We start from the raw sequence: 57,028 nt of genomic DNA on the forward strand, positions 1-57,028 counted from the left end.
CAACCTGCATCAGCAGTCGGGCTTCGCGCCCGACCGCGTGATCGAGCTGCATGGCAATACCACCTATGCCCGCTGCATCGGATGCGGCAGGGCTTACGACCTGGGCTGGGTCAAGCAGCGCTTTGACGACAGTGGCGCACCCGACTGCACCGACTGTGGCGAGCCGGTGAAGACTGCAACCATCTCGTTCGGTCAGGCCATGCCGGAGGATGCGATGGAGCGCGCCAGCGAGCTTTCGCGCAGCTGCGACCTCTTGATCGCGATCGGATCATCGCTCGTGGTGTGGCCTGCCGCCGGCTTTCCGATGATGGCCAAGAGTGCCGGCGCGCGCCTTGTCATCATCAATCGCGAGCCGACCGATCAGGACGATCTTGCCGATCTGGTGATCCGGCACGATATCGGCGACACGCTTGGTCCTTTCGTCGGGAACTGAAACGCCATTGATTCGCGCCTGTGCAAGCTGTTCATAGGTTCCCGCGAATCTGTTTTTTATCTATGCGACGCAACCCAGAATGTTATCTTTTGATTTAAGAGATTCGCGCGGATTCGTGGCAACGATTCGTTCAAGGCGCGAATTCCGGTACCGTTGCGCGGCGCGGCGGACCACAATGAAGTGTGAGGTCCGGGTTTATGGGGTCGGACGGATTTGAGTCCAAGAAGGGTGCGGGTCCCCTGGTAGGTGGAGCTGGCCCGAATCGTCTTGGACCTGGCGAATATCCGGGTAATGCAGCGCGTGACCCGGCAATGGAAGCGATCTCGGGTTTGGGCGACACTGCGAGCCTGGTCGAGATCACGGGAACCATCAAATGGTTCGACGCCTCCAAGGGGTATGGTTTCATAGTACCCGACAATGGATGGCCCGACGTTCTTCTGCACGTTACCGTGCTCAGGCGCGACGGGTTTCAGACGGCTTATGAGGGCGCGCGACTGGTCTGCGAATGTGTCCAGCGCGCCAAGGGCTACCAAGCCTTTCGCATCCTCTCGATGGATGAGTCCACGGCGATCCATCCGGCGCAGATGCTGCCGCCTCGCACCCATGTCTCGGTCACCGCGACCAGCGGACTGGAGCGGGCGCAGGTGAAGTGGTTCAACCGGCTGCGTGGCTTCGGCTTCCTCACCATGGGCGAGGGCACGCCTGACATCTTCGTGCACATGGAAACGCTGCGCCGCTTCGGTATGACCGAGCTGCGCCCCGGCCAATATGTGCTGGTGCGTTTCGGGCCGGGGTCGAAGGGCATGATGGCCGCCGAGATCCATCCCGAGACAGGCTCCGGGGTCTCGTCGCACTAGCCGCACGGTCGCAGCGCTGGTCAACCGGCCAGCCACGCGCGATGCGCGGCTGTAGCTTGCTGCGGACGCCGCGAGCGTGTATCGACCATGACCGGAACGGGGTATAGCGCAGCCTGGTAGCGCGGCAGTTTTGGGTACTGCAGGTCGTTGGTTCGAATCCAGCTGCCCCGACCAATAAAATCAATCACTTAGCCGGCATTTCAAAGGCCAAATCTTCCCAGTTTTTTCGATTGGGAAGACCATGGGAAGACAATTTGTCGCAGGGGACACGGATGGCGGCATGCGGATTGCTCCGCAATGAAACCATTTTCCCGTAACTACGGAACCATCCTGAAGCCGACGTCTTCTATTTTGCGGACCATTGGTTGCCTCGTTGTCGGCGACACCTCGTCGTTCGCTATCTGCAACAGTCAGGTAAGGGAGAAGACAAATGTTGCGCAATGCTTTCGTGGGTCTCGTAGCCGCTGGCCTTCTGGGCACGGCCTTTATTCCCTCTGATGCACTTGCGTACCGTGGCGGCGGGGCCCGTGTTGGCGCGGTAGGTGTACGCGGCGGCGCGGTTGGCGTCGCGGGTCGTGGCGTGGCCTATCGTGGGGCGGCCTATCGCGGCGCTGCGTGGCGCGGCGGGTATCCATATCGCGGCGCGGCGATTGGGGCCGCAGCAGTAGGAGCCGCGGCAGCCGGCGCCGCCGCTTACGGCTACTACAACAACGGCTACAGCAGCTACGGCTACTACGGTGCCAACAACGGCTGCTACCGCGACCCCTATGGCAATTTGGTCTGCCAGCAGTATTAGCGGTCGCGAATCTAGCGCCATGCGCCGATAAAAACCCGCCGACGCTAGAGCGCCGGCGGGGCAACGGGCATCAAGCTCTTCGGTTCGGTGCGGTGTGAAACCGCAATACTTCAGTACCTTAGACCAGTTGAAATCCGGTTAGCGGCTCAACCGCCGGCGGTGTGTCGCCAGCCGCATGCGGGTCCGCTTCCTGTGCGATTGGCGCCGACGATGGTGACGCGGCTCACGGTCGTCGACCTTGGGATCGGCTATCTCCCGGGCCAGTCAGTCCCTGTGCGTTGAACCTTGGAGGTTAGATGACCCGGATTAGAATTTCCCATAAGTGGCAGACCATTCGCGGGTTGCGTATCCGTATCGTCCACCGGCGTAGAGTTGCGGTCAAATCGGGTTCAAGCATTCTCCGACTTGCATGTCCGGCAAGAGCCACCTGTGGCGGCGCAGGGATATTCGCTCCGATCTGACCGCGGGCAGCATAGTTGATCTTTCAGCCGCCTGCCGTACGTCCGCAGCCACGCGCTTGGGTTGCGGCGATCCCTACGGGATCAGCGATCGATGGGGATACCGCAGTGTTTCCGGTCACATGCAACGAATGCGGACACACGCTTAAAAGCGTCGATGATCGGCCGTGTCCGAAATGCGGTTCCGATCAGGCGACAGTGCACATGGCGGCACGAAGCCAGGGCGCTACCTATGGCGCAGCAACCACACCGATAACCCAAGCAGATTTCATGAAAATCCTGTCTCGGCACACGGAGGCAGGTAACGCGCTTGTTGTCGCTGGCATCGTCGAAGACTGGTTGGAGAAGTTACTGCTCGCGAGGGGGCGGACGATATCCAATACAATGGCAGAGAGGATCTTTGAAGGAATGGGTCCGCTCAGATCCTTCTCAGGTAAGATCGATGTCGCTTACCTCTTCGAACTCATCGACGAAGACGTCGCACGAGATCTGCGCGTCATCAAAGACATTCGAAACAAATTCGCACACACAACCCAATTTGTGCATTTCCAAAGCGAGCACATAGCTAAGCTCTGCCAGAAACTCTCTAACTGGAAGCCGGATAAGGCCAACGAAGAGTGTTACAGAGATCGTGCGCTTGAGTGCGTCAATCTGATCAAAGCGGCCGTCGATCGTCTTCTGTACGCCAGTGCTCTTAAAGAAACTATCCAGGACGACGACGAGGAATAGGTTTCGCCGTCGGCGCCGCGTCACAAGGTCTAGTGGCTTCCCTCACAGCGGCGGAATCATGGGGCATGTCCGACGGCCCGAAGATCACCTTTGCTCAGACGCGCGCCTCCGGCGTGACCAGCGTGCTGGTCTATTGCTCCGGCTACCGCTGCAGCCATTGGAACCGGTTTGGCGCCGATCGCTGGCCGGATGACGTCCGGCTGTCGGATATCGAGCCCAAATTCATCTGTCAGGCTTGTGGTCTCCGCGGCGCCGATGTGCGGCCGGACTGGGATACTGCCGAGCCTCAATTGGTCATCGGGCTGCCTACCGACTCGCATTCTGGCGAGTGATTGCCTATCTTGGACGCCGGTCAGCGGAGTTTTGCGTATGGCCTCGCCCTCGATCGTCCCAAACGACCGGCTCGACAAGGATTTCTACTTCGTCCTGGAGGACTTCACGAGCGGGGCGGCTTTCCGAGAGACCGATGAGAGCATCGACTATCACACGCTGATCACCGACCTGCTCACCGGCCAGTACGACCAGGTGCTGCGGGTTGTCGCATTCAACCCGGTGGAGGGCTGGTCGAGGGACGCTAGCGAAGACATCGCGCACGAGCTGGAGCTTCGCATCAATGCCGAGGAACTTGAGGTCTCGGACAGCTTGCTGGACTTCATCGAGAGCCACACCGGCCGCAGGATAGGCGCGCAGCTCATGCTACCGCTGCCCTGAGGACTCGCAGGAGGGGAACGAAATGAGACGCTTTCAAAAAGCCCTTGTTTTCGCGCTCCTGCTGTCGAGCGGCGGAGCTCTGGTTGCTAAAGAAGTGACAGTTAAGAGCATGCTAGCAGCCCGGATCCGCACCCAAGGGTTTGCTTGTGACAACCCCCTGGAAGCCACGCGCGACACCAAGCTCTCAAAGCCAAACTATGCGGTGTGGGTTCTGAAATGTGACAACGCCACTTACAGGATAAGCCGACATCCCAACTTGGTAGCGAAGGTGGAAAAACTTGAATAGGGGTGGTGGCGCTCGCTACCTTGCGGCACGAGTTACTTTTGAAAGATTGCTTTTTTGGCCTGGTCTCCAAGCAGGCCGATCGCCCCTACCAGAACCGCAATCATCCCGCCATGAACAGGGTGATGAGACGTTCTAAGACCCTCGCCTGCATGATCTGCATCACGGTTTCGGTGAGGCAAAGGGTTGGCCAATCTAGATTTGGTGACGCGTATCACGGGCGCGGACTTCGGGGGCGGCTATCCCGGGGTCGGTCAGCCAAGGGAGACTAGGATGCGCGCCGATCAGGAAGGGAAAGAGCTTGAAAGGGAGAGGATCAGGATGGCGATCGATGCCGGCTATTTGTCGCCTCCGTGGTACTTCGACGTTGAGACTGACGCACCCTCAATCGTGCCAGAGCCTCGCGAGCCTCCATCAAGCTGATGATGAGCGTGTAGCCCGGTCGCGTCTGTCGGAGGTGAAAGAGATGTTCGCGCAGATGAAGGACCACGTCTGATCGATTCACAAATTATTACGGCGACCACTGGTCTGTCTTAGCTGCAGAGTCGAGAGCAGAGTCCCATCAATCACTTGCGCTGAACCTTCAACAGACCGGCCGTGGTCGACGCGGGCCCTGCCACCATCTGCCCGAAGACGGAAAGTTGGCTGGCGAGGATGTTATACGGGATGGCCCCTTGGCCGTCGTTGTCCACCGCCGCTTTCTGCTTTGGGTACTGCAGGTCGTTGGTTCGAATCCAGCTGCCCCGACCAAAAACACAGTTATTGCAATAACTTATAGAGGTCGCGACATGCAGTTTTTGATACTGCAGGTCGGCTTTTTGAGAAAGGTGATCGGTTCAGCTTGCTCTCGCCCTGCTCGTCGCGTTGGTTCAGATCGCGTCAGGATCACCAGCTTCCGCCGCTGATCTAGCGCTCGCGCGTGACGTCCAAGAAGGCCCTCTGCAAATTTCAAGGTTTCGGCTGCATGCCTTGCAAAAAGCGAAGCGGGTTGAGCGGGCCAATGGGGATCAGCTCGAAGCTCATCATATGTGCTTTTCCCAAGGGCAGCTTTTCGAGCATTTCGTGAGCGACGGCTGGATCGGTGACGTTGATGATGAACGCCACGCCCGGCTTTCCCTGTAGCGAGTACCACTGCTCGATCTTGCCATCGAGGTAGAGATCGACGGTTTCCCGAACTTCCTCCGGTAGGACAGCAAACACCTGCGATTGTTCAAAACCGGGGTTGATGGTCCCGATGGCGAGAATTTTGGTCGTCGGCGTCGTTTTCATAGCGGCTCCTTGTGCGTTTGCGGAATTGAAGCCGACAATGCAGCCAATGAGTGCCAATGCGGCGGCATAAACGAATTTCATGTTACATCCCCTCTGTGTGCCGCTCAGGCGACCGGACGAACCCGTTGGGGGAGTTGAAGCGCTGCACCGCGATCTTGGTCGGCTCGCCAGGAAAGACCTGTTCGAGGCCGGAATCCAGCGTGTCCTGCGCCGGAAAGCAACGATAATCGCCTCTTTCTCGATGGAAAGGACAGTCGACTTGGCTTCCTTGGGGGCCTGTCGGAAGATCAGCGACGATCTCACGCTACTTCCACTTCGCGACTGTCTTCTGGTTGATCTCACCGGCTTCTGCATCACGCTGAAGCGGTGAAGTAGTGCGGGCTTCTATCAAACTCGCTGAACTCTCCAGCAAGAAGCCAATTGCTAAGCGAGATTGCGCGGAACGACTATCTGACGAATTTGAGCCGTCTTCGTCCCGGACGAATGAGCTGCCTGCCGACCTTCGTCGGTCTGCTGCCGGACAATCTCCAGGAGGCTCGATTTGTGAGATTCGGTTATTGGTCTCGAAATCCTCATGGCGAAGCCTTCGGGTGAGACAAGCGCGGGACCGAAGCCCCGCGCCCGTTGCTGAGAAGCAGCACCGGCATGTGTCAATAGCTCGAAATGGTGTTACTTATCGGTCTGTCGCCCGTGCTAGCTACTGCCGTTCGCTAGCGGAGGCGCGCATGGCAAATCGGGAATGGCTGTTCAAGTTGAGCGTAATAGCCGTCGGCATTGTCAACAGTGCCCTGATTGTCTGGCTGGCCTTGTCGCATTGAGGCCCGCGCGTCAGCGTCGCGAATATTTTGGACGCTCAGCTGATCTTGATGCTGCCGATTACCGGCCGCTGTCGTTAGGGGCAGGCAGGGCAGTTGCAAGTGGTTGGCAAGGGTCGCCCAATTTGAGCTCATCGGGCGGCCCACTCGGGCTTGAGCCATATCAAGGCGGTACGCATTGGGGTCGGCTGGTCTCGCCCTACGCCCCCGGATAAACCCAGCAAGGATGAGGAAACGCCAAAGCGCAGGCCTTCAGAGGAAGGTTGGCTGGTCATTGAGGAGTACGCGAACGGGCTGCGGGAGATCATTAGGAAGTTCCGTAGGCACCTTGATTGAAATGCGGCGCCTCAGTTGGAGGTCATTCCTATGCCCGCCTCGGCCGGCGAGAAATCAGATTTGGTGTGACCCACGCCACACAGTTTTCTTCGCATCGCGGGATATGATTCCAGCATTAACCTGGAGTCGTACATGACCCAAATTGCTGAAACACTTTCCCGCATAACGGGGTTCGAGATCGAAGGCGAGTCACTTGCGGCTGTCCTCATTTTTTCGGGCATTGGCTTGGTTATTTCGCTGCTGGCGGTGCAGGCGTACGGCTTGGATCTAAGCACCGGCTTTTTCTAAATGGCAAAAGCAAAGGCCCCCGGCTAAACCCGCGGGCCTTTTGACATTTGCTGTTGCCGCCTCAACCGTCTGGCCTGGCTGGCCAGGCGCGTGCGGTTTTGCTTTCTAAATCGGCGCCGGCGCTTCATCCTCGCGCCTCGCGGTGCCGGCGGGCGTCGTATTCCTTTCTAGTTGCCCCGGCATTTCAGCATTCCGCCTAGCGCGCGTGATCGGTGAGCACCCGCGGTGCCGATGTCAGGACGGATTGGCAGAGCTTCCGGCGGACGGCGGCGGCTCCTTCATAATTTCGGCGAGGAATTTCGCCTCGTCCAACAAAAATCTGGATGCCGGATCCTCATCCGGTTTTGCAAGCTGAGGGCGCGGCTTCACGGCTGAAAGGATCGATCTTAACGCCTCGGACATGACAACCTCTGGGTTCGGCATCGCCGCCCCGAACTTCAGGGCACCCAGGTTAGTCCCAACCCTCGAAGGAAATGGAGCGCGCAGAGGAGGTACCCAAAAGCGCCGCCGTCGCAATTTGCGCCGCGCACCTTATCGGGCCCATGGTGCTGCTCAACCGATAAAGCTGACTTTCGCAGTGACGAGCCGGTTCGTCGACGACATGCGTGCCGCCGCCGCGGCTGGTACGTAACTGATTTGGCAGCCGCCGGCTCGCTGCGTCGGCGTAGACAACTGCGCACGACGCCAAAAGCAAAATGGATGCTCCCGAACCTCGCTGGGAGCATCCTGAAGTCTTGAGGCGGATTCCGGGGAAGGAATGTCCGCGCGTGCATGGAGAAAGCTGTTTGTGCCGCTTTCGTCTTTGCGCTGGCGCAAATTCTTTTCCTGCGACCTGCCGGCCTGCCTCGCAACCTTACCCGATCGGCGCCGCCGGTGTGATGATACGGATGTTCCCGTTTAAAAAGCTGCCAGGCCGTCTATTTGCGCCGCAATAATTTCACACTTCGAGGACCAATGTACGCCCGCGCTGGGGACGCAGCATGGGGGACTATCGCCATGGCTGATAGCGGCTTGTGGCAGGAACGCAGGCATCGGTTGGCGCGCTACCAGGCAATGGAGCGAGAGGCGACCGATCCGCTTGCGGTTGGTTTGATGCATGACATTGTTTTGGAATTGGAGGCTGATCTGAATGAACAGATCGACCAGGAGGCGCAACTCATCTTGATGCGTGATTTCGCATTGGAGCCGGGGACGATCGAGTTTCATGGGCTCGCGGTGTCGTGCCTGGTCCGAAGCCTTTCCAGGCAAGGCGCGTCCTTGGACCTGGCCAGCGCAACTGTTATTCCAGATCGCTTTACGCTAGCGCTCCCGTTGGAAGGTGTGAGCTATGCCTGCCGCCTCTTATGGCGGAAAGGGATGGAGATCCGAGTGAGCTTCCAATAGCGCGGCGGCTGGCGCCTTTGGGGTTCGGTAAAGAACGGCGCTTTCGTCCCCGCCATCTTTTCGAACTCGGACTGTTTTCGCTCGAATGGCACACCGCCTTGCAAGCCAGCCTTGCACTTGCGCGATCAGGCTTCCGTTTGCGCGGCTGCCTCGCGGCCGAGCGCGAACACGCCGACCGGGCCTTCGACGTGAATGGGCAGGCCGGTCATCTTCGAGAACAGCTCGATATTGCTGGTGCCGATGGCGCAGCCACCAAGGCCCATGTCGGTGGCCGCAAGATAGAGCGTCTGCAGCAGCACGCCGACATCCTTGAGCACCAGCGAATAGGCGATACCGGCGTATTTCCAGGACAGCCGGCCGAAGCGGGCGGCGATCGTGATAAGGACTTGCGGCTCGGTCGCGGTGTCCATGGCGAATTGCGCGGCGCCGAGCATGGCTTCGAGCTGCGCGTTCGCCGTTTCGATAGCCGTGAGCGCGTGGGCCGAGGCGTCATAATGATAGAAGCCGCGCGGCAGGTCGGCGCAATTGGCGACAGCCAGGTAAAGTTCGAGTTCGTAGGCGCTGCCGGCGGCCGGGTAGGGCCGGGACGTGTAGGAGACGAGCGGACTATCCGCACGGTCAAATTCGACCGGGCTTTCCCAGCGCGACAGCACGCGCGCGGTCGAGCCGAGAAACAGCGCCAGCTCTCTGAGCGTGATCGGGCGGGTCTCGTCGAAATCGCGGACCGAATGACGCTCGCGCAGCAGCGTTGCGATCGTGACATCAGGCGGGTCGTCTGTTGCGAAGGGGCTCAGTTCGATTGTCTTGCCGGGCCAGGCAGGCCGCTCCGCCGGCAGCGGCGGTAGCCACCCGGCATAGGAATAGAGTCCGCCGATCGGATTGGCCTGCCGTCCTTCGGTCGAGCGAGTGTGGAAAAGGAGATCGTGGAAGTCCCACATCACGAGGTTCGCGTCGCCCTCGCTTCCCCGCAAGCCGTCGGTCTTCGCATCCGATGTGAACAGGATTTCGCAATCTGCGAGCAGCGCCAGCAGCGCAAGGCCCGGAAAGCCGCGCTGGCCCTTCAAGTCGCCGATCTTCCGCGGCACCGCGAGACTCGCAAGAAAGCCTGCGACTGCAGAATCGCAAATCCGGAACAACGCGGCCGCGCGCGGTGATTCCAGCACAAGCGCGTCGGCACGCCGCCGCATATAGGCAAAGCGCGACAGCACGATGGTGTCGGATGCTCGGAGCTTTGGCAGCTGCGGCCAATAATCCGCAAGCTGCGGTTCGATGACGACAAGATCCTTGGTTCCGCGCGCCACACGATATTCTACAAAACCGCGGCGGGCCAGACGGCGCACCAGGGCTGTGGTCTCGCGCGCCGGCGGTTTGCTTCCGGCGAAGGAGGCAAGCGGCAGACCGTCGTGCAGGCCTTCCGCACGCTTGAGCACTTGCGCGCTGAAGCGGCCGAGCTCGACGGGATAGGAATCGACCATGGCGGCTAGGCTGCCGTCCGGCTGCGCCTGAAGGCTGACGCGCTCGTTCAACCGCACGGACAGCGTCAGCGTCGCCTTCCTTGGCATTGGCTGCTTTTTCGGCGCGCGCAATGAAGTCGCTTCCGTCAGGTGTGTGGCAGGAACGGAGTCAATTCGCTCTCCAGCCGCGGCCGCTCGAGCAGGCCGAGCTTGACCGGGATGTCGTAGAGGCGGCCGGGCCCGAAGCGTTTATAAAAATGCCGCAGGCCTGGCACGGTCACGCGCACCACGGGAACGCCGACATCGGGCCGGGTCTGGTCGAGCGCCAGGAAATCATACCCGGCCTGGCGCGCGACCTCGACGCAGTTCTCGACCTGACCGCGGCTGTTGTCGGCGAGTTTTAGCCCTGGCGCCGGCGGCACCGCCGGATGCGCGGCAGGAAGCAGGAAGGGATAGTTTTCGAGCTTCAGTGGCGTGACGCCGTCGAGCGACGGCTTGTCGCCGCTGGAGCCGCCCATCATGCCGATGGCCAGGAACTGGTTCAGCTCGGTGAGCGCTCGCAGTAGCGCGATGCGCCGATCGAAATGCGCGCCCGAGCCGAACTCGATGTTCTCATGTCCGTCGCTCATCCAGTGCATCATCGCGACGTAGGTCGGCACGCCGAGATCACTGGTGACGTCGAGCACCCAGACCTTGCGGCCGGCGTCGGTGAACTGCGTCCGCAGATCTTGGACATAGGAATCGTCGAACTGGTCGAGGTCGAGCTCGGCACGCTGGACCTGATTGTACCACCAGATCGCATAGGCATCGCGCTCCACAAGCTCGAGAAAGCCCTGGACAATCGCCTCCTCCAGCGTGTTGCCGGCGGCGCAGCCGTTCGAATCCGTGTGAGCATCGTAGTAGAAGAAATATTCCAACCCTGTCGGCAGGTAGCGGAAGCACTGGTCGCGCAGCGACCACACCGGCGTCCAGTCGATCTTCTCCGTCGGATCGAGCGGCGGCGGCACAGGATGATGAGAGGCATTCTCGTGGTTGCTGAATCGGGTGCGAAACTGCTCTTCGCTGAAATGCTGGACGTCGTTTGGCATGACGGCTTCGCCGGGTGCGAAGTCGGTGAAACGCCTGGATATCCTGATCTCGTCGCCCTGGTAGATGCCGGAATAGCGCTCGATCGCCTCCATCAGCGCGCTAGCCTCCGCCTGTTCGGCGGTCGAGCCCTTGCCGAAGCTGCCGCCCTGCAACCCCGAGCGCAGTTGATCGACGCTGTGGGCAGGCGCCGAGAAATTATGCTGGGCGAAGAAATTGGTGTTGAGCGGCAGATTGGCATCGATCCGCTCCAGCTTCTTGACGACGCCGGTAAGCGGGCTGACATGCTTGCGGAAGCGCGCAACCGTCGCGTGTGACGTTACCGTACGATAGCCACCGCTGGTCATGACAAGCTTCGCGCCAGGTCCGAGTGCGACCGGTTGGGGCGCGCGGCGCGGGTTCTGCAGCTTCTTGCTGCCGCAATGCGGGCACTGCGGCCGCTTGGCCACATAGTGTCGCGCGATGGTCGAGCCCAACAGATCGAAGCTTGCGATGTGGTCGTTCAGGTCGGTACGAAAACCCGAGCCAACTGCCTTGGCAATTTCGTTCGCAGTAAACTGGATCGCGCTTTCACCAAAGGTCTTGCGGGTCAGTGGTGAGATTGCGACGGCCTTGGCCGAGCCGCGGTCGAGAAACCCCTTGATCTCGCGGTTGCGGATCATACGGTCGAACAGACAGGTCCAGCAGGCGCCGTCCGGCGGATTGAAGACGGGACCAACCAGCGGGAAGACGCCGGAGGGTTGAACCAGCAGCCACGGCGTCTTGTCGGTGACGCGCTGCTTGTTGATCTCGCCAAGGCGGCGCTCAAGGTAGTCGTTCACCAGGGTGACTGTGAGGTCTGCAGGTCCATTGACGATGGTTACACCGCGCTCACGTAGCGCAGCGGTTAGCTCTTTCGCACCGTCCACGTCGAACGCCTCGACACGGACTCGGCATTTCTTCAAGGCTTCCGCAGCGGACTGCGGCGAAAGCCCGAGGCTCGCCCAATAGCCAGCCACGGGGGCAGCGAAGGGCTGCGAAGAAGCTGTCACGACATAGCGGCGTTCGATCATTCGCTTGATCACGTCCTCGACCTGGTCAGCCGGGAATTTGGCGCCAAGCTCGGCAGCAAGTTGTCTTGCGCTTTTTCCGCGTTCGCCGATCGCCTCGGCGAGCGCGACGTAAAGCGGGCCGTGCAGGAAGAATTTGCGGTCCTCGGAATAGAGGCAGACGACATCGTCGGGCAGCACGTAAGCGGTGAAATTCGGCGCGAATTGCAGCATGTCTTTCGGCGCTCGCCGCGGCGCCTGCGGTGATCGTCGCGGGGCCCGCTTTGAGGCTTTTTTCGAGGCTGGGCGCGAGGCCGCCTTGCGCTTAGGTTTTTTGGTCATCGTGTCAGCACGCGGAGTTGTCTTGAGGGGGCGTTGGCGCATGGCGAAAAGGCGCGGCCAGTGGCCGATTCACGCGCCGCGCCAGCATCGCTTCGAATATGCAGGAAATACGACCGGCAGTCGTCGGCAAGCCCGCAAATGCGGTGAGGCGTGAAAGTATAACAACGCAAGAATTGGCCGGGTCGATGATCGATCCCGGCCAACAAAACGCTCTGCTCGTCGATATGCAATCGGAACGTGCCGCGGCTTAGCAGAGGCGGCAGATGCCCCAGGATGCGCAGCAGCTACCGCAGCCCCCACAGCCGGCGCAGCGGCAACCCACCCCGCAACGGCACGCCCTGCAGCCGCCGCAACCTCTGCAGCCACCGCAACGGCAACCCCAGGCCATCTGCTGGGCACCGGCCTGACCGCTTTCCTTGTCGAAGAGGTGGAAGGTCGCGAGGCTGACGTCGGCAATTTCCTCTTCGCCGAGCACGAAGTGCTGGTTGGCAATCTTGTCGAGTGACTGGGGGATATCTGCGGTCGGCAGCGTGGATGCGGATGCGCTCCCCGCCAGCGAAAGGCCCAACCCAGCGGCACCCAAAGCCGGCACGGCGGCGGCTTTGGTCACACGCTTCCGCTTAGAAGCTTGTTTCACCCGTGACATCGTCGCAACCTCCATAAACTTTTCAGAACTGTGTGGGACTCCAGCAGATAAATTCTACGCTGGGCGCATGCGCCGCGCAAGCGTGATAGCTCTACTAAGTCGTTGTTGCATATTCATTTCCTATTCATGTTGATTAACGCCGCAATGAATGGGAGCACATGAATCGGCGTACTTGAAGAGGCGCACGTTGCGGTGCGTCACGGCACTCATCGTCGTGGTGATTAGAGAGGTTTGCATGGTCGATCATCCCACAGCCTTCGCCTGGTACGAACTGCTGACAACGGACCTGCCCGCCGCGCAGTCCTTTTACAGCAAGGTTGTCGGCTGGAATGCGGAGGACGCATCCACGCCGCAATTCGCTTATCGGCTTTTCAATGCCGGCGGCGCACCGGTCGCCGGGCTGATGGAGCTGCCACTGGAGGGGCGGAAAAGGGGCGCAACGCCGCGTTGGGTCGGATATATCGCGGTGCGGAACGTGGACGGCACGGTCGATCGGCTCAAGGCGCTTGGCGGGGCGGTTTATGTGCCACCGACCGACAGCAATATCGGTCGGATCGCGGTGGTCGCGGATCCGCAAACCGCAACGCTGGCGCTGGTCGGCGGCCTGAAATACGGCACGGCCACGGCAGAGGCCGATGGGCTCGGCCCGGTTAGCTGGCACGAACTGTTGGCGGGCGAGAGCAAGGCCGCCTTTGGCTTCTACAGCGCCTTGTTCGGCTGGGAGAAAGCGCAAGCCGAGGAGGCGCTGGTGGATACCTATCAGCTCTTTACTTCCAGCGGGCGCACGCTTGGTGGCATGTTCACCAAATTCGCGGCCACACCGGTCCCGTTCTGGTTGTATTATTTCGAGGTCGCCGATCTCGATACGGCGATCGGTGAGGTGAAGGCGGGTGGCGGCCAAATCGCACAGGGGCCGCTCGAGCTTTGGGGCGGAAGCTGGATCGCGCGCTGCATCGATCCGCAGGGCGCGATGTTCGCATTGCAGGGCCGGCGCAGAGATGATGCCACCGATCGTAGCGGCGAGGGCGAATCCGACGCCGCGTTGGCCTGGTCGTCCTCCTGGGGCGGCATCTCGTCCCGAGGCCAGTTGCTTGGCAAGAGGCCGAGGGGCAAGGGCCGCCCCTGAAGCCGCCTTACGCCGGCTTCGGCTCCGGTACCTTGGACTCAGCTGTCTGGGACTCCGCTGCCTTGGGCGCCGGCGCCTTTGCCGGCTTGTCCTGTCGTTTCGACCAGGAGATGTAGTAGGCCACTATCGTCATGATGCAGATGCCGGCGAGGCTGACCACGATCTGTGCCAGCACCGAGCCTGAGCTCAGGGTCAGCACGAAGTGCGCGACAAAGGACAGGAAGACGCCGACGCAGAACACCGCGAGCGACTGCTGGCCGCAGACGATGGCGGGATCAAAGCCCTTCCACTCCAGCGCCGGCCACGTCTTCGGAATGAACCGCACCACCAGCATCGCAATCACGATGAAATGCAGGAAGCGGTAGGGCGCCATATAGGTCTTGTCGTTGGGATTGAAGGCCGAATACAGCCAGTTCGGGAACAGCGCGCCGAAGTCGGAGAAGCGGCCCGCCATGGTCATGATCAGCGCAAAGATCAGATAGGCGACGCCGAGATAAAGCGCCGGCTTGGAATTGATGATCCAGGCCGACCGCTTGGCGCCGCCGAGTGCGCACCACGAGCCGAAGACGAATATCACCTGCCAGCAGTACGGATCGAAATACCAGGAGCCGGCCGGGTAGGCGGAGAAATTCCAGCTGAAATGGCGCGCCACCAGCCAGAGCACGAGGGAGGCGATCATGGTGACGTCGGGCTGGCGCAGCATGAACCACAGGATGGGCGGGAAGACACCCATCAGCACAATGTAGAGCGGCAGCACGTCCAGATTGACCGGCTTGAACTTGAGCAACAGCCCCTGGCCGAGGGTTTCGGTCGCGTGGTCGACGAGGCCTGCCACATTGAACTCGTTGATCAGATCTGAATCCATGAAGCGTCGTGCCAGGAAGCTGATCGCCACGATATAGATCACGAACAGAATGATATGGGCGACATAGAGCTGCCAGACCCGCTTGGTGAGCCTTGTTGCGCCGACGATGAAGCCGCGCTCGATCATCATGCGCGCATAAACGAACGAAGCCGTGTAACCGGAGATGAAGACGAACAGGTCGGCGGCATCGGAGAAGCCCCAGTTCCGGGTCGTGATCCAGTTCACGACGTTGTCGGGGATGTGGTCCAGGAAAATCGCCCAGTTCGCAATACCGCGGAACAGGTCGAGGCGGAGGTCGCGTCCTTTGTCGGGTAGCACTGCGTTGATTTTCATGGGGTGCTTTCGCGAATTGGGCCGTCTTTATTACAAATTGGACCGAGGGGAGAGCCGTCCGGCCCGAGAATGTCACACGGCGTGTCGCGATTGTCACAGCGCAGCATAATGACTATACCGGTCCGGCAAGGAACATCCCGGGTAGAGGAATCACCGTCTCAATGCTTGCGGTGACTCCAGCCCATCTTGGACGTTTCCTCCACGCCCTTCAAGTCAGCCTTTCCAAGAGGTCCCGACCGCCCATGACCGCACGGATTTTCAAGCCCGCCAAGAACGCCATGCAATCTGGTAGGGCGAAGACCAAGGAATGGCAGCTCGACTATGAGCCGGAGCAGCCGCGCGCCGTCGAGCCGCTGATGGGCTGGACCTCGTCCTCCGACATGAAGCAGCAGCTCTCGCTGCATTTCCACACCAAGGAGGAGGCGATCGCCTATTGCGAGCGCAAGGGCATTCCCTACCAGGTGATCGAGCCCAGGGAATCGCTGCACCGGCAGATCGCCTATGCCGACAACTTTGCCTTCCGGCGCGCCGAGCCCTGGACCCACTGATCAATCGCGGGAAGCCCTAGCCTGACGGGCCGGCTATCGCCGGCTCGCCCGGGATCGGCAGCAGCGCGTCCTTGGATACGCCGAGCACCGGGTAGCTTCTGATGGTGCGCACGTCAGGCATCGCCGCAAACAATCTGAGCTGTCGGCTCATTTCCTCGACGCTTGCCGCAACGCATCTGAGCAGGAAGTCCGCATCTCCCGAAATCCGCCAGCATTGCTGGACCAGCGGCAGCGCTGCGATCGCGCCCTCGAACGCCGCCAGCGCCGCCTGGTTCTGGCTCGACAGCTGGATCGCCACGAACGAGGCCACCTCATAGCCAAGCGATCGCTCGTCGACGGTCGCGCGGATCGTCCGGATGATGCCGCGGCTACGCAGCGCGCGCACGCGCCGCAGGCAGTTGGGATGGGAGATGCCGACCCGGCTTGCAAGCTCGTTGTGGGGCAGGCGGCCATCCCTCTGCAGCTCGGACACAATCCGCAAGTCGATCGCGTCCAGATCGTCTCGCGCGGTCATGGATGCCTCGCTCTCAGGGTTGGCGCCGTTAGCTTTTGCGTTTGCCGCCGGCAGGCGACGCGGGGCCCTCGGCTGCGACGCCTGACAGCACGAGCTTCTCATGGGCCGCGATGATCGCCTCCTTGGTTAGCCGTCCGCCTGGGCGGTACCAGTTGCAGAGCCCGGTCAGCAGCGAAAGGATCGCGAAGGTCGCAACCTGGACATCGACGACCTCGAACACGCCGGCGGCGACGCCCCGGCTTAGAATGTCGGACAGCCGCTGCTCATAGGCGCTGCGCAGCGCGACGATTGCCTCGTAGTTCCTGGACTCGAGGCTGCGCAGCTCGGAATTTGCGATGAAGACCTCGCGTTTGCGGGTCATGTGATAGCCGACATGAAAGGCGACAAAGGCGCGGAGCCTGTCGCGCGGTTCGTCCTTGCCTTCCAGCGCTAGGTCGAGCTGGCGCAACAGCTCGTTGATGTGGTCCTGCACCAGTTCGAATAGCAGCCCCTGCTTGGTCGCGATGTGGTTGTAGAGCGATCCCACCTGGATCCCGACCTCGGCGGCGAGCTGTCGCAGGCTCATGGCCTCATAGCCGTGCTCGAAGATCAGGCGCAGCCCCGCCCTGCGGATCGCCTCCTGCGTCTTCGGGCCGGATGAGCCGATGGTGCGTGACATGCGGTTCTGGAAGAGCTGTGCTCAAGCATTCGACAAACAAGCGAACGATCGTATATCTATGGCATGAAGCGGCAATCAAATCAATATTCTACGGTATGAAATTCACGCGATGAAGTCTCCGCTTGAGAATGGAGTTAAAAAACGTATGATCGTTTAATTCAGGGGTGCGGACGCCAAGGGCAAAATACGGGCGGGAGGGACAATATGCTGGCAAAAATGGTAGGTCTGTCACGCTGCCCTCCGGGCCATCCATCCCGCCTGTCTTGAAGCAATCGCAACGGCTCTCTAGCATCAGAAGAAAACGCCGATCATGACGCTTCATTCCATCATCGATCCGTCGTCGTCCGATTTTGCCCGCAATGCGGAGAGCATGCGCGGGCTGGTCGCGGAGCTGCGTGAAAAGCTCAACACCGTCGCCGGCGGCGGTGGCAAGGCCTCGCGGGCGCGCCATACCGCCCGCGGCAAGATGCTGGCGCGCCAACGCGTCGATCTCTTGGTCGATCCCGGTACGGCCTTTCTGGAGCTCTCGCCGCTCGCGGCCCACGACCTCTACGGCGGCGACGTGCACTCGGCCAGCATCGTCACCGGGGTCGGCCGGATTGCTGGACGCGAATGCGTCATTGTCGCCAATGACGCCACCATCAAGGGCGGCACCTATTATCCGATGACGGTGAAGAAGCATCTGCGCGCGCAGGATGTCGCACGCCAGAACAATCTTCCGTGCGTCTACATGGTGGATTCCGGCGGCGCCTTCCTGCCTATGCAGGACGAGATCTTTCCGGACGAGCGGCATTTCGGCCGCATCTTCTACAATCAGGCGCAGATGTCCGCGCTCGGCATCCCCCAGATCGCGATCGTGATGGGCTCCTGCACCGCCGGAGGCGCCTATGTGCCGGCGATGTCGGACGAGAGCATCATCGTCCGCAATCAGGGCACGATCTTCCTCGGCGGGCCCCCTCTCGTGAAGGCCGCGACCGGCGAGGTGGTCAGTGCGGAAGAGCTGGGCGGCGCGGACGTGCATTCGCGCCAGTCCGGCGTCACCGATCATTACGCGCAGAACGATGCGCACGCGATCGGTATCGCGCGCAGGATCGTCGCCACCTTGAAACCGCCGCGGCACAGTGTGCTCAACATGCGCGCGCCGCGCGAGCCGTTGTTTCCGTCCGAGGAAATTTACGGTGTGGTGCCGGTCGACGGCCGCAAGCCGTTCGACGTGCGCGACATTATCGCCCGAATCGTCGATGGCTCCGAGTTCGACGAGTTCAAGAAGCTCTATGGCCAGACGCTGGTCTGCGGTTTCGCCCATGTCTGGGGTTATCCGGTCGGCATCATCGCCAACAACGGCATCCTTTTCAGTGAGAGTTCGCTGAAAGGCGCCCACTTCATCGAGCTGTGCTGTCAGCGCGGCATTCCGCTGGTGTTCCTGCAGAACATCACCGGCTTCATGGTCGGCAGGAAATACGAGGCTGGCGGCATCGCCCGTGACGGCGCCAAGCTCGTAACTGCCGTGGCGACCGCGGGCGTGCCGAAATTCACCGTCGTTATCGGTGGCTCCTATGGTGCAGGCAATTACGGCATGTGCGGCCGCGCCTATGGCCCGCGTTTCCTGTGGATGTGGCCGAACGCACGCATCTCGGTGATGGGCGGCGAGCAGGCTTCCATGGTGCTGAGCCAGGTACGCCGCGACAATATCGAGGCCAAGGGCGACAGCTGGTCGGCCGAAGAGGAAGACAAATTCAGAGCGCCGATCCGGGCGCAATATGAGAGCCAGGGCAATCCCTATTACGCGACCGCGCGGCTCTGGGACGATGGCGTGATCGATCCCGCCGACACCCGCCTCGTGCTCGGCCTTGGCCTGTCGGCGGCGGCGAACGCGCCGATCGAACCCACAAAGTTTGGCCTGTTCAGGATGTGACGATGGACCGCTCCAGAATGTACCGTCGCTTCCGCACGCTTCTCATCGCCAACCGCGGAGAGATCGCCTGCCGCGTCATTCGCACCGCCAGGCGGATGGGCCTGCGTACGGTCGCCGTCTATTCCGAAGCCGACCGCGGCGCGCTGCATGTCGAGATGGCCGACGAGGCGGTGCTGCTGGGGCCTGCGCGAGCGCGCGATAGCTATCTCAATGTCGAGCGCCTGCTCGAGGCGGCGCGCAAGACCGACGCCGAGGCCATCCATCCGGGTTATGGCTTCCTGTCGGAGAATGCGGAATTTGCGCAAGCCTGCGCTGCCGCGGGCATCGTCTTCGTCGGACCGACGGCTGACATGATGACCGCGATGGGCTCGAAGTCCGGTTCGAAGGCCCTGATGGAAAAAGCCGGCGTGCCGCTGGTGCCGGGCTATCATGGCGAGGCGCAGGACGATGCGACGCTTGCCAAAGCCACCGACCGGATCGGCTTCCCGGTGCTGGTCAAGGCGTCCGCCGGCGGCGGCGGCCGTGGCATGCGTATCGTGCGCAGTGCGCCGGAGCTTGCGGCGGCAATCACGAGCGCCAAGCGCGAGGCCAAGGCCGCCTTTGGCGACGATCGTCTGCTGATCGAGAAATATGTCGATAATCCCCGGCATATCGAGGTGCAGATCATTGGCGATAGTCACGGCAATCTCCTGTCGCTGTTCGAGCGCGAATGCACGCTGCAGCGGCGCCATCAGAAAGTGATCGAGGAGGCGCCATCGCCGACGCTGAACGCGACCCAGCGCGAGACTGTCTGCGCCGCCGCGCGGAAAGCGGCGGGCGCGGTCAACTATATCGGCGCCGGTACCATCGAATTCGTCTCCGACGGCAAGGACGTGTTCTTCATCGAGATGAACACCCGACTGCAGGTGGAGCATCCGGTCACCGAACTGATCACCGGCATCGATCTGGTCGAATGGCAGCTCCGTGTCGCCTTCGGCGAGCCGTTGCCGTTGCGGCAGGACCAGATCAGACTGAACGGCCACGCCATCGAGGCACGCGTCTATGCCGAAAATCCGGCGAAGAATTTCATGCCATCGGTTGGCAAGATCCGCACCTGGCGGGTGCCGGCGGAGACAAATGGACTGCGCATCGATGCCGGCTATCGCGATGGCGATGCGGTATCGCCTTACTACGACGCAATGCTGGCCAAGATGATTGCCTGGGCGCCGACGCGGGAGGCTGCGATTGCACGGCTCAACCGCGGCCTCGAAGAGACTGACGTCCGCGGTGTCGTCACCAATATTCCGTTCCTGTCGGCGCTAATCACCCATCCGAGCGTCGCAGCGAATGCCATCGATACCGGCTTTATCGAGCGCGAATTGAAGACGTTGGCGGCTGCTCCGCCGCCTGCCGGCGAGCTCGAGTTTTGCGCCGCCGTCGCTGCGATCCTGGACGGGGAGGCAAAGGCGTCTAAAGCCGAGGCGCAGTCGCCGTGGCAGACCTTCGGCTGGATGCCGGTCGGCCGCCGCGAGCGGGTGTTCTCGTTCCGGCAGGGCCACGGCGCGGAGCAGAAAATCACCCTTCGTTACGGCCGTGGTCCGGCAACACTCGCGGTCAGCGAGCGCGAGCTGACCTTTGTCGCGAGCACGGCCGACCATGGTGGCTTTGACCTGACGCTCGACGGCGTGAAGACTCCCATCACGGCGATCATCGAGGGTCACGAGCTTTACTTGCGCACGCGCAATGGCCGCTTCGAGCTGCATTGGGTCGATCCGTTCGGCGGCGAGACCGAGGAGCAAACCGGCGAGGACAAGATCGTGGCGCCGCTGCCGGGCACGGTGGTCGCGGTGCTGGCGGAGGCGGGGGCCAAGCTCGAGAAAGGCGCGGCGATCCTCACGCTCGAAGTGATGAAGATGGAGCAGACGCTGCGCGCGCCCTTTGCCGGCGTATTGAAGCAGATCAAGTGCAAAGTCGGCGACATCGTGCAGGAAGGCGTGGAGCTGGCCGAAGTCGAGCCGATTGGCGAGTGAGCAGCATGAGCAACGCAATCCGCATCATCGAGATGGGGCCGCGCGACGGCCTGCAGAACGAGAAAACACCCGTCAGCGTCGCCAACCGGATCGCCTTCGTCGAGCGGCTGGTCGATGCCGGTTTGCATACCGTGGAGGTCGGTGCGTTCGTCTCACCGAAGGCGATCCCGCAGATGGTCGGGTCCGCCGAGGTGCTGCGCGGCGTGAGCCGCATCGAAGGCGCCGAGTTCCATGTGCTGGTACCGAACGAGAAAGGCTATGAGACCGCCCGCGGCGCCGGCGCCAGGGTGGTCTCGGTATTCGCCGCGGCTTCCGAAGGCTTTTCCCGCGCCAATATCAATTGCTCGATTGCGGAATCGATCGAGCGCTTCAAGCCGGTGCTGGCACGTGCCAAGGCCGATGGCGTGCCGGTGCGCGGCTATATCTCCTGTGTGCTCGGTTGTCCGTTCGACGGCGAAATCAGGCCGCAGGCGGTAGCCAATGTCGCGAAACAGTTGTGGGACCTCGGCTGCTACGAAATCTCGCTCGGCGATACCATCGGCGTCGGTACGCCGCTGAAGGCAAAGCAGATGCTGCGCGCGGTCAGCGCGCACGTGCCGGCCGCAAAACTCGCGATGCATTTCCACGATACCTATGGCCAGGCGCTGGCCAATCTCTATGCCGGCATGGAGGAGGGTGTGCATGTCATCGATTCCGCCGCCGGCGGGCTTGGAGGATGCCCCTACGCCCCCGGCGCCACCGGCAACGTCGCCACCGAAGACGTGGTCTACATGCTCGAAGGCATGGGGATCAGAACCGGCGTCGACATGGAGAAGCTGCTGGCGGCCACCGACCACATCTGCCGCCTGCTTGGCCATCCCCCAGTCAGCCGCGTGGCGGCGGCGCTGAATGCGAAGAAGACAAGGGCCAATAGCAAATAGAGATCGGCGAATAGGAAGTCGATCAGCTCTTGCCCTCGGCATCGATGCTTTGGTGGAGTCCCGCAACGTCCCAGGGCGTCAGACGATCAGATCGTGCAGCACTTGGGCAACGAGAGCGCTTGGCATGTGGTCTGGAACGATAGTGAGATGGTCATCCGGATGTTGTCCCGGCGGGGCCAGCTCGATCGCTTGTGGTCCGTTTGAAATCGCCGGCGGTAGGTGAGTTGCAATATTGTCTACGTGATTGCCAATCGACGCAGGGATTTGGTTGAGCCTTGCAGCGTCAAGGAGACCCGAGCCCTTGAAACTGGAAATCTCGTCGTGGAAATGAAAGGAGTCCCCGAGCGTATCGGAAGTTTCTTCTCCGTGTGAAATGGCCAGCGATCCGTGAGTCCCTGCAGCGCCTTCGAGACGGTCCATCGATGCTGGAGTATGGCCGGGTTCTGCAACGTCGGTGATGCCCGATCCCTTGATACCCGAAACCGCATCATTGAAATGGAATGAGTCTCCGGGCGCACCGAGAGTGTCCCCAGACATGACTTGCGCTAGAGAGGATAGTGCCAAGCCATGTACGCCGGAGCCACTCGCGCTCGTCGTCGTGAAGGTCTGACTGGCTGCGAGCGTGGCCGCCGTACCATCGCCCGTTAAGTCGGTGATTTGTCCACCGAAGCTCCGGGAATGGTCGAACGCCACGCTGGTGTCGGTACCGGCAGGGTTGCCAAAATTGATGGTCGCAGCGCTTGCCGCCGTTTCCCCGGCAGCGCCGCTGTCGACCGTCACGGTGCTGGAACTCGCTGGAGGGTCGGAGAGTTCAGTGCCGGCTCCACCGTTGAGGCTGGTGAAAGACCAATTGGCACCGGTGTAGTTCCCGGACAAATGCAGTGTCACATTATTCGCACTGATGCCGTCACTGAAGGTCATCGTGCTGATGTTGGTGCCCGAATTGTACGAGACCGAAACGGACATGCCTCCCTCCACATAGGGAAGCTGTGTGAGGTCGATCAAATCGGTTGACGTGAGGTGCGTGCCGATGTCGGTGCCCGTGATGACTCCTGCGAATTTTTGCCAGTCATCGATGATCAGCTTACCGGCGCCCTGCTCGAAGTGGATGATCTGGCTGTCTGTCGTGCACGGTGCAACCTTGCTGCCAGGGCCAAATTCGATCGTGGCCCCGCTGTCGATCCAGAACTGCCCGATCCCGGTAATGCTGCCTGTCACGTGCTGGTCGACATTCGGATCGACCATGATCGTGCCGTTATTGATGATAGGTCCGTTGAAACTGGCGTTGGCTGTTTCCTCCAATGTACCGTCGTTCTCGAATTTCCCCGAATAGCTTACATCGAGGTCGCCCGCGAGCTGCAGCGTTCCTCCGGCGGTGACGTCCGTCGATGCAGCGCCGTGCGGAATCGTAAGCGACTTAGCCTGGGCTTCCGGTGTGCCCGTGATGATGACCGTGTAATTGCAAGGCGCATGGATGGTTGCGTGGATACCCAAGGTGGGAACAACGCCGTCGTTCCAATTGGCCTGGTCGTTCCAGTCGAGCGTTGGCCCGGGCCCGCCAACTATCAACGCCTCCGAATCCGGGTTGACCTTTATTACCGTCGCCGCGGTCGCCTGTGTCGGGTAGGTGTCGCTGCCATCCTGCGACGTGACGGAAACGTGCAACGTGTCGCACCCGGTGAAACAGCTCGTGGGCTTATAGATCAGGCTCGCCAGTGCCGCGTTGACGTCGTCCGCCGATCCCGACACCGTCAGCGACCCCGGGCAATTTACGGTCTCCGTTACCCCCGCCACGGGGCACACCGCCAACGTCCCGTGTTCGACGGTCAGCAGTACGATGACCCTATCGTCCGCATCTTCCGCCCGCGGACCGACGACAACGCCGGCAATGTCGATCGCGGCGTTCTCTGTGGTAGTCGCCGTCGTTGGTGCGCTTGCCGTCGGCGGCTCGGCAACCGGGGCGACCCTCACGACTTCGGTTGCCGTCACCGCCGCACTGATATCGCCTTCGGAATCGCGCTCGGTCGCGGTAATCGCCAGAGTGAAGCATCCGTCAAACCCCGCCGGGGGCGTGATCTTCAGGCACGACAGGCTCCAGCTGGCCACGTCGTAGGAGGTGTGATCTGCGGTCGCCGTAAAGCTGTGACCGGGCAAGCCGGTGCCGTCGCTCAGCGTAGCGCCCACCGGGATGTCCTTCACGACAAGCGTATCGAGGCTGTTCGGGGATACGTCGCCGTTGGCGCCCGACAGACTCTTGGCCGCTACGCCGAGATTCAGCGCGATCGCTGTGTCTTCATTGCCGTGCGCGGTGACCGGGTGAAGGCACGGCGCCTCGGGGGCGACACTTACCTGCTCGCTGGCACTCGCTGTATTGGCGTCCTGGTCGGTCGCCGTGACGGTCAAGGTGAAATTGGTATCATTCGGCGGGATGATCTTCAGCTTCGAGAGATTCCAGCTCTCCACGTCGACCGAAGTGTTGCCGCTGGTTGCCGTGAAGCTGTTCGTGCAGTCCGTGAGCACCGCCCCGACCGGGATGCCGCTGACGACGAGCGACTGCACGCTGTTGCTGTGGCCCGGCAGGCTGTTCGCGGTGGCAGTGATTACACCAAGTGCGATCGCCGTGCCCTCGACGCCGCTCTCAACCTGCGGCAGCCATTTCACCGTCGGCGGCGTCTCGTCGACCGTGATCGTTTGCGTTGCCTCTGGTGCGGGATTGCCGGCCGTATCCGAGACGTCTGCCGTCACCGTGTAGTTACCGTCGTGCAGCAGCTTTGCTTCGGCCGGGCTGACGTTTACTGACCAGGTGTTATTCGTCAAAGTGGTGGTGAACGTGTCGACGACGTGGCCGGAGCTGTCAATGATCCTCACCGTTACCGGCTGGCCGGTTTCTGCGTCGGACGTGGTGCCGGCGATAGCGAACCCGGTGCTCGCCGCATTGGCGTTGACGACGTCGTGACGGACAATGGTGTCGATTGCGATTGTCGGGGGAGTCTCGTCGACCCTGATTGTCCGGGTGGCGTCCGCCGGTTCGCCGGCCGCATTCGACACGTCCGCCGTCAGCGTGTACATGCCGTCGGCCAATGATTTGGCCTCCGCCGGGCTGAGGTTAACCGACCAGGTGCCGTTGGCGACCGTGGCCGTGGTGCTGTAAACGACGTGGTTCGAGTTATCGACGATGATGATCGTAACGATACGTCCGTCCTGCACACCCGTGGTCGTGCCTACGATTTCGACCCCGGTATTGGCGTTGAAGGAATTGATGATGTCGCTTGTGGAAACGCCAATTTGTCCCGCGATGCTGGTGATCGCCAGTGTCGGCGTATGTCCGATGAAGATGTCGGGAACCGTGACGACCGACGACCCTAACGGAACGAGCGCATTTTGCAGCTCGGGCGCATCGTCAGTCTGAATAAAATTGATCGGCTGCAGCAGCAGCTCTGGAGTCAGGAAGGGATAGGCGCTGGACCCGCTTTGTCCCAGCCCTTTATCCCAGTTGGCGAGCGCGTCCTGTTGGGCGACCTGCAACTCCTCCATGCGAGCCGCAGTATTCCCGACCGGGCTTATGCTGACCGAGGAGCCGACCCTTCGGATGACGATTGTCTCTCCGGGATCCTCGACCATGATGTGCCGGGGCGTAGCCTCCTTCGTTGTCAGCTCGAATGAGCCGTGCTCGCGGTCCTTGTATGTGATGTTGTCATCGTCAAGGAGTGTAACGTTGGAGTCCGCGGCCTGAGCTTCCTTCAGCATCGGGAAGATCAGCGCCAAGAGCGACAGCAGTCCGAACCTACCTGCGTGGACCCGGCCGCGAATACCTCCAGCAGGCGCGTCGATCCCGGGAAAACCAGTCTGTGCCGCCGGACCAGCAGTGGAAGCGGAAGTTCCTCTTGCCGCCATCAAGGCCGAATGCAGCGCGCCGCGGAGGAGTTCGCCTAGCACTACCCGAGTGCCTTCGGGAATTTTGAACGCAGTGCCGTCGATGAAGCGAATGCCAATCCGGCCGTCAGCCGCCGTCTCGATCACGTCATCCTGGAGGACAGCATCGCCAACCATCGCTTGAACGGCAATGCCGCTGCCGCGCGTGACGGTGCCGCAACCGATTGCCGTCTCGATGTTGCCGACGACTTGGGGAGGCTCTGCACCGGGCGCTTCGAACATTGGCTTCGAGCTCGCCTACTGGATAGTTCAGGCTCAGCGTGGTGCCGCAGTGTTCTTGATCTGGCTTGCCCTCGCCACGAACCAAAATATCCGTGTGCTGGCAGCCTTTAGGCTGGCCCGCCGAAATGTCCTGATCAAAATAACGCGACCGTTCCAGGAAGGGAACACATTCCGCGCGACGTCGACGTGGCAGCAATGCTGTCATTTCGCCGCGAGGCATGACACCTCCCATCACGATTATTTTTACTGTATTTTGCCTACGAGCAGTAGCTCTTTAGTGTAGCGCAGTCAGCCATTCGGATTAGGCCGGGGGTACTCCATTTGGAGTAGCTGGTCTGCGTGGCCGATGTGACATTATATGGGTTGCGGCTTTCAGCCGAGGGCTCAACAAACCCAATGGGCTGCACCCGAACACGATCTTCTCAGAAAGGGGGGATCATGTGCACACATGCGATTACCCTATTGGCGGCAAGTGCCGTTTTGGCGCTCGCGAGTGTCTCGCCTGGTCCAGCTCAAGCGCAAAGCGAGCCTGCGAAGCCGGCTGTCCAGGATCTCGCTTCAGAACCCATTGGCAGAGTTGTAGCCGCTACAGGTTCGGTCACGATTGAACATGCGAGTGCGGTCGTCGTTCAGGCAAACGTCCCCAGTCAAGCGGGTCAAACGAAGGTTGGCGATCTCGTCTATCTGGGCGACGTGGTCCAGACCGGAGCCAATGGTCGGGTCGGCATCAACTTTACGGACGGCTCCTCGTTCAATCTTTCGAGCAACGCCCGCATGACTTTGGACGAGTACGTGTACGACCCGAAGGGGAAGTCCAATTCGACCATGTTCAATCTGACCAAGGGAGCATTCACCTTTGTCGCCGGCAATATCGCGCACAGCGGCGATATGAAGGTCGACACCCCTGTTGCGACCATGGGCATTCGAGGGACGACGCCACATGTCGAAATTTCGGATGATGGGACAACCAAATTTGATACTCTCATCGAAGAGGGCAAGAACAAGCTTAAACCCCAGCTTTCGAAACTGACGGATCGATATTTCCAGGACGTCGAGTTGTGCAACGGCCTGAATCGCGCGTCGGTTGACGCTCGTATTGGTGGTTGCACGTCGCTCATCGATGCACGTCAAGGCACGGCGACGAGCTTGGCTATCGCCTATAACAACCGTGGCAATGCCTACACTGCAAAGAGCGACTACGACCACGCCATCCAGGATTTCGATCAATCGATCAAACTCAATTCAGCTTACGTCAAGCCCTTGAATAACCGGGGCGTGGCTTACTTGAGGAAGGGCCAATATGACCTCGCGATCCAAGCATTCGACGAGGCGATCGTGCTCAATCCGAACTACGGCGAAGCCTTCGCAAACCGTGCCGGAGCCCACCTGAAAAAGAATGAATACGATCGCGCAGCCCACGACTATGACGCTGCAATCGGACTTGATCCCAATTTGAAAGCCGTATGGAGCGGACGATGTTGGACCCGAGCCATCCTCGGAGCGTTGCAGAACGCACTGGAGGATTGCAATCGGGCGCTTCAGGGGACGACCGACGCTGCGACGTATGACTCGCGTGGGCTGATCTATCTGAAGATGGGCCAACCTGCAGCGGCCATCGACGATTATAGCTCTGCGTTGCGATCCGACCCGAAGCTGGCAAGCGCGCTCTATGGACGCGGGCTCGCCAAGCTGAAGATGGGCGACAGGGCTGGCGGCGATGCCGATATTTCAGCGGCGAAGACAAACCAGGCGAACATAGGTGACGACTTCGCGCGCTATGGCGTGCGATAGAAACCAAGGACCCCAGCCGCAGCAGGAGGCGCCTGATCCACTGCCGTCTGTCTGAACTTGTCTAACAACGGACAATCATGACGGAAGACGGAAGATGGAAGGGGATGGGGATCTTGGTGTCCCGCATGGGACGCCGTAACGTTTCCGACGGAGGCGCCCCGGACAGCGTGCGGTAGGCGACGGCAAAGCGTCCAAGCTCCCAGAAGCCGCGATCGGTGACGATGCGCGTCACGGTCGCCGAAGAAGCGTCAGCCCGCAAAAGCGCGCGACGAACGAGGTGCAATCTCCGCAAGTTGAGATAGCGGATCGGGCCCATTCCAAGATGCTCCTCGCTTCCAGACAGGGAGTTCGCGGGGCAATCCATTGCAGGGACATCGTCAGCAATGTTTCCGGAGCCGCAAGCGGCATTGCGGTCCGAATTTGGCCGCTAAAACTCATGGTTGTAACTTAACTCCCTCATGCGTCAGATCGATGTACGCATTTCGACATGATGGCGCAGATTGCCCCGCTGAATGGTCATGGTTGCTGGCCACCGCGACGATATGCTTCGGTCAATAAGCAAAAATGAGGAGAGCGTCATGAAGATCAGCACGTTGGTGATCTCTTCAGCGTCGGTTCTTGTGCTCCTCTGCATTCCGGCTGGCGCACAACAGACCACCGGCACACCAGGTTCGCCCAGCGCGACTACTACGATCGACGGAAAATATCTCCCGCCGCAACCACCGAAGTTCGGTGGCGAGATTAATCTGGAGGCGTCAAAATCCAAACCCTATTGGCCCGCGCAGGTGGTGCCGCCCAAGGGAGCGCCCAACATCCTTCTGATCATGACCGATGATCAGGGCTATGGGGTATCAGGCACGTTCGGTGGCGTCATACCGACCCCAGCGATGGATCGCATCGCAAAGGCGGGACTGCGTTACACGCAATTCCATTCCACCGCGCTCTGCTCGCCGACGCGGGCAGCGCTGATCACGGGCCGCAACCACCACTCGGTGGGCTTCGGGGTGATCACCGAAATGTCCACTGGATACCCGGGATACGACTCCGTCATCGGGCCAGAGAGTGCCACCATCGGCACGATCCTGAAGCAGAACGGCTATGCCACCTCATGGTTCGGTAAGAATCACAATACTCCCAGCTATCAACTAAGCTTGGCAGGACCTTTTGACCAATGGCCGAGCGGGATGGGCTTCGACCACTTCTACGGGTTCATGGGTGGCGAGACCGACCAGTGGACACCCTTTCTCTTCCGCGATCAGACACAGGTCTTTCCGTGGGTTGGACACCCTGGCTACAACCTCACCACCGACATGGCGGACGAGGCCATCAAATACATGAAGGGGCTGAATGACGCCGCGCCTGACAAGCCGTTCTTCCTTTATTACGTGCCCGGCGGCTCGCACGCCCCACACCAGCCCACACCAGAGTGGATCAAGAAAATCAGCGACATGCACTTGTTCGATCAGGGCTGGGAAAAGCTGCGCGAGACGATCTTCTCCAACCAGAAACGGCTCGGTGTCGTCCCGGCGAATGCTCAGCTTACGCCCTGGCCCGATGGACAGGCGGAATACGGCGGAGCCAAGCTCCAGAAATGGGACACGCTCACTACCGATGAAAAAAGACTCTTTATACGTCAGGCGGACGTCTTTGCGGCCTACACGGCTTACACCGACCATGAAATTGGCCGTGTGATCCAGGCCGTCGAGGACATGGGCAAGCTCGACAACACGATGATCATTTACATCAGCGGCGACAACGGCACCAGCGCCGAAGGCTCGATCCTCGGCACTCCAAACGAGATGGCCGCGATTCAAGGCGTCGATATTCCGGTTGCGGAGCAGTTGAAGTTCTATGACGTGTGGGGTTCGGATCAGACTGCGCCACATATGGCGGTGGGCTGGACCTGGGCGTTCGATACGCCGTTCAAGTGGACCAAGCAGGTGGCGTCGCACTTCGGCGGCACTCGACAAGGCATGGCCATCTCATGGCCGGGCCACATCAAGGATACCGGTGGCATCCGCACTCAGTTCCACCACATCATTGACATCGTGCCAACCATCCTCGAGGCCACGGGCATCCAGGCCCCGGTGATGGTCGACGGCGTTGCCCAGAAGCCTATCGAAGGCGTGAGCATGGCTTACACCTTTGAGAATGCCAACGTGAATGCCCCGTCCACGCGCAGCACGCAGTATTTCGAAATGGTCGGCAACCGAGCCATTTACCATGACGGCTGGCTCGCTGCTACCACGCCGCCCCTGCCGCCCTGGGATTTGGGCCTCGGCAAGTTTCCCGATGTGGTCAACGGCTACACCTGGGAGCTTTACAACCTCGCCGAGGATTATTCGGAGAACAACGATGTCGCCGCCAAGATGCCAGACAAGCTGCGCGACATGAAGGAGCTTTTTCTGGTCGAGGCGACGAAGTACGACGTGTTCCCGTTGGACAACAGCTTCAGCGCTCGTTCAGTCACGCCGCGACCGAGCGCGACCGCCGGCCGGACTGTCTTCACCTACTCGGGTGAATCGTCCGGTCTCCCCTACAGCAGCGCCCCGGATATCGCCGGCAAGTCTTACTCGATCACGGCCGAGGTGGATATCCCGCCTGGTGGTGCAGAGGGCATGATCAACACGCTCGGTGGCCGTGGCGGTGGCCATGGTCTCTATATGCTCAAAGGCAAGCCAGTCTTTGTCTATAACTTCTTTGACGTGGAACGATTCCGTTGGGAAGGCCCGAATGCACTGGCACCCGGCAAGCACACAATCGTCTTTGACTTCAAATACGACGGCCCCGGTTTTGGCAAGGGCGGCACAGGCGTGCTGTCGGTGGACGGTAATGTAGTTGCCACCAAGACGATCCCGCACACCATCCCGTTCGTCGAAACCATCTATGAGACCTTCGATGTTGGAGTGGACACCCGCACGGGTGTGGACGATCACGACTACCAGCCACCGTTCCGTTTCACCGGCAAGATCGACAAGCTAACGGTCAAACTGTTCCCCCTGGGTGCTGCGGAGGAAAAGCTGCTGCAGCAAAAGGCCCAGGAAACCAGGAACAAGGCGCAATAAATCGTTTGGTGCTGCAGGCTCGTACCTATTCGAGCCCGGAGGCTCCGTGCACACCTTCATTTGTCCGGCATCGGCGGAGGCGCTGCGGGGTTAATGGCCGAAGAACCGTGAGAAAGCGGGCCGGACCATGAGTGTGAATGGGAGTTGTCAGAAGCGATAATGCAGTAGGGAGGAACCGGGCATGAAAATTGCAAGTGCATTGCGGTGCAGCCTGCTGGCAGGCGTCGCCGCTATAGCGATGATGACTACACCAGTCATCGCACAGAATATCCGCGGAAGCGCTACTGGCCCGACTACGGCTAGAGGCTATGACCATCCGGACCAATTTCTTCACCTGACTTTCTTCACCTGACGCCCGTGAAGCCGGCCGACAACATGTATCCGGTCATCGCTCATCCGGAACAGGAGCAACAGGCGCGCGCTAAGCTCGCTGACCTGGAAAAAAAGACCGGTAAGAAGCCAAATTTTATTTTCTTCCTGCTGGATGACGTGGGCTGGATGGATCCCGGTTTCAACGGTGGAGGCATCGCGGTCGGCAACGAAACGCCGACGATGGACAAGCTGGCCAATGAAGGGCTCAACCTGACCTCGGCGTACTCGACGCCTTCGTGCTCGCCTTCGCGCGCTACCATTCTGACCGGCCAGAACCCACTGCATCACGGCATCCTTCGGCCGCCCATGTACGGTGAAGCGGGCGGTCTCGACGGCGCAATCACGCTCCCGAGCATCCTCAAAAAGCTCGGATATGTGACGCGCGGGGCAGGCAAATGGCACGTCGGCGAGAACCGTGGCTCCCTGCCTCAGAACGTCGGGTTCGACGACTACCTTGGCTTTCTCGGCGTGTCCGACGAGTACACGGAATGGCGCGACGAGTATTTCAATCCTGAGGTAGCGCTGAGCCCATCCCGCTTCCGGATGATGGAAGAAGCCCCGTTCAACCACAATGAGGTCCATTGTAACCCGAGCAACACCGAACAATGCGAAACTGTCAAGCTCATCGACCTCGCCTCTATCAAAGACCTCGACAAGCACTGGATGGACTACAGTGTAGACTTCATCAAGCAGATGAAGGACAGCAAGCAGCCCTTCTTCCTCTACCATGCCACACGCGGCTGCCATTTCGATAACTATCCGTCGGATGAGTGGGCGGGAAAGTCGCGAGCGCGCACCGTGTTCAGCGACTGCATGGTGCATATGGACTATGTGCTCTCCCAGCTCGTCAAGGCGCTTGAAGATACCGGTCAGCTTGAGAATACGCTGATCATCCTTAGTTCGGACAATGGCCCGGAATGCGAAATCCCGCCGCATGGCCGCACTTTGTTCCGCGGCTGCAAAGGCTCGTCATGGGAAGGCGGCGTGCGCGTGCCGACCTTTGCCTACTGGAAGGGCATGATTGGGCCGCGCCGATCGGAGGGTCTGTTCGATCAGGCGGATATTTTGCCGACCCTTGTCTCATTGGCCGGTAGGCCCGGAGCGCGGCTTGAAGAGTTCTTCCCGAAAACGACATACATCGACGGCGTCGACCAGTCCGGCATGCTGCTCGCCGATGATGGCGAGTCGGCCCGCCGCGAACGCATCTACACGCTCAATCAGTACTTCGCGATGATCCGCATCGACGAGTTCAAATACATTTGGACGGCTGAAATCGAGAATGGCTTCTTCCAAAAGGGCGACTGGGGCGGGTTCAGCGGTCCGATCGTCGTCGACACCGGAGGCGGGGCCGCGGTGAACCTCTACACCAATCCAAGGGAAGACGCGCCGGCAGGGATACGACACATTCCGATGGCCGTGCCATTGGCAGGTGCGGCAGGGTGGTACATGAAAGAGCTTGTCAAGTATCCACCACAGTTCAAGATCGGAGTGCTCAATAACAATCCACCGATCTACGACCTGCTTCCGAAGGTAAAGGGAGCGATTGAGAAGATGCAGGAGGAGCGGGAAGAGAAATACCGCGAAATCAGTAGTATCGATAACCCCGCGAGGCCAGCACAAGAGCGCGGAGAAGCCGTAAAGCCATTGCGCAGGGAAGGTCGGAGTGCTCTCCGCCTCCACCTGTGGTCTTCGCGCTCGCTGCGGGACCCGTTCATGCGAGGGCCCAACTGTGCCGGCGGGCACCCGGTCTATCCTGCGCCCTCACGATTGAAGAGGATCAAGGTATCAGGCATAGCCCGCGCGAAATGCGCCGCGAGAACACTGCTCTACGTTCTCTCGCTACGCATGCGCCCCGCGCAAGCGGGGCATCCAGTATTCCAGAGGCTTCTCAGCTAGCGATCAGGCGTCTCTGGATACTGGATCGCCCTGTCACCGCGCGCCCTCGGGTCCCATCACCAGGTTCGGCAGCCAGGTCGAGATCTCCGGCACGAAGCACAGCACGAGCACCGCGCCCATCATCAGGAGCACGAAGGGCAGCGTCCCCCAGATCACGTCGCGCAAGGGAATGTCGGGCGCGACGTTGCGGATGACGAAGATGTTCAGCCCGACCGGCGGGTGGATCAGACCCATCTCCATCACGATGGTCATGATGATGCCGAACCAGATGATGTCAAAATTCGCCGCCCGCAACGGCGGCAGGATGATTGGCGCGGTCATCAGGATGATCGAGACCGGCGGCAGGAAGAAGCCGAGCACGATCACCAGCACAAGGATCGCAAGGAGCAATTCCCAGCGCGGCAGCTGCATGGCGACGATCGCCTCCGCCGCCGACTGTGAGATGTGAAGATAGCTCATCACATAGGAATAGAGCAGCGACATGCCGATGATCAGCATCAGCATGGTGGATTCGCGCACCGTCGAGGTCAGGATCGGCGCAAGGTCGGTCGGCCGCCAGACGCCGTAGATCATGGCGATCAGCGCAAGCGCCAGGAGGCCGCCGAGGCCGGCCGTCTCCGACGGCGTGGCATAACCACCATAGAGCGCGAGCATCACGCCGGTCAAAAGCAGGACGAAGGGGATGACGCGCGGCAGCACGCTGAAGCGCTCAGCAAGCGTGAACTCGTCCTTGGCGAGAATTGCTGAAGTCACGCCACCCTTCTCATAGGCCGCTTCGGCAAGGGCATATTCGCGGCGGAAGCGGAGCACGGCATAGCACCCAAACAGCGAGACCAGCAGGAGCCCTGGGCCGATGCCGGCGAGGAACAGCCGTCCCAACGACTTCTCCGCGGCGACCGCGAACAGGATCATGGTAATGGAGGGCGGCAGCAGGATGCCGAGCGTGCCGCCGGCAGCGATAATGCCGGCCGCGAAGCCGCCGGAATAGCCGCGCTTGCGCATCTCAGGAATGCCGGCCGAGCCGATGGCCGAGCAGGTCGCGGGCGAGGAGCCCGCCATGGCCGCAAACAGCGCGCAGGCGAACACATTGGCGACGCCAAGCCCGCCGGGCACTCGGTGCAGCCAGGCATGCAACGCCGAATAGAGATCCTGGCCCGCACGCGAGCGGCCGATCGCGGCGCCCTTCAGGATGAAGAGCGGAATCGACAACAGCGTGATCGAAGCCATCTCCTCGTAGACGTTCTGCGTCACCGTATCGAGCGACGCGGTGGGCATATAGATGCCCATGAACACGACGGCGACCGCGCCGAGCGCAAAGGCGATCGGCATCCCTGAGAACATCGCAACGAGGGTCGCGCAAGCGTAGCTCACACCAATTCCGAACACGCTCATCGGCGCGAAGCTCCCGCAAGCGGCATGATGATCTGCAGCAGGAGCTGCAGGCAGAGCAGCGTCATGCCACAGGCCATCAAGCCATAGGGAATCGCCAGCGGCGGCGACCACATCGAGTTCGATACCTGGCCGTCGACATAGGCTTCCTGAGTCAGCGTCCAGGATTTCCAGGTGAAGAAGGCACAAAACAAAAAGCTCGCGACATCAACCAGCCAGAGGCGGATGCGGTTGGCGAGCGGCGAGAGCAGGCCGACAAAGGCCTCGATCGAGACATGGCCGCGTCGCGACTGCACATAGGCCGCGGTCATGAAGGTGGCGCCGACCAGCAGGAACACGGCGGCCTCATCCTGCCAATAATTGGCGGCCTGGAACAGCGCGCGCCCGATCACGCTGTAGCTCAGGATGCCGCAGGCTGCGATCAGCGCCACTGCCGCGAACACCAGGATGATGTTGTTGACAATCGAGAGCGCACGCGCAAGCGCGGCCACCAGCGCATTGCCGGTGGCCGTCGTTGCGTCATCGTCACGACCCGAGAGCGGACCGTGCATCATGAGCTGACGTTGGAGGCGAGCTTCAACAGATTGGCGGCGGTCGCGGTCTTCGCGCCGTAGTCCTTCCAGGCGGTGTCGCGGGCGATATCGCGCCATTTGTTGACGACGGCGATGTCGAGCGGCGCGACCTTGGCGCCGGCCTTCTCGTAGACCTTGGCGACCTCGATATCGTCATCCTGCGCGCCCTTGCGGCCGAAACCCTCAAGCTCGCTGCCGACAGCGAGGATGATGTCCTGCTGGTTCTTGGGCAATTTGTCGAACACGATCTTCGACATCATCAGCGGCTCGAGCATGAACCAGTAGGACGCGCCGGCACCCGAGGTCAGGGCCTTGGAGACTTCCTCGAGACGGAACGAGATCAGGCTGGTGGAGGAGGTGATACCGGCATCGCAGGCGCCGGTCTGCATCGCCTGGTAGATTTCGTTCGAGGGCACCGAGAGCACGGAGGCACCCGCGGTCTGCAGCACCATGTCCATCTCGCGCGAGCCGCCGCGCACCTTCATGCCCTTGGCATCCTCGGGCGCGACGATGGCGCGTGAGCGGCTGGCGACGCCGCCGGCCTGCCAAATCCAGGAGAGCAGGATGATGCCCTTGTCGGCGAGGAAATCGGTGAGTGCCTTTCCGACCGGCTCCTTCTTCCAGCGTAACCCCTGGTCGTAGGTGGCAACAAGGCCCGGCATCAGGCCGATATTGGTCTCCGGCAGCTCGCCGCCGGCATAGGGCATCGGATAGAGGCTGATGTCGAGCGCGCCTTTGCGCATCGCCGAAAACTGCGCATTGGTCTTGATCAGCGATGAGTTGGGATAGATTTCGGCGGAAATGTCGCCGCCGCTCCTTTTTGCAACTTCAGCGGCAAACATACGGCAAAGCCGGTCGCGGAAATCGCCCTTGTCGATGGTACCGCCGGGGAATTGGTGCGAGATCTTCAGCGTCGTTGCGGCTTTGGCGGTGCCGGTGCCGAGACGGAGGATGACGGGCGCGGCGAGCGCCGATGTGACGAGATGACGGCGAGTAAGCATGACAAACGTTCCCTGCGGTTCAACCTGTGATTGGGTCTTGAAAGCCGACCTTGCGCGTCACTCTAGCCGGAAATCCACCTCAGTTTCTCTAGTCTGAAAGTAGACCAGAGGTTGAGGTTGGACAGGCAGATCACATGCCGCCGCAGAACGCCGCGTGCTATTGTTGCGGTGCACACCCGGCCCAATCCTTGGTGGATGTGCTGAATGCGCACTAACACGACTTTCGCGGGCGAAATTGTGTCGATTTGGCAGAAAAACGGCGGCCGCAAAACGCCAAAGCCGCGGCGTTGAAAATTTTTCGGATCATTCGGTAACAAACGCTTGTCCGGGAGCGTCGAGCAGGGAGGCGGCGTCAGTCGCTTAGCTTCACCAGCTCTTGAAGGGATGACCACCATGACCATTCGCACCCGCTTCGCGCTCGCCGTCTCGGCTGCCGCGGTTTCGCTCAGTCTCGCGCTGGCGCCTGCCGCCTTCGCCGACGACATGAAGAAGGACTCGATGGCCAAGGATTCCATGGCCAAGGATTCCATGGCCAAGGACAGCATGAAGAAGGACACAATGTCGCACGACAGCATGAAGAAGGACGACGGGATGTCGAAGGACGGCATGAAGAAAGATGACGGGATGATGAAGAAGAACTGACGCGGCACCGACAATCAGGCATGGTGCTTTCGGCGCCATGCCTGAAATCGCCTCAGATCGCGATCCCCTTCGCCCTCAGCGCGATGCAAAGCGGCGAGGGCGACCTTATTTCTTCTTGCCGCGGGCCTTGCGCGCGGCATAGCGGGCATCGCGCTTGGCCTTCTGGTCGGCAAGCAGCGCGGCCTCCCGCGCCTCTTCTTCTTCCTTCGCGCGCGCGATGCGGGCGGCTTCTGCGGCGGCCGCTTCCTCCTCGCGGCGCATCTGCTCGGCCTTGGCAGCTTCGCGCTCCTGGCGGACGCGGTCGCGGCTTTCGGCAATTGCCTCGCGCTCGGCGCGCCGGCGCGCAACCTCCGGGTCGTCGGGGCCGGGCTGCTCGCGGAATTTCTTGAGAAGATCTTGCCGCGCCTGCTGGGCGGCTTTCTGCCGGTCTGCAAAGCCGGGTTCCTTAAATCCGCTCATCGATCGGACCTTGTCTCACTTTCACACTTGAGGTTTGCAAATTCATTGTCCCGCGCATCGCATCTTGGGCTGACGCTCGGGCAATCGGCCGCCGGTGTACAGCGTCGCGCATCCAGATTCCACTCCCTTGATTGCAGGTCGGTCATAAGAAAATCGACCCGCTTGGGACTTGATTCACAAGCATTTGCACAAAATCGATCCTAACTTTTCTGAAACAGTCGAGCAGGAGTGTGTGTCGGCTGTGATCGCTCCATCCCGCCATCGAAAGGCTCTCGGCTGGGCCGCGGCGCTCGTGACGGCGGCCCTCGTCTCGATCGCACTGGATCGCCCGAAAGAGGTGGACAATCCCGTTCTGGGCGCGAGTGGAAATGCAGGCAAATGGCGTTCCCGCCCCATTGCAGCCGGACAACGTCCGCGCAACAGAGTTTGCGGCCAGCCCTATTTTGTTCCGCCGGGGATGATCGGGGCCTGCCGGAAGGACGGCCGGACCGCTGGCCATCCTTGCTCCCGCATGCCCTTTTGGGGCAATGATGCAACGGAGGCGAGGCGGATCAACCATGGCTGAACCCAAATCGGGCCCCAAATCTGGTGCCAAGGCAGGCGACAACCGGCGTGGCGCGGTCGCCGGGCTGTTGATCGCAATCGTGCTGCTCGCGGTCGGGGTCTGGCTGGCGCATGATCTGACCGCTGCCAGCAAGCTGCAGGACTGCGTAATGAGTGGCCGCACCAACTGCAATGTGATTGAGCCCGCGCGCTAGCTCCCGCAAACGCAGATTCGCAAGTAAAATCTGAAACTTCGGCGACGCAAAATTGTCGCGATCTTGCTTATTTGTAACGAGACAAAGCGCGAAAAGCTCGCTGCAATGCCAGGGACGCGGTGCGCCCATTGCTTTGCGTCGTCGCGGAACTGAGGGCGCCTGATCCAATGCGCCAACCAAAAAAGGGGGTATGCGAGAATGAATGCGTCCAGCCGAACAAGATTGGTTCTTTCGCTGGTATCGCTGATGGCTGTCACGAGCGTTTCAGCACAGGAGCGGCCGGGAACCGGTGGTCAGCTACCCGCTGGCCAGCCGGCACCGCACGGCCGCCCGGTGCACCCCGTGGGTCCGCCGCCGCAGGGCAGGGCGGCAGTTGACGCGCGGTTTGCCCACGGCGCGGTCGTGGCGCGCGACTTCGGCGGTCATCCCTATCGCGGCCGGCTCGCCTGGGACGGCGGACGCTGGCGTCACGAGATGCACAACGGCCGCATGGGCTGGTGGTGGGACGTCGGCGGAGTCTGGTATTTCTACCCGGAGCGGATTGACGGTCCGCCCACCTATATCTCCGACGACTATGCCGACGACGTGGTCTATGGGGCGCCGCCGCCCGGCGCTTATCCGCCCGCGCCGGTGGCCGCCTATGCGCCGCCGCCACCGCCTCCGCCTCCGCCTCCGCCGGATCCAGCCGCAAGCGCGGTCGGCGGCGCCGTGGTCGGAGGCTTGCTTGGCGGGCTTCTCACCGGGCGAGCCTCCGGCGCCGCCGCGGGCGCCGTGATCGGTGGCGCCACCGGTGCGATTGCAGGTGCCACTGCGGCGTCGCGGCCGGGTTATTACCTGGCCGAGGGCAACTGCTACTACCGCTATCCGTCCGGCCAGTATGTTCAGGCCGATCCGCGCTGGTGCTACTGAGCCGGAGCGGCTTGCATTGTCCTGGGAGCCGGCGCGCTGACTACGCGCCGGCTTTCTTTTTTGAGGCTGGCGATTGCTTGCGGTGCCTGCAAGGCCGGCCCGCATGACGGCTCAGATTTAGCGGTCGTCGCGCCCTGCAGCCCGCTCTGTCGTGCACGTCAAGCGTGATCTGACCGTTGAGCGCGGCACTGATTTGCCCGTGTGGCTGTCCGCAAGAATGCGTGAATTCCCATAAGAGAAAAGTTCTTTTTTACAGAATGTCAATGACTGCCGGGGCGCGAGACCACGCGCCGACGCTTCGCTGCGGGGGGCCCGACATCTGGCTGTGACCGCGTCCTGGCTAGAATGGCCGTCGGTCTTCCCGGCGGCAACTCCGCTGTGATTGACTTAGATCAACGGACCGGATGTTGTACGGAGCTTGTCTTTTCGCGTCAGACCGCGCGCCGAACCAGATCGACGTTTGAAACCGAGAGGATAGCGGCATGCCGACCTTCGAAGTATCGCTGGTCTGTCCGGAGGCGCTGGTGTTTGTCGGCGACGCCAACCAGGTCGACCTGCCGGGGTCCGAGGGCGACCTCGGCGTGCTGGCAGGACACGCGCCGATCGTGACGACGCTCCGGCCCGGCATCGTCAGGGTAATCGCGGATGGCGGCGACGAGAAATTCGTCATCCTCGGCGGCCTTGCCGAATTCTCCGCCTCGAGCCTGAACATCCTGGCTGACAGCGCAAGCCCGATAGACGAGTTCGACGTCGCGGAACTGAAGGCGAAGATCGAGGACATGGAGCGAACGGTGCCGACGCGCTCAGCCGGCGATGAACTCGATCGCGAGATCGAGTTGCTCGATCAATACAGGACATTGCATCAATATATCACGGTGACGACGGCGCTCTGAGCGACCTATAATCAGCTCCGTCATCGACGCGCAAGGCGGGTTACATGGATCAGGCGGTGAAACCATCTCCGGCGGAGCCGGCACCGGCGAAAGACCCCGTGCGGCTTGCGATCCGGCTCGCGCTTCTGGCTGGCGTGATTTACTGGTCTTACATCCTTATCCTGCCGTTCATTCCAATTCTGGTGTGGAGCGCAATTCTCGCGGTGGCGCTCTATCCCGTGTTCGACCTGCTGGCGCGCCTTTTGGGCGGTCGTCCCGTGGTATCGGCGATTCTAATCACAATCCTTGGTCTCGTGATCGTGATCGGGCCGGCGAGCTGGCTTGCATTCGGCCTGATCGAAGGGGTGAGGTTGATTTCCGATCAGCTCGGTACCGGAAAAGTTTACGTGCCGACGCCCAACGCGGCCGTCAAGCAATGGCCGCTGATCGGTGAAACGCTGTTTGATCTCTGGCAACTCGCATCGACCAATTTGGCGGCGGCGCTTGGAAAGCTGTCTCCTTACGCAAAGCCGGTCGCCACGACCGTTCTGGCGACGGTCGGCAGCGGCGGATTAGAAATCCTGAAATTCCTGGTCGCGGTGATCGCGACCGGGTTCCTGTTCATTCCGGGCCCGCGGCTGGTGTCGAACATCCGCATCTTCGTGGCCCACATCGTGCCCGAACGCAGTGAGGAGTTCGTCAAGCTCACAGGTGACACCATCCGCTCGGTTTCCCGCGGCGTCATCGGCATCGCGATTCTGCAGGCCTTCCTGGCCGGCATCGGCTTCATCGTCGCCGACATTCCAGGCGCCGGGCTGTTTGCGTTTCTTATCCTGCTCCTGGGCGTCGCCCAGATCGGCTGCGCTATCGTCCTGATTCCGATGATTGCCTGGTACTGGATGACACGAGAACCGACCGCGGCATTGCTGTTCACCCTCTATATCGTGCCCGTCGGCTTCGTCGATAACGCGCTGAAGCCGTTCGTGATGGGGCACGGCTCGCGCACCCCGATGGTGGTGATCCTCATCGGCGTGCTGGGCGGCACGCTGGCCCACGGCCTGATCGGTCTTTTCATAGGTCCGATCGTGCTCGCGGTCGGCTGGGAACTGCTCGCCGCCTGGATGCGCGACGAGGCTGGTCGCAGCGTCTTCGTGGACGAGAAAGCGGCGATCGAAGCCGACCAGACTCTCGCTAGTAGCGCTCGGCCACGAACTTTGCTGCCCTGAGCCGGTCATTGTAACGGCCCTTGTCGGATCGCGGTGGCAGCTTGACCAGTTCGTGCCGGACGCGCTTGTGGGGAATGGCGTCGAGGATGTGCGAGATGGCGTTGAGGCGCGCCTTCCGTTTATCGTTGGAGGGAACGACGAACCAGGGCGCTTGCTTCGAGCTTGTCGCCTTGAGCATCATATCGCGCGCCCGGGAATAGTCGTACCAGCGCTGAAACGACTCGATATCCATCGGGCTGAGCTTCCACTGCCGAAGCGGATCGTCGATTCGCGCGGCAAAGCGCCGCTCCTGCTCCTCCTGACCGACTTCGAGCCACAGCTTGATCAGCTTGATGCCGCCGTCGACGATATACTGTTCCATTTGAGGGCAGAGCTCGAGGAAGCGTTCATGCTCTGTCTTGGAACAGAAGCCCATCACATATTCAACGCCGGCACGGTTGTACCAGCTACGGTCGAAAATCACGATTTCCCCCGCCGCCGGGAAATGTTCGATATAGCGCTGCATGAAGATTTGCGTTTTCTGCCGGTCGGACGGCGCCGGCAGGGCGACGACGCGGAACACCCGCGGGCTGACGCGTTCGGAAATCGCCTTGATGGTGCCGCCTTTGCCCGCGGCGTCGCGTCCCTCGAAGATGATGATGACGCGCAAGCCCTTGGCCTTGACCCACTCCTGCAAATGGCAAAGCTTCACCTGTAGCTTGCGCAGTTCCTGCTCATAGGCCTTGCGCTTCATCCTTTGCGCCTGGCCGTCCTGCTCCCTGGATTTTCTTGCCATCAGCCCCGCCCTGCGTTTCGTGTCGGACTAAGTGTGCTCACCCCAGCTCAAGGTGACGCCGATGTCGCCGGGCATCCCGCCCGGGAAATCGATGATTTGGTAGGCGATGCGGTAGCCTCTCGGCTTCAGATGATCGGCCCAGAGCTGGAAAATCTCCTTCGGTATTCCTGTCAGCGTGTTTTCCCAGCCTGGCTCGCGCTGGTTGATCGCCCGGCCGTGATCGGTGCAGAGCACGTTCGGAAAGCGATAGACCTGCACCTCGGTGAGGCCGTTTCGCACCGCGCGCTGGATGACGGTGGCTGCAAGCTTCACCTTTTCTTCCTCGGACATTCCGGACGGCTTGCCCAGGCGTTCGATCAAGTGACGTTTCTCCGCATCGGCGGCGGCAGCGCGGTGCGCAGCTTCTTCGGCCTTTTCGGCTTCCTTCAGCGCGGCCTGTTTGAGGATATCCTTCGCGGTCGGCAGCAGGTCATCGATGTTGGTGGGCATGATCTTTCATCCCTCTCTGCGGCTTCGAACTCGGCTGATTTCCAGGTCCGTTAAATGTCGCGTCGGTCAAATTGCCTGACGTGATGCGAGGCGTCTTTTTGACGCGGGTGTGACAAGGCTAGAGATCGGCTGACCGCGCTGACTTGAGATAGATCAAGGCGGCAGGCTCAGATTGCCTGGATGCTCTGCGGCAAAGGCCGGGGATCGCTGCATTCTTTGTCATAAGGAGCGGGAACATGTCCGACAGCAAGGAACAGTTCTCCGGCAATTTGCCGTTCGCCTTCTTCAATTCCGCGATGGAATACATGACCGACGCCGGACAGCGCACATTGCTGTTCTGGGACGTGATGCGCCAGCGGGGCGAGCAATACGAGGAGCACCTCCAGGAGGCCGTTCCCAACGTTCTCAATTACCAACCGGAATTGGTGATGGATGGCCGCACGCTGGGGCGACCGGTCAATTACGGCTTGGTCCGGATCGTTCCCCCAGCGGGTGTCGAGATCGATCCGACGCGTCGGCCCTTCGTCGTTATCGATCCGCGCGCTGGTCACGGTCCAGGGATCGGCGGCTTCAAGGCCGACAGCGAGATCGGCGTGGCGCTGAAAGCTGGCCATCCCTGCTATTTCATCGGCTTCATGCCGGAACCGGTTCCGGGCCAGACGATCGAGGACATCGCGCGCGCCGAGGCGATTTTTTTGGAGAAAGTAATCGCACGCCACCCGAACGCAGACGGCAAGCCCTGCGTGATCGGCAACTGCCAGGCTGGCTGGGCGGTGATGATGCTGGCCGCAATCCGTCCCGAGTTGTTCGGCCCGATCATTGTCGCGGGATCGCCGCTGTCCTATTGGGCGGGCGTCCACGGCAAGAATCCGATGCGATATTCAGGCGGATTGCTTGGCGGCAGTTGGCTGACGGCGCTGACGAGCGACCTCGGCGGCGGCAAGTTCGATGGCGGCTGGCTGGTGCAGAATTTCGAGAACCTCAACCCGTCCAACACGCTATGGACCAAGCAGTACAACGTCTATGCCAAGGTCGACAGCGAAGCGCCCCGCTATCTCGAATTCGAGAAATGGTGGGGCGGGCATGTCAACCTGAATGCCGAGGAGATCCAGTTCATCGTTGACGAGTTGTTCGTCGGCAACAATCTCGCCGCAGGCCGCATCAAGACCTCGGATGGCGAGACCGTTGATTTGCGCAATATCCGGTCGCCGATCGTGGTGTTCTGCTCCAAGGGCGACAACATTACCCCGCCGCAACAGGCGCTGGACTGGATCTTGGATCTCTATGACGATGTGAACGAGATCCGTTCCTATGGTCAGACCATCGTCTACACTGTTCACGAGAGCGTGGGGCATCTCGGCATCTTCGTCTCGGGCGGTGTTGCCCGGAAGGAGCATAGCGAGTTCTCCAGCAATATTGATCTGATCGATGTCCTGCCACCTGGGCTCTACGAGGCCACCTTCGAGCGCAAGACCGGACACGGCGCCAACGAAGATCTGGCCTCCGGCGAGTGGATCATGCGGTGCGAGGCGCGCACTCTCAATGACATTCGGGCGCTCGGCGGCAACTCGCCCGAGGACGAGCGGCGCTTTGCCACCGCCGCGCGCGTCTCCGACATCAACCTGTCGCTCTATCGGGCCTTCCTCCAGCCGATGGTCAAGGCGATGGTCACGCCGCAGGTCGCTGACATGCTCAGGCACTGGCACCCACTTCGCCTGAGCTACGAGATGTTCACCGACGCCAACCCGCTGATGGCACCGCTTGCCAGGGTGGCGGATCAGGTGCGCCAGCGCCGCAAGGCCGTGGCTGCGGACAATCCTTTCCTGGGGATACAGGAGACGGTCTCGAAGCAGATCATCAGCAGCCTCGATGCTTTCCGTGACGCTCGCGACAGCATGGGCGAAAAGCTGTTCCTCGCGATCTATGGTAGTGCGGCGCTGCAAGCTGCGGTCGGCATCAAGCCCGATTCGCTCAAGGAGCGGCGGGCGCCGAAGTCGGTCCTGCACAAGGAGTTGTTGGCCAAGCGCATCGAGGAGCTGAAATCGCAAATCGACAAGGGCGGCCTGCAGGAATGCACCATTCGGGCGTTGATCTATGTCGGATCGCCGCGTGGCAAGATCGACGAGCGCGGCGTTCAGACGTTGCGCCAGATCAGGCTCGCCGACGACAGCCATCGGATTACCTTGGCGCAGTTCAAGGCGATGGCGCGCGAGCAGTTCTTCCTGATGTTGTTGGAGCCTGAGGCGGCTCTCGCCGCGATTCCGAGGCTGCTTCCGCCAAGTACCGAGGAGCGGCAGCAGGCGCTCGCTGCGATACGGCACGTGTTGAGCGCGTCCGGTGATATTTCCGGCGAGGTCGCCGAGCGTCTGAGGAGAGTCACGGCCTTGTTCGAGACCAGTGCGGCGGCATTGCCGCCGCCCCCCACGGTCAATCTTCCTTTCGCTGCGAATGTCGAAAGAGCCAAGGCCTCCTGACATCCGACGCGACAACGAGGGACCGAGCCATGAGCGTAGCTTCCGTCGAGTCCGGCGACGCCGTTCCTCATACCAAATATGACCGCCTCATTGTTGCGGCCAAGCGCGTGCCATCGGCGGTCACCGTGGTGGTGCATCCCTGCGACGAGACGTCGTTGAGTAGCGTCTGCCAGGCGGCCGAGATCGGGATCATCAAACCGATTCTGGTCGGACCAGCCACTAAAATCAAGGCGACGGCAGCGCGGTACAATCTGAATATCTCGAACTTCGATCTCGTCGACGCCCCACACAGCGACGCGGCCGCTGCAAAGGGCGTTGAACTCGTACGCGAGGCGAGGGGCGAACTGCTGATGAAGGGTAGTTTGCACACCGACGAGTTGATGCGAGCCGTCACCGCGAGCGCGGGGGGCTTGCGCACCAATCGCAGGATCAGCCACGTCTTCGTGATGGATGTGCCGACCTATGCCGAGACGTTGTTCATCACGGATGCGGCCATCAACATCTTTCCCGATCTCGATGCCAAGCGCGACATTGTCCAGAACGCGATCGACCTGTTTGTACAGATCGGGCTGGGCTCGCATCCGCGCGTGGCGCTGTTGTCGGCCGTTGAGACCGTGACGACCAAGATCCCGTCGACGGTCGAGGCCGCCGCCTTGTGCAAGATGGCTGACCGCGGCCAGATCAGTGGCGGCGTCCTCGATGGTCCGCTTGCCTTCGACAATGCAATCGATCCGCAGGCGGCGGAGATCAAGGGCATCAAGTCGCCGGTTGCAGGACGGGCACAGATCCTGGTCGTGCCGGACCTCGAAGCCGGCAACATGCTGGCGAAGAACCTCACCTTCCTCGCCAAGGCAGATGCGGCGGGCATCGTTCTCGGCGCGCGGGTGCCCATCGTGCTGACGTCGCGCGCCGACAGCGTGAGGGCGCGGATGGCGTCGTGCGCAATCGCTGTGCTGCACGCCGATGCGCGGCGGCGTCTCCATCCCGTTTCCGGCTGATGGAGCGGGCGATGGACACGATCCTTGTCGTCAATGCCGGCTCTTCCTCGGTGAAGTTCCAGGTCTTTGGTGTGGAGAGCGGCAATACGCTCAAGCGGCAAATGCGTGGCCAGGTCGACGGCATCGGAACGCATCCAAGGCTCCGTGCTACGGGACCGGACCGAGCGGTGCTGGCGGACCGCGCATTTGCGGCTGCCGCCGTACCGGACGTTCCCGCTGCGCTTGCTGCGGCAGGAAACTGGCTGCGCGAGGAGCTGCATATCGGCCCGATCGCCATCGGACATCGCGTTGTCCATGGCGGCCCGGACCATGATGCTCCCGTGCGAGTTAGCGCTGAGGTGCTGCAGCGCCTGGAGCGCTACATTTCGCTCGCGCCGTTGCATCAACCATACAATCTTGCGCCGATCCGCTCGGTGCTCGCGCGCTTTCCCGATATTCCACAAGTCGCCTGCTTCGACACCGCCTTTCACCGCGGGCACAGCCCGCTGGCCGACCGCTACGCGATCCCGGAGAAGCTCTACGCGGAAGGCGTGCGGCGCTATGGCTTTCACGGCCTGTCCTACGAATATATCGCTGCAGCACTGCCGCAGATCGCCCCCGAGCTTGCGGGGAAACGGGTGATCGTGGCCCATCTCGGCAGCGGCGCCTCGATGTGCGCGATGGACGGCGGGCGCAGCGTCGAAAGCACCATGGGCTTCACCGCACTGGACGGGCTGCCGATGGGGACGCGGCCGGGCCAGCTCGATCCTGGCGTCGTGCTCTATCTTGCGACCGAAAAGGGTATGTCGCCGGCCGATATCCAGACCTTCCTCTACAAGGATTGCGGTCTGAAGGGCCTGTCCGGTGTCAGCAATGATATGCGCGAGTTGCAGGACTCAGGCGATGCGCGGGCACAGTTCGCCGTCGACTATTTTGTCTACCGGATCGGCCTGAACGCTGGGATGCTGGCCGCCGCGATGTCCGGCGTCGATGGTTTCGTCTTCACCGCCGGCATCGGTGAGAACTCGCCGAAGCTGCGTGCGGCGATTGCGGGCAAGCTGGCCTGGCTTGGTGTGTCGCTGGATGCGGCGGCCAATGCCGAGGGCCGGTCACTGATTTCTAGGCCCGGCAGCCCGACCCCCGTTTATGTCATACCGACCGACGAAGAACTGATGATCGCGCGTCATACCCTTGCATTGCTGGCCCCAGGACCAATCCGATCGCAATATGAGAGGGCGTCATGACAATTCCCGCCTATCCCGAGACCGCCGTCGCCCTCAAAGGTAAAAAGGGGCTGATTGTCGGCATCGCCAACGATCAATCGATCGCTTGGGGTTGCGCCAAGGCCTTCCGCGCCCTCGGCGCGGAACTTGCCGTGACCTATCTGAATGAGAAGGCCAGGAAGTTCGTGGAGCCGCTGGCGCGCGAGCTTGATAGCGAGATTTTCATGCCGCTGGACGTGATGGCGCCGGGACAAACGGAAGCCGCGTTCGACCAGATCGGCAAGCAGTGGGGACGCCTGGATTTCATGGTCCACTCCATCGCCTTTTCGCCCAAGGAGGCGCTGCATGGTCGGGTCATCGACGTCGGCCGCGAGGGTTTCCTCGCCACGATGGACGTATCCTGCTGGTCCTTCATCCGCATGGCCCATCTCGCCGAGCCCCTGATGAAGAACGGCGGCTCGATGTTCACCATGACCTATTACGGCAGCCAGCTGGTCGTGGAGAATTACAACATCATGGGCGTGGCCAAGGCGGCGCTGGAATGCGCGGTCCGCTACCTCGCAGCCGAGGTCGGCCCCAAGGGCATCCGGGTCCATGCGATTTCGCCGGGACCGCTGGCGACGCGGGCAGCTTCAGGCATTCCGGAGTTCGACGAGCTGATGCAGAAGGCGCAGTCCAAGGCACCGGCCCGAAGCCTTGTCAGTATCGATGACGTCGGCCGAGCGACAGCTTTTCTGGCGCTCGACGGCGCCAGGCTGATCACCGGCACTACGCTTTATGTCGACGGCGGCTATCACATCATCGATTGATGCGCTGCGGCAGGCGCGCCGTTCCGCTTGATTTGAGCGCGGTACCCGGATTGACTTAAGTCAAGGCGATCAAGCGGCGTGACTTGAGACTTAGGGACTGCGCCCAATTGCCTGGGGAGGATTTGGCGATGCGTACGATCGCGATCTTTACAGTGATCTTCTTCGGGGTGGCGGCGCCCGTTCTTGCCCAGTCAGCAGCGCAGGCACCGGCGGCGATCCCGGTCAGTGTGGTGACCGCCGAGAAGAAGCCAGTCACGAAGTCGCTGGATTTCGTCGGCCGCGTCGAGGCCATCCAGCGGGTCGAGATCAAGGCGCGCGTCACCGGCTATCTGGAGAAGGTCGCCTTCAAGGAAGGCGATCTGATCAAGGCGGGGGCGGAACTCTACGGCATTGAAAGAGGACTGTTCGAAGCAGCCGTCGGTCAGGCAGAGGGCGCACTGGCGAAGGACAAGGCGGCCAAGACGCTAACCGAGGTTCAATTGCAGCGTGCCGAGGAACTGCTGGGGAAGCAGGCCGGTACGCAGGTCGCGCGCGACCAGGCGTTTGCCGCCGACGAGTCTGCGAAAGGCGTGCTGTTGGTGGACGATGCGAATCTGAAGACGGCCAACATCAACCTCGGTTATACCGAGATCACCTCGCCGATCGACGGCAAGGTCGGCAAGACCAACATCACCGTCGGCAATGTCGTCGGTCCCGGCAGTGGTCCGCTGACGGTCGTCGTCAGCCAGGACCCGATGTATGTGTCCTTCCCCGTTAGCCAGCGCGACTTCCTTCGCGCCCAGGCGACGCAGAACAAGGTCGACCTCACCGGTATCAAGGTGACCCTCAAATTCGCAGATGGCACCTCCTACGCGCATGACGGCAAGATCAATTTCGTCGATGTGCAGGTCGACAAGGCGACCGACACGATCCAGGTCCGCGCCACCTTTCCCAATCCGGACCACGCCCTGGTCGACGGCCAGTTGGTGCGGGTGATGCTCGAGAGCGGGACGGCGGAGGAAAAGATCGTCATTCCGCAGGCAGCGCTGATCTCGGACCAGGAGGGCGTCTACGTCTTCGTGGTTGACGATGGCAAGGCAGCCATCCGGCGAGTCAAAACTGCAGGCACCAGCGGCACGGGCATAATCATCGATCAGGGGCTTGCGGTCGGCGATCGGGTCGTTGTTGAGGGGACCCAGGCGCTGCGACCCGGGGTTGCCGTGAAGGCCTCCCCGCTGCAAAGCAGGAGCTGATCCCCATGCTGTCCGCAATCTTCGTCGATCGCCCGCGTCTTGCGATCGTCATCGCGATCGTGACGACGATTGCTGGCGCTTTAGCCTATCTCTCGATGCCGGTTGCGCAATATCCCGACATCGTGCCGCCCCAGGTCTCAGTCACGACCACGTATCCCGGCGCCAGCGCGTCGGTGGTCGATGCAACTGTTGCCCAGCCGATCGAGGCAAAGGTGGTCGGTGTCGACCAGATGATCTACATGAAGAGCACGAGCGGCGATGACGGCAGCTATACGCTGACCGCGTCCTTCGAGCTTGGCACCAATCCCGACATCAACACTGTCAACGTCAACAACCGCGTGCAGACGGCGCTGTCGCAGCTGCCGCCAGAAGTCCAGCAGCAGGGCATCAACGTCAAGAAGAAATCGACCGCGATCCTGATGGTCTTCACGGTCTATTCACCGAAAGGGACCCACGACCCGCTGTACCTGTCGAACTATGTCACCATCAACCTGCTCGATTCCATCAAAAGCACGCCCGGCGTCGGCGACGCCTTCCTGTTTGCTCCGCTCGACTACGCCATGCGCGCCTGGATCAGAACCGATCGCCTGACCGGCCTCAATCTGACTGCCGGCGACATCATCAACGCGATCAAATCGCAAAACGTGCAGGCGGCGGTTGGGCGGATCGGCGCGCCCCCGATCTTTGATGACCAGCAGTTGCAGCTCAACATCCAGACCACGGGTCGGCTGAGCTCGGCCAAGGAGTTCGAGAACATCATCATCCGAACCAACCCGGATGGCTCGGTGCTGCGGCTGAGTGATGTCGCACGCGTTGAGCTCGGCGCGGCCAATAGCGACCGGGTCACGCGCTTCAACGGCCAGGATGCTGCAGCTGTCGTGGTCTACCAATCGCCTGGCAGCAATGCGCTGGATACGGTGAACGCCATTCGCACAAAAATGGCCGAGCTCGAGAAGCGCTTCCCCGAGGATCTCGCCTGGAAGGTCACCTATGATCCCACGATCTTCGTGACCGATACCATGCACGAGGTGAAGAAGACGCTAATCGAGGCCTTTATCCTCGTCGTCATCGTGGTCTATCTCTTCCTCGGCAGTCTGCGCGCCACCCTGATCCCGACCTTGGCCGTCCCCGTGAGCCTGATCGGCGCCTTCATCGCGCTGAAAGCGGTCGGCTATTCGGCCAACACGGTCTCGCTGCTGGCCATCGTGCTGGCCATCGGCATCGTGGTCGACGATGCCATCGTGGTGGTCGAGAACGTCGAGCGCGTGATGGAGGAACATCCCGGGCTATCGCCGGGCGAGGCGTCCAAGCTCGCCATGACCGAGATCACCGCGCCGATCATCGCGATCACGCTGGTGCTGTTGTCGGTGTTCGTGCCGGTCGCCTTCATTCCCGGCATTTCAGGCGAATTGTTCCGGCAATTCGCGGTCACGGTTGCGGTTGCCATGTTCCTGTCGGCGATCAATGCGCTCACCCTGTCGCCGGCGCTGTGCGGCATATTGCTGTCGCCGCATCACGGACCGCGGCGCGGCCTTATCGGCCATGTGATGCGTGGAATCGATTGGGTGCGCGACCGCTATGGAGCGATCGTTGCCCACATCGTTCAATTCTCCATCATCGGGCTTGTGATGGTCGCAGTCGCGAGCGCGGGGACGTTTGCCCTCGCCAAGATCACGCCTACGGGTTTCTTGCCTGAGGACGATCAGGGCGCCATCTTCACGGTCGTGCAACTGCCTGGAGGTGCCTCGGTCGGTCGGACCTCGGATGTCATGCGGCAGGCGGAGGACATCGTCAAAAAGGATCCGGCCGTCGACGAGTATACCACGGTGGTCGGCCTGAACTTCATCGACAATTACTCGCAGCCGAGTGCCGGCTTCATGATCGTGACCTTCAAGCCGTTCGAGGAGCGCAAGGGAAAGGGCCTCGCCGCGCGCGACGTGATCGCCCGACTGGGTCAGGAGTTCCGTAGCATCACGGGCGGCACTGTGGTGCCACTGGCGCCGCCGCCGATCGTCGGTCTCGGCACCGGCGGAGGCTTCACCTATGTGCTGGAGGATTTGCGTGGGGGCGATGCCAAAGAACTGGCCCAGGCGCAGCGCGGGCTCGTGGTGGCCGCGAACCAGGATCCGCGGTTGCAGCGCGTGTTCTCGACCTTCTCGGCCACCAACCCCTCGATCTTTCTCGATATCGATCGCGACAAGGTGCAGGTGCTGGGAATCCAGCTCAGCGATGTATTCCAGGCGCTGCAGGCCTCGCTCGGCAGCTACTTCATCAACAACATGAACCTGTTCGGCCGGACCTGGCAGGTCCAGGTGCAAGCCGAGGCCGCCGATCGTGCCAGCGTTGACGATATCAACCGCATCAATGTGCGCAGCGCCGATGGCAAGATGATCCCGATGCGCAGCCTTGCAGAGGTGCGCCTCGTGGTCGGACCGCCGGCTTTGATCCGCTACAACAACCTACGGGCCGTCACCATCCAGGGCGGGCCGGCGCCGGGCGTCTCCTCGGGGCAGGCGCTGAAGGCGATGGAGGAGGTCGCCGCCAAGACGCTGCCGCAGGGCTTTGCCGGCGAATGGACGGATACCGCGTTCCAGGAGAAACGGGCCGAGGGCAAGACCGCAATCATTCTCGGCTTCGCCGTGCTGTTCGCCTATCTCTTCCTGGTGGGCCTCTATGAGAGCTGGACCATCCCGGTGCCGGTGCTGCTCTCGGTTACGATCGGCATTCTGGGATCGTTCGCGGCGATCGTGCTCGCTGGCTTGACGCTCGATCTCTATGGCCAGATCGGCATGGTGGTCTTGATTGGCCTTGCCGCCAAGAACGGCATCCTGATCGTGGAGTTCGCCAAGGAGCAGCGCGAGAAAGGCGTGCCGTTGCTCGAAGCCGCCACCGAGGGGTCACGCCTGCGGTTCAGACCGGTGATGATGACATCGTTCGCCTTCATCCTCGGTCTTTATCCGCTGGTCGTGGCCACCGGCGCTTCGGAGCTCGCGCGACGCGGCGTCGGCACCGCCGTGTTCGGCGGCATGATCCTCGCATCGTTCGTCGGCATCTTCGCCATCCCGCCGCTGTACGTCACCTTCCAGGCCATCCGCGAGAAGATACGTCCCGGCGCGCGCCCGCGCACCGAGCAAGGAGCGGCGACGAAAGAACATCCGCCATCCGGTCGCGCCGCGGCGGAATAGGGCTACGATCGCGCACGATTTCATTTCAACGGAGTTGGATATCAGGGGGCACTGTCATGCAGCAATTCGATGCGAGAAATTCGGCAAGGGGTGGGCTGATTGCGGTCGGGCTCTTGCTTCTGCCTGGATCGCTTATACTGCCCCGTGAGGCCCTTGCCTTCGATCTCTCCGGCGCTTGGGCCTCGGAGCGTGATCTCTGCGGCCAGGTTTTCAGCAAGAAAGGCAGCACGATCGAATTTGCGGAGCTGTCGGATCTCTATGGCTCCGGCTTCATCGTCGACGGCAATCGCATCCGGGGCAAGGCCGCGCAATGCACGATCACGTCGCAAAAGCAGGATGGCGACAATCTTGAGCTGTCCGCTGCCTGCGCGTCGTCGATCATGAACCAGAGCGTCAAATTCAATCTGAAAATCATCGATGACAACAACATCAACCGGTCGTTCCCGGAAATATCCGGTATGACGCTGAAATATTCGCGTTGTCCGTCATAGCGGCTCGCACCGACCACCCATGCAACGGCAGACGTCCGCTCATTCATCGTCGTTCGGGATCTCATAGGTCTGCGCAGGCGGGCCCTTGTGCGCGGCTGCGAATTGATCGAGGGCGATGCTGGTGGGCACGGTCAGCAAATTGGAGTCAACGACCTCCAGCGTGAGCTTTCGCCCGGATTCCATGGCACGCACGAGGCGGGGCGCGAGCAGGTTGCCGGCCACGCAGGTATTGGTTAGGCACCAGCTATAGGGAATGTGAACCGCCGCTTCCTCGTCGACCGTGACCCTAACGCCGGCCTGCAGATAGAGGCCGACGGGGAGAAAGATCTGCATACGGGTGGCGTTGTCGCCCTTGCGTTCAATCAGGTCGATGCGGACGGCGGTCTGGCCGGTGTCCCAGCTGCCGCTTGTAGTGGTGCGGCAAACGGTCTTCCCGAGCGTGTCCTCGAAGCAGAGCTTGCGCCAGGGCGAATAGGTAATGTTGCGGGGCATGTGCTGGCCCCGCGGGCCGATCTCGGCTTCCGATAGTTTGCCGCTATTGTCTGCGGGGTGTTCGGCTTGCTGGGCCGGGGCACCACCAGCCAGAGTGCACGCTAGACCGATTGCCAGGATCGTCTGAGACAGATGCGGGAATCGCAGGACCATTTTGCCCTCCCTCCGCCATCGCGTCAGGGATGTCGTTGCAGGAAATCGAGGACGAGCGGAGTCCATAGCGGCATGGCTTCCACCGAATGAATCAGGAAATGGCCCTCGCCACCGACCGCCGGCAGCATATGGTATTCGGCATCACCGCCTGCCGCCGTGAAGGCCTCATGCATCTCCTTGGTCAGCACCGGACCAAAGTAGGTGTCGTTCTCGCTGTAGAGCCAGAGCATCGGAACGCGAGACGTCTGTCCAAACTCGGCAGCTGCCCGCACCAACTGGTCAGGCGCGCAATTGTTGTCTGGCTTGCCGCCGACGCGGCCACCGCGCCCTGCGGCGAAGGTGATGATCGCGCGAACGGAAGCCGGGTTCTGGCTTGACAAGGCAATCGCACCCCAGCCGCCGGCGGACTGGCCGATCACGATGACCTTTTCCGGCCGCACAGTCTTCCGCTCGATCAAGTAATCGATGATCCAGCCGTCCAACTTGGCGATGGCGAGCCCGGCGCCGCGGAAATTGGGCTTTTCACAGGGGCCGACGTGGGAAAAGAAGGGCCCATAGAGGCCGCGCTCGGGAACGTCGAACCCTCCACCGCCATAGCCCGGGCCGACCGGCGCGACCACCATGTAGCCCTGGCGGGCGAACCAGAACGCGGTATTGCGGAATTCGACGAGGGGAAAGAAACTGCGCTCCCTGGCATTCAGTGAGACGCCATGGTTCATCACGGCTAATGGAAACGGACCGTTGCCGACAGGATGGACCACATAGGCGAGGGTAGGGAGTTCGAACGGCAGGCCCCAGACCTCTTCCTGCAATTGCGGCGGCGACGATGACTCTGCCTCGGCTGATCGTATAACTGTCGGAAGCAGCAGGACTGTCAGCAACGTTGTCAAAAGGGCGCTGCGCATTCGCCACCTCGAACAAAAGCCGCGCGGATGCAGCCTCAGCTTCCGTTTGGGTCCGCAAGCAAGCGTTGACATAAATCAAGCCCTTCACATCCGCTATTGCCCGTGAGGACAATTACGCTGCTACCTACTCGTGCACGGCAGCATCAGCAATAATGCTGGCCGATGACCTCGGCGACGCAGACGGGGCGCTCGGCCCCTTCGATCTCTATCGAAACCTTGTAGGTGACGCGGAGCGCGCTCGGCGGCACGTCCTGGGCTTCCAGGACGCTCACGCGGCCGCGCAAGCGTGAGCCGGCCGGCACTGGCGTCAGATAGCGGATCTTGTTGGCACCGTAGTTGAGTGTATTCCTCAAGCCCTTGAGCCCGATGATCTGCCGGATGAACATTGGGATCAAGGACAGCGAAAGCAGGCCGTGGGCGATGGTCTTGCCGCCCGGCATCTCGCGCGCTGCGCGTTCGGGGTCGACATGGATCCATTGCTCGTCGCCGGTTGCGTCAGCGAACTTGTCGATGCGTTCCTGCGTGATTTCGAGCCAGTTGCTGATCCCGACCTCGGTGCCAACGGCGGATTTGAGGTCGTTGAAATCAGCAAATACACGCATGTCGGTCTCCGCTGTCTCTCCAACAACCTAGATCTTCATTTCCGGAGTATTGTCGGAAATGATGAGGTCAGCCTGGGTGTTAGACTTGATGTCGGCAAGGCTCACACCAGGCGCACGCTCCAGAAGCGTTGCGCGGCCGTTGGGAAAGCCGATCACTGCAAGGTCGGTGATGACGAGATCGACCGGCCGCACCGAGGTCAGTGGCAGGCTGCATTTTCGGACGATTTTGGACTTGCCCTTGGCGGCGTGCTGCATAGCGACCACCACGCGTTTGGCACCGGTCACGAGATCCATCGCGCCACCCATACCCGGTACCATCTTGCCGGGGATCATCCAGTTCGCGAGATGCCCGTTGGCGTCGACCTGGAGCCCGCCGAGCACGGTCATGTCGACATGGCCGCCGCGGATCAGCGCAAAGGACATCGCGCTGTCGAAGGTGCAGGCACCGGGCAACGCCGTGATTGGCCGACCGCCAGCATCCGTGAGCGTCGGATGCGCCATGCCCTGTTCGGGGATCGGTCCGGTGCCGATCAGGCCGTTCTCCGACTGGAAGAACACCTTGACATCGGCAGGCACGTAGTTCGCGACCAGGGTCGGAATCCCGATGCCGAGGTTCACCAGCATGCCGGAGTGCAACTCTGCAGCGACACGCCGTGCGATGATGGTTTGAGCGTCCATGGCTTCAGCTCTGCGTTACGAGATAGTCGACAAGCGGCGCTGGAGTGGCGACATGATCGGGCGCGATCAGCCCGACGGGAACGATGTTTTCCGCCGTGACGATCACGGTGTCCGCGGCCATCGCCATCACGGGGTTGAAGTTGCGCGCGGTCAGTGCATAGGAGAGGTTGCCGAGATAATCGGCGAGGAAGGTGTGGATCAGCGCGAAGTCCGCATGCAGCGCCGTCTCGACCAGATAAGGCTTGCCGTCGACCTCGAGCTTGGTCTTGCCGTCCTCGACGATCGTGCCGATTCCTGTGGGCGTCAGCACGCCGCCGAGACCAGCACCGCCAGCACGGATGCGCTCGACCAGCGTACCCTGCGGCACCAGTTCGACCGCCATCTTCTGCGTCATCATCAACTGCTGGGCCTTGGGGTTGAGGCCTATGTGGCTTGCGATCAGAGAGGACACCAGTTCGGCATCGACCAGCTTACCTATTCCCCGGCCCGGAGAGCAGGCGTCGTTGGCGATGATCTTGAGGCCGGATTTGCGCTGCCGGACAATCTCGTCGAGCAGCCGTTCGGGCGTGCCGACACCCATGAAGCCGCCGATCATGAGGCGTGCGCCATCGGGAATCAGCGCCACCGCATCCGCCACGGAAATTGCTTTCATGGTCAACTCCGTCGACCCGAGGACTGGCGCTGCCAGCGAAATCTTGGTGGCGTCGCCTCTCGTCCGGTTTGATCTGTGTCAAGGGCTCGAAGGCTAGCGCCCAAGCGTCAGCCTTGAGATAGATCAATGCCGCTGCCACATCCGAGACAGAGGCTTTTGCAAAGCTGGATCAGGGAGGCTTCCCATGAAGCGGTTCGTTGTCGGCCTTATGCGGCTGGTCGTCGGCATCGGCGTCGCATGGGCGGAACCGCCGTACACTTCTCGCTCTTCGCACTTGGTTCGGTGGCTTCGACCGCAAAGGAGCTTGGCCATGGTGGTTTGGCGAAGAGGAATGTTGGTCATCGCCGTTCTGTTGTCGACCCTAAGCTGGGCTGCGGCTCAAGGGACCCAAGCGACAGGGGACAGCGCATCGCAACAACCCCCGGCGCCTCCCGCCGCGAACCTGCTCAACCCCGAGCAACTCGCTGCGCTGGTGGCACCGATCGCGCTCTATCCGGACTCTCTTTTGGTCAACGTGCTGGCGGCAGCGACCTATCCGCTTGAGGTGGTGCAGGCCGATCGTTGGGCGACCCAGAACAAGAACCTGAAGGGCGACCAGCTGAAGGCTGCGGTCGGAAAGCAGGCCTGGGACGACAGCATCAAGGCGCTGGTCGCTACGCCCTCGGTCCTGAGCATGATGAGCCAGAAGCTCGACTGGACGCAGAAGCTCGGCGATGCGCTGCTGGCACAGCAGCCGGATGTCATGGACGCGATCCAGAGCCTGCGCACGAAAGCCTATGACAACAAGAAGCTGACGACGACCAGGCAACAGAAGGTTACGGTCCAGCAGGACCAGGGCCGGCAGACCATCGTCATCGAGCCCGCGGTAGCAGATCAGGTCTATGTTCCCTATTACGATCCAGCGACGGTCTACGGCTCCTGGCCCTATGCGGACTATCCGCCGTATTATTTCGGCTATCCGTCCTATATCGGCGCGGGCGTC

General features: G+C 61.4%; 50 protein-coding genes, 1 tRNA gene and 1 pseudogene (2 of these 52 running past the window's edge). 31 read left to right on the forward strand and 21 right to left on the reverse strand.

Annotated elements, in window-relative coordinates; translation table 11 throughout:
* From A3AI_RS0132305 to A3AI_RS0132340, 8 genes are all read left to right on the forward strand, one after another.
* A protein-coding gene (locus A3AI_RS0132305) for an SIR2 family NAD-dependent protein deacylase (RefSeq protein ID WP_024519533.1) crosses the window boundary here: on the forward strand, positions 1-433 show its 3' portion. It extends 326 nt beyond the left edge of the window; 433 of the gene's 759 nt are visible here — the last part of the coding sequence; the start codon falls outside the window, past its left edge; its stop codon occupies positions 431-433.
* Positions 434-630: 197 nt separating this feature from the next.
* Positions 631-1,290 carry a cold-shock protein gene (locus A3AI_RS0132310; protein ID WP_024519534.1) on the forward strand — a complete coding sequence of 220 codons (660 nt, stop codon included), beginning with the start codon at positions 631-633 and terminating at the stop codon, positions 1,288-1,290.
* 97 nt (positions 1,291-1,387) lie between these two features.
* A tRNA-Pro gene (locus tag A3AI_RS0132315) sits at positions 1,388-1,464 on the forward strand.
* 256 nt (positions 1,465-1,720) lie between these two features.
* Positions 1,721-2,086 (forward strand): hypothetical protein, encoded by a 366-nt coding sequence (locus A3AI_RS49510; RefSeq protein WP_024519535.1) that lies wholly within the window; start codon positions 1,721-1,723, stop codon positions 2,084-2,086.
* 662 nt (positions 2,087-2,748) lie between these two features.
* Positions 2,749-3,273 carry a hypothetical protein gene (locus A3AI_RS0132325; RefSeq protein ID WP_036050274.1) on the forward strand — a complete coding sequence of 175 codons (525 nt, stop codon included), beginning with the start codon at positions 2,749-2,751 and terminating at the stop codon, positions 3,271-3,273.
* A 65-nt stretch (positions 3,274-3,338) separates the two neighbouring features.
* Positions 3,339-3,605, forward strand: a complete 267-nt coding sequence (locus A3AI_RS0132330) for a hypothetical protein (protein ID WP_024519537.1) — start codon at positions 3,339-3,341, stop codon at positions 3,603-3,605.
* Between the two features lie 37 nt (positions 3,606-3,642).
* Positions 3,643-3,984 (forward strand): hypothetical protein, encoded by a 342-nt coding sequence (locus A3AI_RS0132335; protein ID WP_198030258.1) that lies wholly within the window; start codon positions 3,643-3,645, stop codon positions 3,982-3,984.
* A 22-nt stretch (positions 3,985-4,006) separates the two neighbouring features.
* Positions 4,007-4,270 carry a hypothetical protein gene (locus A3AI_RS0132340; RefSeq protein ID WP_024519539.1) on the forward strand — a complete coding sequence of 88 codons (264 nt, stop codon included), beginning with the start codon at positions 4,007-4,009 and terminating at the stop codon, positions 4,268-4,270.
* Between the two features lie 945 nt (positions 4,271-5,215).
* Here A3AI_RS0132340 and A3AI_RS0132355 read toward each other — a convergent pair.
* A complete protein-coding gene (locus A3AI_RS0132355) occupies positions 5,216-5,617 on the reverse strand; it encodes a hypothetical protein (RefSeq protein ID WP_024519541.1) in 402 nt (133 codons plus the stop codon).
* 120 nt (positions 5,618-5,737) lie between these two features.
* Positions 5,738-5,873, reverse strand: a pseudogene (locus A3AI_RS50350) (IS481 family transposase); the annotation flags it as partial.
* A 946-nt stretch (positions 5,874-6,819) separates the two neighbouring features.
* Between A3AI_RS50350 and A3AI_RS48160 the strand changes: the two are divergent.
* Together A3AI_RS48160 and A3AI_RS49515 are read left to right on the forward strand one after the other, a co-directional pair.
* Entirely contained in the window at positions 6,820-6,975 is a 156-nt protein-coding gene (locus A3AI_RS48160) for a hypothetical protein (protein ID WP_156928035.1), read from the forward strand.
* A gap of 996 nt (positions 6,976-7,971) precedes the next feature.
* Complete coding sequence (locus A3AI_RS49515) at positions 7,972-8,358, forward strand: hypothetical protein (protein WP_245286996.1); 387 nt, start codon at positions 7,972-7,974, stop codon at positions 8,356-8,358.
* Positions 8,359-8,483: 125 nt separating this feature from the next.
* Here A3AI_RS49515 and A3AI_RS0132380 read toward each other — a convergent pair whose 3' ends face one another.
* The 3 genes from A3AI_RS0132380 to A3AI_RS0132390 form a co-directional block, all read right to left on the reverse strand.
* Positions 8,484-9,920: a SagB/ThcOx family dehydrogenase gene (locus A3AI_RS0132380; RefSeq protein ID WP_084801094.1), complete on the reverse strand. Its 1,437-nt coding sequence runs from the start codon at positions 9,918-9,920 to the stop codon at positions 8,484-8,486.
* Between the two features lie 38 nt (positions 9,921-9,958).
* The gene (locus A3AI_RS0132385) at positions 9,959-12,160 is read right to left on the reverse strand and encodes a TOMM precursor leader peptide-binding protein (protein WP_051382556.1); all 2,202 of its coding nucleotides are present in this window, start codon (positions 12,158-12,160) and stop codon (positions 9,959-9,961) included.
* A gap of 355 nt (positions 12,161-12,515) precedes the next feature.
* Entirely contained in the window at positions 12,516-12,914 is a 399-nt protein-coding gene (locus A3AI_RS0132390; protein ID WP_156928036.1) for a hypothetical protein, read from the reverse strand.
* Between the two features lie 235 nt (positions 12,915-13,149).
* On the opposite strand from A3AI_RS0132390, the gene A3AI_RS0132395 reads away from it, so the two are divergent.
* Positions 13,150-14,040, forward strand: a complete 891-nt coding sequence (locus A3AI_RS0132395; protein WP_024519547.1) for a VOC family protein — start codon at positions 13,150-13,152, stop codon at positions 14,038-14,040.
* A 7-nt stretch (positions 14,041-14,047) separates the two neighbouring features.
* Here A3AI_RS0132395 and A3AI_RS0132400 read toward each other — a convergent pair whose 3' ends face one another.
* Entirely contained in the window at positions 14,048-15,238 is a 1,191-nt protein-coding gene (locus tag A3AI_RS0132400) for an OpgC domain-containing protein (RefSeq protein ID WP_024519548.1), read from the reverse strand.
* A gap of 242 nt (positions 15,239-15,480) precedes the next feature.
* On the opposite strand from A3AI_RS0132400, the gene A3AI_RS0132405 reads away from it, so the two are divergent.
* Positions 15,481-15,786 carry an ETC complex I subunit gene (locus tag A3AI_RS0132405; protein ID WP_024519549.1) on the forward strand — a complete coding sequence of 102 codons (306 nt, stop codon included), beginning with the start codon at positions 15,481-15,483 and terminating at the stop codon, positions 15,784-15,786.
* Positions 15,787-15,802: 16 nt separating this feature from the next.
* Here A3AI_RS0132405 and A3AI_RS0132410 read toward each other — a convergent pair whose 3' ends face one another.
* Together A3AI_RS0132410 and A3AI_RS0132415 are read right to left on the reverse strand one after the other, a co-directional pair.
* Positions 15,803-16,300: an Lrp/AsnC family transcriptional regulator gene (locus tag A3AI_RS0132410; protein ID WP_024519550.1), complete on the reverse strand. Its 498-nt coding sequence runs from the start codon at positions 16,298-16,300 to the stop codon at positions 15,803-15,805.
* 28 nt (positions 16,301-16,328) lie between these two features.
* Positions 16,329-16,958, reverse strand: coding sequence for a TetR/AcrR family transcriptional regulator (locus A3AI_RS0132415; protein WP_024519551.1), 630 nt, complete (start codon positions 16,956-16,958; stop codon positions 16,329-16,331).
* A 310-nt stretch (positions 16,959-17,268) separates the two neighbouring features.
* On the opposite strand from A3AI_RS0132415, the gene A3AI_RS0132420 reads away from it, so the two are divergent.
* Genes A3AI_RS0132420 through A3AI_RS0132430 form a run of 3 tightly spaced genes read left to right on the forward strand, consistent with a single transcriptional unit; the run spans position 17,269 to position 21,802 of the window.
* Positions 17,269-18,873 carry a carboxyl transferase domain-containing protein gene (locus A3AI_RS0132420; RefSeq protein ID WP_024519552.1) on the forward strand — a complete coding sequence of 535 codons (1,605 nt, stop codon included), beginning with the start codon at positions 17,269-17,271 and terminating at the stop codon, positions 18,871-18,873.
* Between the two features lie 2 nt (positions 18,874-18,875).
* Positions 18,876-20,882: an acetyl/propionyl/methylcrotonyl-CoA carboxylase subunit alpha gene (locus A3AI_RS0132425; protein WP_024519553.1), complete on the forward strand. Its 2,007-nt coding sequence runs from the start codon at positions 18,876-18,878 to the stop codon at positions 20,880-20,882.
* Between the two features lie 5 nt (positions 20,883-20,887).
* Complete coding sequence (locus A3AI_RS0132430; protein ID WP_024519554.1) at positions 20,888-21,802, forward strand: hydroxymethylglutaryl-CoA lyase; 915 nt, start codon at positions 20,888-20,890, stop codon at positions 21,800-21,802.
* 78 nt (positions 21,803-21,880) lie between these two features.
* Here A3AI_RS0132430 and A3AI_RS0132435 read toward each other — a convergent pair whose 3' ends face one another.
* On the reverse strand, positions 21,881-25,957 hold the full coding sequence (locus tag A3AI_RS0132435) for an Ig-like domain-containing protein (RefSeq protein ID WP_024519555.1): 4,077 nt from the start codon (positions 25,955-25,957) through the stop codon (positions 21,881-21,883).
* A 438-nt stretch (positions 25,958-26,395) separates the two neighbouring features.
* Here A3AI_RS0132435 and A3AI_RS49520 point away from each other — a divergent pair, with 438 nt between their 5' ends.
* Positions 26,396-27,748, forward strand: coding sequence for a tetratricopeptide repeat protein (locus tag A3AI_RS49520; RefSeq protein ID WP_245286997.1), 1,353 nt, complete (start codon positions 26,396-26,398; stop codon positions 27,746-27,748).
* A gap of 61 nt (positions 27,749-27,809) precedes the next feature.
* On the opposite strand, the gene A3AI_RS50355 is transcribed toward A3AI_RS49520, so the two are convergent.
* Positions 27,810-28,112 (reverse strand): helix-turn-helix domain-containing protein, encoded by a 303-nt coding sequence (locus A3AI_RS50355; protein WP_024519556.1) that lies wholly within the window; start codon positions 28,110-28,112, stop codon positions 27,810-27,812.
* Between the two features lie 214 nt (positions 28,113-28,326).
* Between A3AI_RS50355 and A3AI_RS0132455 the strand changes: the two genes are divergently transcribed.
* Positions 28,327-30,813, forward strand: a complete 2,487-nt coding sequence (locus tag A3AI_RS0132455) for an arylsulfatase (protein WP_024519557.1) — start codon at positions 28,327-28,329, stop codon at positions 30,811-30,813.
* A 357-nt stretch (positions 30,814-31,170) separates the two neighbouring features.
* Complete coding sequence (locus A3AI_RS43820; RefSeq protein WP_198030260.1) at positions 31,171-33,081, forward strand: sulfatase-like hydrolase/transferase; 1,911 nt, start codon at positions 31,171-31,173, stop codon at positions 33,079-33,081.
* A 33-nt stretch (positions 33,082-33,114) separates the two neighbouring features.
* Here the strand turns inward: A3AI_RS43820 and A3AI_RS0132465 are convergent, their stop codons facing one another.
* The 3 genes from A3AI_RS0132465 to A3AI_RS0132475 are packed head-to-tail and all read right to left on the reverse strand — an operon-like array spanning position 33,115 to position 36,043.
* Positions 33,115-34,473 (reverse strand): TRAP transporter large permease, encoded by a 1,359-nt coding sequence (locus tag A3AI_RS0132465; RefSeq protein WP_024519558.1) that lies wholly within the window; start codon positions 34,471-34,473, stop codon positions 33,115-33,117.
* Complete coding sequence (locus A3AI_RS0132470) at positions 34,470-35,024, reverse strand: TRAP transporter small permease (RefSeq protein ID WP_024519559.1); 555 nt, start codon at positions 35,022-35,024, stop codon at positions 34,470-34,472. Before A3AI_RS0132470 ends, A3AI_RS0132465 begins: the two co-directional genes overlap by 4 nt.
* Entirely contained in the window at positions 35,021-36,043 is a 1,023-nt protein-coding gene (locus A3AI_RS0132475; RefSeq protein WP_024519560.1) for a TRAP transporter substrate-binding protein, read from the reverse strand. The genes A3AI_RS0132470 and A3AI_RS0132475 overlap by 4 nt, the downstream gene beginning before the upstream one ends.
* Positions 36,044-36,436: 393 nt before the next feature.
* Between A3AI_RS0132475 and A3AI_RS0132480 the strand changes: the two genes are divergently transcribed.
* Positions 36,437-36,685 (forward strand): pentapeptide MXKDX repeat protein, encoded by a 249-nt coding sequence (locus A3AI_RS0132480; RefSeq protein ID WP_024519561.1) that lies wholly within the window; start codon positions 36,437-36,439, stop codon positions 36,683-36,685.
* 105 nt (positions 36,686-36,790) lie between these two features.
* Here the strand turns inward: A3AI_RS0132480 and A3AI_RS0132485 are convergent, their stop codons facing one another.
* Entirely contained in the window at positions 36,791-37,144 is a 354-nt protein-coding gene (locus A3AI_RS0132485; RefSeq protein WP_024519562.1) for a DUF6481 family protein, read from the reverse strand.
* A 557-nt stretch (positions 37,145-37,701) separates the two neighbouring features.
* Here A3AI_RS0132485 and A3AI_RS0132490 point away from each other — a divergent pair.
* The 4 genes from A3AI_RS0132490 (at position 37,702) to A3AI_RS0132505 (ending at position 40,909) form a co-directional block, all read left to right on the forward strand.
* Positions 37,702-37,902 (forward strand): hypothetical protein, encoded by a 201-nt coding sequence (locus A3AI_RS0132490; protein WP_036050288.1) that lies wholly within the window; start codon positions 37,702-37,704, stop codon positions 37,900-37,902.
* A 198-nt stretch (positions 37,903-38,100) separates the two neighbouring features.
* The gene (locus A3AI_RS0132495) at positions 38,101-38,811 is read left to right on the forward strand and encodes a hypothetical protein (RefSeq protein WP_024519564.1); all 711 of its coding nucleotides are present in this window, start codon (positions 38,101-38,103) and stop codon (positions 38,809-38,811) included.
* Between the two features lie 482 nt (positions 38,812-39,293).
* Complete coding sequence (locus tag A3AI_RS0132500) at positions 39,294-39,704, forward strand: F0F1 ATP synthase subunit epsilon (RefSeq protein ID WP_024519565.1); 411 nt, start codon at positions 39,294-39,296, stop codon at positions 39,702-39,704.
* Positions 39,705-39,748: 44 nt separating this feature from the next.
* A complete protein-coding gene (locus A3AI_RS0132505; RefSeq protein ID WP_024519566.1) occupies positions 39,749-40,909 on the forward strand; it encodes an AI-2E family transporter in 1,161 nt (386 codons plus the stop codon).
* Here A3AI_RS0132505 and ppk2 read toward each other — a convergent pair.
* Positions 40,875-41,684 (reverse strand): polyphosphate kinase 2, encoded by an 810-nt coding sequence (ppk2, locus tag A3AI_RS0132510; protein WP_036050291.1) that lies wholly within the window; start codon positions 41,682-41,684, stop codon positions 40,875-40,877. The two genes, A3AI_RS0132505 and ppk2, sit on opposite strands and share 35 nt — an antisense overlap.
* 27 nt (positions 41,685-41,711) lie before the next feature.
* Complete coding sequence (locus A3AI_RS0132515) at positions 41,712-42,173, reverse strand: hypothetical protein (protein ID WP_024519568.1); 462 nt, start codon at positions 42,171-42,173, stop codon at positions 41,712-41,714.
* Between the two features lie 236 nt (positions 42,174-42,409).
* Here A3AI_RS0132515 and A3AI_RS0132520 point away from each other — a divergent pair, with 236 nt between their 5' ends.
* The 7 genes from A3AI_RS0132520 (at position 42,410) to A3AI_RS0132550 (ending at position 52,564) form a co-directional block, all read left to right on the forward strand.
* Positions 42,410-44,647, forward strand: a complete 2,238-nt coding sequence (locus A3AI_RS0132520; protein WP_024519569.1) for a DUF3141 domain-containing protein — start codon at positions 42,410-42,412, stop codon at positions 44,645-44,647.
* A gap of 29 nt (positions 44,648-44,676) precedes the next feature.
* Complete coding sequence (locus A3AI_RS0132525) at positions 44,677-45,645, forward strand: phosphate acetyltransferase (protein WP_024519570.1); 969 nt, start codon at positions 44,677-44,679, stop codon at positions 45,643-45,645.
* Positions 45,646-45,656: 11 nt separating this feature from the next.
* Positions 45,657-46,868, forward strand: a complete 1,212-nt coding sequence (locus tag A3AI_RS0132530; RefSeq protein WP_024519571.1) for an acetate/propionate family kinase — start codon at positions 45,657-45,659, stop codon at positions 46,866-46,868.
* A complete protein-coding gene (gene fabI / locus A3AI_RS0132535) occupies positions 46,865-47,656 on the forward strand; it encodes an enoyl-ACP reductase FabI (RefSeq protein WP_024519572.1) in 792 nt (263 codons plus the stop codon). Before A3AI_RS0132530 ends, fabI begins: the two co-directional genes overlap by 4 nt.
* Before the next feature lie 128 nt (positions 47,657-47,784).
* Positions 47,785-48,888, forward strand: a complete 1,104-nt coding sequence (locus A3AI_RS0132540) for an efflux RND transporter periplasmic adaptor subunit (RefSeq protein WP_024519573.1) — start codon at positions 47,785-47,787, stop codon at positions 48,886-48,888.
* Between the two features lie 5 nt (positions 48,889-48,893).
* Positions 48,894-52,073: an efflux RND transporter permease subunit gene (locus tag A3AI_RS0132545; RefSeq protein WP_024519574.1), complete on the forward strand. Its 3,180-nt coding sequence runs from the start codon at positions 48,894-48,896 to the stop codon at positions 52,071-52,073.
* A gap of 56 nt (positions 52,074-52,129) precedes the next feature.
* Positions 52,130-52,564 (forward strand): hypothetical protein, encoded by a 435-nt coding sequence (locus A3AI_RS0132550; protein ID WP_024519575.1) that lies wholly within the window; start codon positions 52,130-52,132, stop codon positions 52,562-52,564.
* Between the two features lie 39 nt (positions 52,565-52,603).
* Here the strand turns inward: A3AI_RS0132550 and A3AI_RS0132555 are convergent, their stop codons facing one another.
* The 5 genes from A3AI_RS0132555 to A3AI_RS0132575 form a co-directional block, all read right to left on the reverse strand.
* Entirely contained in the window at positions 52,604-53,056 is a 453-nt protein-coding gene (locus tag A3AI_RS0132555) for an invasion associated locus B family protein (RefSeq protein ID WP_198030261.1), read from the reverse strand.
* Between the two features lie 176 nt (positions 53,057-53,232).
* Positions 53,233-54,114: an alpha/beta hydrolase family protein gene (locus A3AI_RS0132560; protein ID WP_024519577.1), complete on the reverse strand. Its 882-nt coding sequence runs from the start codon at positions 54,112-54,114 to the stop codon at positions 53,233-53,235.
* Between the two features lie 143 nt (positions 54,115-54,257).
* Entirely contained in the window at positions 54,258-54,716 is a 459-nt protein-coding gene (locus tag A3AI_RS0132565) for a MaoC family dehydratase (protein WP_024519578.1), read from the reverse strand.
* A gap of 27 nt (positions 54,717-54,743) precedes the next feature.
* On the reverse strand, positions 54,744-55,394 hold the full coding sequence (locus tag A3AI_RS0132570; RefSeq protein ID WP_024519579.1) for a 3-oxoacid CoA-transferase subunit B: 651 nt from the start codon (positions 55,392-55,394) through the stop codon (positions 54,744-54,746).
* A 4-nt stretch (positions 55,395-55,398) separates the two neighbouring features.
* Positions 55,399-56,046: a CoA transferase subunit A gene (locus tag A3AI_RS0132575; RefSeq protein ID WP_024519580.1), complete on the reverse strand. Its 648-nt coding sequence runs from the start codon at positions 56,044-56,046 to the stop codon at positions 55,399-55,401.
* A gap of 331 nt (positions 56,047-56,377) precedes the next feature.
* Between A3AI_RS0132575 and A3AI_RS0132580 the strand changes: the two genes are divergently transcribed.
* Positions 56,378-57,028, forward strand: the 5' end (the start) of a protein-coding gene (locus A3AI_RS0132580) for a DUF3300 domain-containing protein (RefSeq protein ID WP_245286998.1). It continues 972 nt past the right edge of the window; the window shows 651 of its 1,623 coding nt (coding positions 1-651); its start codon is at positions 56,378-56,380; the stop codon falls past the right edge of the window.

The sequence above is a fragment of the Bradyrhizobium sp. Tv2a-2 genome (assembly GCF_000472425.1).
Lineage (GTDB): Bacteria > Pseudomonadota > Alphaproteobacteria > Rhizobiales > Xanthobacteraceae > Bradyrhizobium.

Excerpts from the sequence above, each read along its gene's own strand:
- A3AI_RS0132310 (WP_024519534.1), top strand. The coding sequence starts at position 631 with ATGGGGTCGGACGGATTTGAGTCCAAGAAGGGTGCGGGTCCCCTGGTA.
- A3AI_RS49510 (WP_024519535.1), top strand. The coding sequence starts at position 1,721 with ATGTTGCGCAATGCTTTCGTGGGTCTCGTAGCCGCTGGCCTTCTGGGC.
- A3AI_RS0132325 (WP_036050274.1), top strand. The coding sequence starts at position 2,749 with ATGGCGGCACGAAGCCAGGGCGCTACCTATGGCGCAGCAACCACACCG.
- A3AI_RS0132330 (WP_024519537.1), top strand. The coding sequence starts at position 3,339 with ATGTCCGACGGCCCGAAGATCACCTTTGCTCAGACGCGCGCCTCCGGC.
- A3AI_RS0132335 (WP_198030258.1), top strand. The coding sequence starts at position 3,643 with ATGGCCTCGCCCTCGATCGTCCCAAACGACCGGCTCGACAAGGATTTC.
- A3AI_RS0132340 (WP_024519539.1), top strand. The coding sequence starts at position 4,007 with ATGAGACGCTTTCAAAAAGCCCTTGTTTTCGCGCTCCTGCTGTCGAGC.
- A3AI_RS0132355 (WP_024519541.1), bottom strand. The coding sequence starts at position 5,617 with ATGAAATTCGTTTATGCCGCCGCATTGGCACTCATTGGCTGCATTGTC.
- A3AI_RS48160 (WP_156928035.1), top strand. The coding sequence starts at position 6,820 with ATGACCCAAATTGCTGAAACACTTTCCCGCATAACGGGGTTCGAGATC.
- A3AI_RS49515 (WP_245286996.1), top strand. The coding sequence starts at position 7,972 with ATGGCTGATAGCGGCTTGTGGCAGGAACGCAGGCATCGGTTGGCGCGC.
- A3AI_RS0132380 (WP_084801094.1), bottom strand. The coding sequence starts at position 9,920 with ATGCCAAGGAAGGCGACGCTGACGCTGTCCGTGCGGTTGAACGAGCGC.
- A3AI_RS0132385 (WP_051382556.1), bottom strand. The coding sequence starts at position 12,160 with ATGCTGCAATTCGCGCCGAATTTCACCGCTTACGTGCTGCCCGACGAT.
- A3AI_RS0132390 (WP_156928036.1), bottom strand. The coding sequence starts at position 12,914 with ATGTCACGGGTGAAACAAGCTTCTAAGCGGAAGCGTGTGACCAAAGCC.
- A3AI_RS0132395 (WP_024519547.1), top strand. The coding sequence starts at position 13,150 with ATGGTCGATCATCCCACAGCCTTCGCCTGGTACGAACTGCTGACAACG.
- A3AI_RS0132400 (WP_024519548.1), bottom strand. The coding sequence starts at position 15,238 with ATGAAAATCAACGCAGTGCTACCCGACAAAGGACGCGACCTCCGCCTC.
- A3AI_RS0132405 (WP_024519549.1), top strand. The coding sequence starts at position 15,481 with ATGACCGCACGGATTTTCAAGCCCGCCAAGAACGCCATGCAATCTGGT.
- A3AI_RS0132410 (WP_024519550.1), bottom strand. The coding sequence starts at position 16,300 with ATGACCGCGCGAGACGATCTGGACGCGATCGACTTGCGGATTGTGTCC.
- A3AI_RS0132415 (WP_024519551.1), bottom strand. The coding sequence starts at position 16,958 with ATGTCACGCACCATCGGCTCATCCGGCCCGAAGACGCAGGAGGCGATC.
- A3AI_RS0132420 (WP_024519552.1), top strand. The coding sequence starts at position 17,269 with ATGACGCTTCATTCCATCATCGATCCGTCGTCGTCCGATTTTGCCCGC.
- A3AI_RS0132425 (WP_024519553.1), top strand. The coding sequence starts at position 18,876 with ATGGACCGCTCCAGAATGTACCGTCGCTTCCGCACGCTTCTCATCGCC.
- A3AI_RS0132430 (WP_024519554.1), top strand. The coding sequence starts at position 20,888 with ATGAGCAACGCAATCCGCATCATCGAGATGGGGCCGCGCGACGGCCTG.
- A3AI_RS0132435 (WP_024519555.1), bottom strand. The coding sequence starts at position 25,957 with ATGTTCGAAGCGCCCGGTGCAGAGCCTCCCCAAGTCGTCGGCAACATC.
- A3AI_RS49520 (WP_245286997.1), top strand. The coding sequence starts at position 26,396 with ATGTGCACACATGCGATTACCCTATTGGCGGCAAGTGCCGTTTTGGCG.
- A3AI_RS50355 (WP_024519556.1), bottom strand. The coding sequence starts at position 28,112 with ATGGATTGCCCCGCGAACTCCCTGTCTGGAAGCGAGGAGCATCTTGGA.
- A3AI_RS0132455 (WP_024519557.1), top strand. The coding sequence starts at position 28,327 with ATGAAGATCAGCACGTTGGTGATCTCTTCAGCGTCGGTTCTTGTGCTC.
- A3AI_RS0132465 (WP_024519558.1), bottom strand. The coding sequence starts at position 34,473 with ATGAGCGTGTTCGGAATTGGTGTGAGCTACGCTTGCGCGACCCTCGTT.
- A3AI_RS0132470 (WP_024519559.1), bottom strand. The coding sequence starts at position 35,024 with ATGATGCACGGTCCGCTCTCGGGTCGTGACGATGACGCAACGACGGCC.
- A3AI_RS0132475 (WP_024519560.1), bottom strand. The coding sequence starts at position 36,043 with ATGCTTACTCGCCGTCATCTCGTCACATCGGCGCTCGCCGCGCCCGTC.
- A3AI_RS0132480 (WP_024519561.1), top strand. The coding sequence starts at position 36,437 with ATGACCATTCGCACCCGCTTCGCGCTCGCCGTCTCGGCTGCCGCGGTT.
- A3AI_RS0132485 (WP_024519562.1), bottom strand. The coding sequence starts at position 37,144 with ATGAGCGGATTTAAGGAACCCGGCTTTGCAGACCGGCAGAAAGCCGCC.
- A3AI_RS0132490 (WP_036050288.1), top strand. The coding sequence starts at position 37,702 with ATGGCTGAACCCAAATCGGGCCCCAAATCTGGTGCCAAGGCAGGCGAC.
- A3AI_RS0132495 (WP_024519564.1), top strand. The coding sequence starts at position 38,101 with ATGAATGCGTCCAGCCGAACAAGATTGGTTCTTTCGCTGGTATCGCTG.
- A3AI_RS0132500 (WP_024519565.1), top strand. The coding sequence starts at position 39,294 with ATGCCGACCTTCGAAGTATCGCTGGTCTGTCCGGAGGCGCTGGTGTTT.
- A3AI_RS0132505 (WP_024519566.1), top strand. The coding sequence starts at position 39,749 with ATGGATCAGGCGGTGAAACCATCTCCGGCGGAGCCGGCACCGGCGAAA.
- ppk2 (WP_036050291.1), bottom strand. The coding sequence starts at position 41,684 with ATGGCAAGAAAATCCAGGGAGCAGGACGGCCAGGCGCAAAGGATGAAG.
- A3AI_RS0132515 (WP_024519568.1), bottom strand. The coding sequence starts at position 42,173 with ATGCCCACCAACATCGATGACCTGCTGCCGACCGCGAAGGATATCCTC.
- A3AI_RS0132520 (WP_024519569.1), top strand. The coding sequence starts at position 42,410 with ATGTCCGACAGCAAGGAACAGTTCTCCGGCAATTTGCCGTTCGCCTTC.
- A3AI_RS0132525 (WP_024519570.1), top strand. The coding sequence starts at position 44,677 with ATGAGCGTAGCTTCCGTCGAGTCCGGCGACGCCGTTCCTCATACCAAA.
- A3AI_RS0132530 (WP_024519571.1), top strand. The coding sequence starts at position 45,657 with ATGGACACGATCCTTGTCGTCAATGCCGGCTCTTCCTCGGTGAAGTTC.
- fabI (WP_024519572.1), top strand. The coding sequence starts at position 46,865 with ATGACAATTCCCGCCTATCCCGAGACCGCCGTCGCCCTCAAAGGTAAA.
- A3AI_RS0132540 (WP_024519573.1), top strand. The coding sequence starts at position 47,785 with ATGCGTACGATCGCGATCTTTACAGTGATCTTCTTCGGGGTGGCGGCG.
- A3AI_RS0132545 (WP_024519574.1), top strand. The coding sequence starts at position 48,894 with ATGCTGTCCGCAATCTTCGTCGATCGCCCGCGTCTTGCGATCGTCATC.
- A3AI_RS0132550 (WP_024519575.1), top strand. The coding sequence starts at position 52,130 with ATGCAGCAATTCGATGCGAGAAATTCGGCAAGGGGTGGGCTGATTGCG.
- A3AI_RS0132555 (WP_198030261.1), bottom strand. The coding sequence starts at position 53,056 with ATGCCCCGCAACATTACCTATTCGCCCTGGCGCAAGCTCTGCTTCGAG.
- A3AI_RS0132560 (WP_024519577.1), bottom strand. The coding sequence starts at position 54,114 with ATGCGCAGCGCCCTTTTGACAACGTTGCTGACAGTCCTGCTGCTTCCG.
- A3AI_RS0132565 (WP_024519578.1), bottom strand. The coding sequence starts at position 54,716 with ATGCGTGTATTTGCTGATTTCAACGACCTCAAATCCGCCGTTGGCACC.
- A3AI_RS0132570 (WP_024519579.1), bottom strand. The coding sequence starts at position 55,394 with ATGGACGCTCAAACCATCATCGCACGGCGTGTCGCTGCAGAGTTGCAC.
- A3AI_RS0132575 (WP_024519580.1), bottom strand. The coding sequence starts at position 56,046 with ATGAAAGCAATTTCCGTGGCGGATGCGGTGGCGCTGATTCCCGATGGC.